The 55,427-nt window shown below is 70.8% G+C and carries 50 protein-coding genes and 1 pseudogene; 29 read left to right on the top strand and 22 right to left on the bottom strand.

Going from position 1 to position 55,427, the window contains the following annotated elements; translation table 11 throughout:
- Positions 1-229: 229 nt before the first annotated feature.
- Positions 230-2,551 carry a DUF2723 domain-containing protein gene (locus tag VLK66_RS18325; RefSeq protein WP_325310911.1) on the bottom strand — a complete coding sequence of 774 codons (2,322 nt, stop codon included), beginning with the start codon at positions 2,549-2,551 and terminating at the stop codon, positions 230-232.
- Positions 2,552-2,811: 260 nt separating this feature from the next.
- Here VLK66_RS18325 and VLK66_RS18320 point away from each other — a divergent pair, with 260 nt between their 5' ends.
- On the top strand, positions 2,812-3,861 hold the full coding sequence (locus tag VLK66_RS18320) for a nucleotidyltransferase domain-containing protein (RefSeq protein ID WP_325310910.1): 1,050 nt from the start codon (positions 2,812-2,814) through the stop codon (positions 3,859-3,861).
- A 1-nt stretch (position 3,862) separates the two neighbouring features.
- A complete protein-coding gene (locus tag VLK66_RS18315) occupies positions 3,863-4,579 on the top strand; it encodes a hypothetical protein (RefSeq protein WP_325310909.1) in 717 nt (238 codons plus the stop codon).
- Between the two features lie 113 nt (positions 4,580-4,692).
- Here the strand turns inward: VLK66_RS18315 and VLK66_RS18310 are convergent, their stop codons facing one another.
- Both VLK66_RS18310 and VLK66_RS18305 read right to left on the bottom strand, forming a co-directional pair.
- Positions 4,693-7,365, bottom strand: coding sequence for a WD40/YVTN/BNR-like repeat-containing protein (locus VLK66_RS18310; protein WP_325310908.1), 2,673 nt, complete (start codon positions 7,363-7,365; stop codon positions 4,693-4,695).
- Positions 7,366-7,579: 214 nt separating this feature from the next.
- Positions 7,580-7,837: a hypothetical protein gene (locus tag VLK66_RS18305; RefSeq protein ID WP_325310907.1), complete on the bottom strand. Its 258-nt coding sequence runs from the start codon at positions 7,835-7,837 to the stop codon at positions 7,580-7,582.
- Positions 7,838-8,049: 212 nt separating this feature from the next.
- Between VLK66_RS18305 and VLK66_RS18300 the strand changes: the two genes are divergently transcribed.
- The 7 genes from VLK66_RS18300 to VLK66_RS18270 all read left to right on the top strand — a co-directional run bounded on the left by VLK66_RS18300 (position 8,050) and on the right by VLK66_RS18270 (position 15,197).
- The gene (locus VLK66_RS18300) at positions 8,050-8,424 is read left to right on the top strand and encodes a hypothetical protein (RefSeq protein WP_325310906.1); all 375 of its coding nucleotides are present in this window, start codon (positions 8,050-8,052) and stop codon (positions 8,422-8,424) included.
- A gap of 226 nt (positions 8,425-8,650) precedes the next feature.
- Complete coding sequence (locus VLK66_RS18295; protein WP_325310905.1) at positions 8,651-11,212, top strand: PIG-L family deacetylase; 2,562 nt, start codon at positions 8,651-8,653, stop codon at positions 11,210-11,212.
- Positions 11,213-11,312: 100 nt separating this feature from the next.
- On the top strand, positions 11,313-11,711 hold the full coding sequence (locus VLK66_RS18290; RefSeq protein WP_325310904.1) for a hypothetical protein: 399 nt from the start codon (positions 11,313-11,315) through the stop codon (positions 11,709-11,711).
- A 26-nt stretch (positions 11,712-11,737) separates the two neighbouring features.
- The gene (gene map, locus VLK66_RS18285) at positions 11,738-12,481 is read left to right on the top strand and encodes a type I methionyl aminopeptidase (RefSeq protein ID WP_325310903.1); all 744 of its coding nucleotides are present in this window, start codon (positions 11,738-11,740) and stop codon (positions 12,479-12,481) included.
- 8 nt (positions 12,482-12,489) lie between these two features.
- A complete protein-coding gene (locus VLK66_RS18280) occupies positions 12,490-12,834 on the top strand; it encodes a hypothetical protein (protein ID WP_325310902.1) in 345 nt (114 codons plus the stop codon).
- Between the two features lie 31 nt (positions 12,835-12,865).
- Positions 12,866-13,906: an extracellular solute-binding protein gene (locus VLK66_RS18275; RefSeq protein WP_325310901.1), complete on the top strand. Its 1,041-nt coding sequence runs from the start codon at positions 12,866-12,868 to the stop codon at positions 13,904-13,906.
- Between the two features lie 223 nt (positions 13,907-14,129).
- A complete protein-coding gene (locus VLK66_RS18270; RefSeq protein WP_325310900.1) occupies positions 14,130-15,197 on the top strand; it encodes an ABC transporter ATP-binding protein in 1,068 nt (355 codons plus the stop codon).
- A 247-nt stretch (positions 15,198-15,444) separates the two neighbouring features.
- On the opposite strand, the gene VLK66_RS18265 is transcribed toward VLK66_RS18270, so the two are convergent.
- The 3 genes from VLK66_RS18265 to VLK66_RS18255 form a co-directional block, all read right to left on the bottom strand.
- Positions 15,445-15,642 carry a hypothetical protein gene (locus VLK66_RS18265; protein ID WP_325310899.1) on the bottom strand — a complete coding sequence of 66 codons (198 nt, stop codon included), beginning with the start codon at positions 15,640-15,642 and terminating at the stop codon, positions 15,445-15,447.
- A 101-nt stretch (positions 15,643-15,743) separates the two neighbouring features.
- Positions 15,744-16,025, bottom strand: a complete 282-nt coding sequence (locus VLK66_RS18260; RefSeq protein WP_325310898.1) for a hypothetical protein — start codon at positions 16,023-16,025, stop codon at positions 15,744-15,746.
- A 120-nt stretch (positions 16,026-16,145) separates the two neighbouring features.
- Positions 16,146-16,964: an alpha/beta fold hydrolase gene (locus VLK66_RS18255; RefSeq protein WP_325310897.1), complete on the bottom strand. Its 819-nt coding sequence runs from the start codon at positions 16,962-16,964 to the stop codon at positions 16,146-16,148.
- 273 nt (positions 16,965-17,237) lie between these two features.
- On the opposite strand from VLK66_RS18255, the gene queD reads away from it, so the two are divergent.
- Positions 17,238-17,600, top strand: coding sequence for a 6-carboxytetrahydropterin synthase QueD (queD, locus tag VLK66_RS18250; RefSeq protein WP_325310896.1), 363 nt, complete (start codon positions 17,238-17,240; stop codon positions 17,598-17,600).
- 402 nt (positions 17,601-18,002) lie between these two features.
- On the opposite strand, the gene VLK66_RS18245 is transcribed toward queD, so the two are convergent.
- The 3 genes from VLK66_RS18245 to VLK66_RS18235 all read right to left on the bottom strand — a co-directional run bounded on the left by VLK66_RS18245 (position 18,003) and on the right by VLK66_RS18235 (position 22,172).
- Positions 18,003-19,553 carry a PAS domain S-box protein gene (locus VLK66_RS18245; protein WP_325310895.1) on the bottom strand — a complete coding sequence of 517 codons (1,551 nt, stop codon included), beginning with the start codon at positions 19,551-19,553 and terminating at the stop codon, positions 18,003-18,005.
- 610 nt (positions 19,554-20,163) lie between these two features.
- Positions 20,164-21,564: an NAD-dependent succinate-semialdehyde dehydrogenase gene (locus VLK66_RS18240; protein ID WP_325310894.1), complete on the bottom strand. Its 1,401-nt coding sequence runs from the start codon at positions 21,562-21,564 to the stop codon at positions 20,164-20,166.
- A gap of 134 nt (positions 21,565-21,698) precedes the next feature.
- A complete protein-coding gene (locus tag VLK66_RS18235) occupies positions 21,699-22,172 on the bottom strand; it encodes a hotdog fold domain-containing protein (RefSeq protein ID WP_325310893.1) in 474 nt (157 codons plus the stop codon).
- Between the two features lie 332 nt (positions 22,173-22,504).
- Here VLK66_RS18235 and VLK66_RS18230 point away from each other — a divergent pair, with 332 nt between their 5' ends.
- Positions 22,505-23,179 carry a M23 family metallopeptidase gene (locus VLK66_RS18230; RefSeq protein ID WP_325310892.1) on the top strand — a complete coding sequence of 225 codons (675 nt, stop codon included), beginning with the start codon at positions 22,505-22,507 and terminating at the stop codon, positions 23,177-23,179.
- A 454-nt stretch (positions 23,180-23,633) separates the two neighbouring features.
- Positions 23,634-23,813 carry a hypothetical protein gene (locus VLK66_RS18225; RefSeq protein ID WP_325310891.1) on the top strand — a complete coding sequence of 60 codons (180 nt, stop codon included), beginning with the start codon at positions 23,634-23,636 and terminating at the stop codon, positions 23,811-23,813.
- On the opposite strand, the gene VLK66_RS18220 is transcribed toward VLK66_RS18225, so the two are convergent.
- Positions 23,810-24,259 carry a GNAT family N-acetyltransferase gene (locus VLK66_RS18220; protein WP_325310890.1) on the bottom strand — a complete coding sequence of 150 codons (450 nt, stop codon included), beginning with the start codon at positions 24,257-24,259 and terminating at the stop codon, positions 23,810-23,812. The two genes, VLK66_RS18225 and VLK66_RS18220, sit on opposite strands and share 4 nt — an antisense overlap.
- A gap of 129 nt (positions 24,260-24,388) precedes the next feature.
- Between VLK66_RS18220 and VLK66_RS18215 the strand changes: the two genes are divergently transcribed.
- Positions 24,389-24,652, top strand: a complete 264-nt coding sequence (locus VLK66_RS18215; RefSeq protein WP_325310889.1) for a hypothetical protein — start codon at positions 24,389-24,391, stop codon at positions 24,650-24,652.
- A gap of 422 nt (positions 24,653-25,074) precedes the next feature.
- On the opposite strand, the gene VLK66_RS18210 is transcribed toward VLK66_RS18215, so the two are convergent.
- Genes VLK66_RS18210 through VLK66_RS18200 form a run of 3 tightly spaced genes read right to left on the bottom strand, consistent with a single transcriptional unit; the run spans position 25,075 to position 28,571 of the window.
- Positions 25,075-27,237, bottom strand: a complete 2,163-nt coding sequence (locus tag VLK66_RS18210) for a TonB-dependent receptor (RefSeq protein ID WP_325310888.1) — start codon at positions 27,235-27,237, stop codon at positions 25,075-25,077.
- A gap of 55 nt (positions 27,238-27,292) precedes the next feature.
- Entirely contained in the window at positions 27,293-28,072 is a 780-nt protein-coding gene (locus tag VLK66_RS18205) for an anti-sigma factor family protein (RefSeq protein ID WP_325310887.1), read from the bottom strand.
- Complete coding sequence (locus VLK66_RS18200; RefSeq protein ID WP_325310886.1) at positions 28,053-28,571, bottom strand: RNA polymerase sigma factor; 519 nt, start codon at positions 28,569-28,571, stop codon at positions 28,053-28,055. The genes VLK66_RS18205 and VLK66_RS18200 overlap by 20 nt, the downstream gene beginning before the upstream one ends.
- A 496-nt stretch (positions 28,572-29,067) precedes the next feature.
- Here VLK66_RS18200 and VLK66_RS18195 point away from each other — a divergent pair, with 496 nt between their 5' ends.
- The 6 genes from VLK66_RS18195 to VLK66_RS18170 all read left to right on the top strand — a co-directional run bounded on the left by VLK66_RS18195 (position 29,068) and on the right by VLK66_RS18170 (position 36,865).
- On the top strand, positions 29,068-31,119 hold the full coding sequence (locus tag VLK66_RS18195) for a M3 family metallopeptidase (RefSeq protein ID WP_325310885.1): 2,052 nt from the start codon (positions 29,068-29,070) through the stop codon (positions 31,117-31,119).
- A gap of 235 nt (positions 31,120-31,354) precedes the next feature.
- A complete protein-coding gene (locus tag VLK66_RS18190) occupies positions 31,355-32,581 on the top strand; it encodes a sensor histidine kinase (RefSeq protein ID WP_325310884.1) in 1,227 nt (408 codons plus the stop codon).
- Between the two features lie 240 nt (positions 32,582-32,821).
- On the top strand, positions 32,822-33,586 hold the full coding sequence (locus tag VLK66_RS18185) for a LytTR family DNA-binding domain-containing protein (protein ID WP_325310883.1): 765 nt from the start codon (positions 32,822-32,824) through the stop codon (positions 33,584-33,586).
- Positions 33,587-34,193: 607 nt separating this feature from the next.
- Positions 34,194-35,480 (top strand): serine hydrolase domain-containing protein, encoded by a 1,287-nt coding sequence (locus tag VLK66_RS18180; RefSeq protein ID WP_325310882.1) that lies wholly within the window; start codon positions 34,194-34,196, stop codon positions 35,478-35,480.
- Between the two features lie 149 nt (positions 35,481-35,629).
- A complete protein-coding gene (locus VLK66_RS18175; protein WP_325310881.1) occupies positions 35,630-35,818 on the top strand; it encodes a hypothetical protein in 189 nt (62 codons plus the stop codon).
- A gap of 324 nt (positions 35,819-36,142) precedes the next feature.
- Positions 36,143-36,865, top strand: coding sequence for an AcvB/VirJ family lysyl-phosphatidylglycerol hydrolase (locus VLK66_RS18170; RefSeq protein ID WP_325310880.1), 723 nt, complete (start codon positions 36,143-36,145; stop codon positions 36,863-36,865).
- Positions 36,866-36,974: 109 nt separating this feature from the next.
- Here VLK66_RS18170 and VLK66_RS28820 read toward each other — a convergent pair whose 3' ends face one another.
- The 5 genes and pseudogenes from VLK66_RS28820 to VLK66_RS18150 all read right to left on the bottom strand — a co-directional run bounded on the left by VLK66_RS28820 (position 36,975) and on the right by VLK66_RS18150 (position 42,952).
- Positions 36,975-38,849 carry a DUF7309 domain-containing protein gene (locus tag VLK66_RS28820; RefSeq protein ID WP_422655643.1) on the bottom strand — a complete coding sequence of 625 codons (1,875 nt, stop codon included), beginning with the start codon at positions 38,847-38,849 and terminating at the stop codon, positions 36,975-36,977.
- Positions 38,841-38,930, bottom strand: a pseudogene (locus VLK66_RS28770) (SEC-C metal-binding domain-containing protein); the annotation flags it as partial. The gene VLK66_RS28820 and the pseudogene VLK66_RS28770, both read right to left, overlap by 9 nt.
- A gap of 116 nt (positions 38,931-39,046) precedes the next feature.
- Positions 39,047-40,156, bottom strand: coding sequence for a DNA polymerase III subunit beta (gene dnaN, locus VLK66_RS18160; RefSeq protein ID WP_325310878.1), 1,110 nt, complete (start codon positions 40,154-40,156; stop codon positions 39,047-39,049).
- A 393-nt stretch (positions 40,157-40,549) separates the two neighbouring features.
- Positions 40,550-41,959 carry a chromosomal replication initiator protein DnaA gene (gene dnaA / locus VLK66_RS18155; protein WP_325310877.1) on the bottom strand — a complete coding sequence of 470 codons (1,410 nt, stop codon included), beginning with the start codon at positions 41,957-41,959 and terminating at the stop codon, positions 40,550-40,552.
- Positions 41,960-42,361: 402 nt separating this feature from the next.
- Positions 42,362-42,952, bottom strand: coding sequence for a PadR family transcriptional regulator (locus VLK66_RS18150; RefSeq protein WP_325310876.1), 591 nt, complete (start codon positions 42,950-42,952; stop codon positions 42,362-42,364).
- A gap of 196 nt (positions 42,953-43,148) precedes the next feature.
- Here VLK66_RS18150 and VLK66_RS18145 point away from each other — a divergent pair, with 196 nt between their 5' ends.
- The 6 genes from VLK66_RS18145 to mnmE all read left to right on the top strand — a co-directional run bounded on the left by VLK66_RS18145 (position 43,149) and on the right by mnmE (position 48,063).
- Positions 43,149-43,526 carry a VOC family protein gene (locus VLK66_RS18145; RefSeq protein WP_325310875.1) on the top strand — a complete coding sequence of 126 codons (378 nt, stop codon included), beginning with the start codon at positions 43,149-43,151 and terminating at the stop codon, positions 43,524-43,526.
- A gap of 117 nt (positions 43,527-43,643) precedes the next feature.
- Positions 43,644-43,793 carry a 50S ribosomal protein L34 gene (gene rpmH / locus VLK66_RS18140; RefSeq protein WP_325310874.1) on the top strand — a complete coding sequence of 50 codons (150 nt, stop codon included), beginning with the start codon at positions 43,644-43,646 and terminating at the stop codon, positions 43,791-43,793.
- Positions 43,794-43,813: 20 nt separating this feature from the next.
- Positions 43,814-44,200, top strand: a complete 387-nt coding sequence (gene rnpA / locus VLK66_RS18135; RefSeq protein WP_325310873.1) for a ribonuclease P protein component — start codon at positions 43,814-43,816, stop codon at positions 44,198-44,200.
- Positions 44,182-44,394, top strand: a complete 213-nt coding sequence (gene yidD, locus VLK66_RS18130) for a membrane protein insertion efficiency factor YidD (RefSeq protein ID WP_325310872.1) — start codon at positions 44,182-44,184, stop codon at positions 44,392-44,394. The genes rnpA and yidD overlap by 19 nt, the downstream gene beginning before the upstream one ends.
- Positions 44,395-44,447: 53 nt before the next feature.
- On the top strand, positions 44,448-46,205 hold the full coding sequence (gene yidC / locus VLK66_RS18125; protein WP_325310871.1) for a membrane protein insertase YidC: 1,758 nt from the start codon (positions 44,448-44,450) through the stop codon (positions 46,203-46,205).
- Between the two features lie 481 nt (positions 46,206-46,686).
- A complete protein-coding gene (gene mnmE, locus VLK66_RS18120; RefSeq protein ID WP_325310870.1) occupies positions 46,687-48,063 on the top strand; it encodes a tRNA uridine-5-carboxymethylaminomethyl(34) synthesis GTPase MnmE in 1,377 nt (458 codons plus the stop codon).
- Positions 48,064-48,236: 173 nt separating this feature from the next.
- On the opposite strand, the gene VLK66_RS18115 is transcribed toward mnmE, so the two are convergent.
- From VLK66_RS18115 to VLK66_RS18100, 4 genes are read right to left on the bottom strand one after another with little or no spacing between them, the layout of a single operon-like run.
- On the bottom strand, positions 48,237-48,509 hold the full coding sequence (locus VLK66_RS18115) for an acylphosphatase (RefSeq protein ID WP_325310869.1): 273 nt from the start codon (positions 48,507-48,509) through the stop codon (positions 48,237-48,239).
- Positions 48,510-48,513: 4 nt separating this feature from the next.
- Entirely contained in the window at positions 48,514-49,356 is an 843-nt protein-coding gene (locus VLK66_RS18110; RefSeq protein WP_325310868.1) for a hypothetical protein, read from the bottom strand.
- Complete coding sequence (locus VLK66_RS18105; protein WP_325310867.1) at positions 49,311-49,775, bottom strand: phage holin family protein; 465 nt, start codon at positions 49,773-49,775, stop codon at positions 49,311-49,313. Before VLK66_RS18105 ends, VLK66_RS18110 begins: the two co-directional genes overlap by 46 nt.
- Positions 49,776-49,788: 13 nt before the next feature.
- Entirely contained in the window at positions 49,789-50,544 is a 756-nt protein-coding gene (locus tag VLK66_RS18100; protein WP_325310866.1) for a hypothetical protein, read from the bottom strand.
- A 282-nt stretch (positions 50,545-50,826) separates the two neighbouring features.
- On the opposite strand from VLK66_RS18100, the gene mnmG reads away from it, so the two are divergent.
- The 4 genes from mnmG to VLK66_RS18080 all read left to right on the top strand — a co-directional run bounded on the left by mnmG (position 50,827) and on the right by VLK66_RS18080 (position 55,273).
- A complete protein-coding gene (mnmG, locus tag VLK66_RS18095) occupies positions 50,827-52,749 on the top strand; it encodes a tRNA uridine-5-carboxymethylaminomethyl(34) synthesis enzyme MnmG (RefSeq protein WP_325310865.1) in 1,923 nt (640 codons plus the stop codon).
- Between the two features lie 196 nt (positions 52,750-52,945).
- Positions 52,946-53,764: an AAA family ATPase gene (locus VLK66_RS18090; protein ID WP_325310864.1), complete on the top strand. Its 819-nt coding sequence runs from the start codon at positions 52,946-52,948 to the stop codon at positions 53,762-53,764.
- A 3-nt stretch (positions 53,765-53,767) separates the two neighbouring features.
- A complete protein-coding gene (locus VLK66_RS18085) occupies positions 53,768-54,697 on the top strand; it encodes a ParB/RepB/Spo0J family partition protein (protein ID WP_325310863.1) in 930 nt (309 codons plus the stop codon).
- Positions 54,698-54,820: 123 nt separating this feature from the next.
- Positions 54,821-55,273 carry a hypothetical protein gene (locus tag VLK66_RS18080; protein WP_325310862.1) on the top strand — a complete coding sequence of 151 codons (453 nt, stop codon included), beginning with the start codon at positions 54,821-54,823 and terminating at the stop codon, positions 55,271-55,273.
- Positions 55,274-55,427: the final 154 nt, after the last annotated feature.

Genomic DNA, 55,427 nt, shown 5'->3' with positions numbered 1-55,427 from the left:
ATCTCCGCGTCTCCCCAACGGTGATTTCTCACGCGGAGATGCGGAGACGCGGAGAACTCCGTGCCGTGACGAATCCTCCGCGTCTCCGCGTGAGATCAACGATGTAGCGGTCGAGCGACGATGAAAGTCGACAAGACCGGTTGCGTACCGACTCAGCATCCCAAGATGAGCGAAGGCCTCCCCCGGCGAACCGGAGGAGGCCCTTCGTCATCCCGATCGATCGAATCCGTCAGCGGCGGGCGAGCGCCTCGAACTTGCGGCCTTCGGTGTCGTACTTCTGCGCCGCGGCGCGGTTGCCGCTCAGGTCCTGCGCGCTGGCCAGCGCCTCGTACGCGTAGAAGTAGTGCGTGGGGATGTTGCGCGTGGCGTCGTCGGCCCAGTGCGGCTTGTCGGCCAGGCCGTGGAACTGGAAGACGTTGTCCAGCAGCTGCTGCCCCTGCCGGATGTCGTAGTACGCGCCCAGCACCGGGTTGAAGTCGCGCCCCGTGGGCATGGGCTGCAGCGCGCGCGACTCCTCGGGCGTCACCAGCTTGAACGCCAGCCCCTGCCGCGCCACGTACGGCGCCAGCCCCAGGTCGTACTGCTCGTTGGTGGTGCTGGCGAAGAAGATCGGCCGGTCGCCCCAGGCGTTGCGGATGATCTCCAGGACGAAGCGCTCCTTGGGCTCCACGTACGCGCCCTGCGGCAGCTTCACCTCGATGTTGCGCGCGCGGAAGTAGGTGCTGGTGTCGGCCACCTGGATGGCCGGCGTCTGCGCCGTTCCCAGGATCTGCGCGTCGCTGAGCGCCAGGATGGGGCGCGTGGGCGCCCGCGTTCCGTTGTAGAAGCGCGGCGAGGTGGCCGGGTCGTACGCGCGCTGGCAGATGATGCGCGTGGGGTCGCTGGCCGGGTTCCGCCCGTTGCACGGGCTGGTCAGGTCGCGCAGCTGCTTGGGGTACCAGTCGGTGTTCAGGTAGCTCAGCACGATCACCGTCACGTCGCGGCGCACCCCCTCCACCTCCTGCGCGTACCAGAGCGGAAAGGTGTCGTTGTCGCCGTTGGTGAACAGCACCCCGTACGGCTCCACCGACTGCAGCAGGTTGTACGCAAGGTCGCGCGCCGCGTAGTCGCCGCGGCGGCTGGCGTAGCTCCAGTTCAGCGCCATGGGCACGAAGGCCAGCGCGAAGATGGCCGCCGCGGGAACCAGCTTGCGGTTGCCGCCGCCCATCGCCTCGGCCAGCTCCAGCCACAGCTGCGTCAGCCCGATCCCCACCCACAGCCCCCACAGGGAGAACGAGACCAGGAAGAAGTAGTCGCGCTCGCGCACCTCCGACAGCTCGGCGCTGAGCCCCAGGTGCTGCACCTGCGCGAAGCCGTACTTGAAGTTCATGTAGATGGTCAGCCCCACCGACAGCGTGAAGAAGAGCAGCCCCATGTACAGGAAGCTCTTCCGGTCGCGCTTGAAGTGGTGGAACGCGCCGTACCCGCCCAGCGCCGTGAACAGCAGGGTGATGGAGATGCGGCCGCCGCCCAGGTACCCATTGGTTCCCGACAGCGAGCGCGCCCACTGCCAGTCGAAGTACTGGAAGTAGTTGGCCATCTGCGCCCAGAACGGCGCCTGGCGGAAGACGATGCTGGGCTTGGCGTACTGCTCGCGCGCCAGCGCCGCGTACAGGTTCTCGCAGGCGCCGGGGAACTTGATGTTGCCGAAGCCCAGGATGGCCAGGAAGGCCGAGCCCATCGACGGGCAGCTGGGGTTGGCCTCGTTGATGATGGGGTGCAGCCCCGCCCGGATGGACAGGAAGAAGTGCACCGACAGCCCCAGGAAGCCGAACACCGCCGCGAAGGCGTACAGGCGCCAGTTGGCCAGCGCCCGCGGGCGGATGACGAAGATGAACAGCACCAGCGCCGGAGCGGCCAGGAACGCCATCAGATGGTTGCCGACGGAGAGCGCCAGCATGAACACCAGCAGCACCAGCACGTTATCGTCGTGGAAGCGGCTGGGGCCGCGCACGCCGCGGTGCTCCTCCACGTGGTCGCGCCAGAGGAACGCCAGCCAGCTCATGGCGGCGATGGTGAACATGCTGACGGTGTAGACCTTCTCGTTCACGTTGCTCTGGTTCCACACCGTGTACGCCGTGGCCGCCACCAGCACCGACACCGCCGCGCCCACCCGGCGCACCGTCTCGCGGCTGTCGAAGAAGCCCAGGATGCGGTGCACCAGCAGGTACCAGAAGAACGTGGTCCCCGCGCTCATCAGCGCGCTGAACAGGTTGATCCGCACAGCCGTGGGCAGCCCCGTGGGCGTGAGCAGGATGTCCCAGGCGCGCGAGAGCAGGACGAACAGCGGGTTCCCGGGCGGGTGCGGAATGCCCAGGATGTGGCTGGTCGCGATGTACTCGCTGGTGTCCCAGAAGGCGGTGGTGGGCGCCAGCGTGAACGCGTACAGCGCGAACACGGCGAGCGCCGCCACCAGCGCCAGCAGGTACGGCGGGCGCTGCGGCCCCGCCTCTACGGCGGGGGTCTCGGGCGCGGCGGTACGCACGCGCTCGGTCTTCGTGGCCTGGGTCATGAAGCGGCCCTGCGGGGGATAGGTCGTTGTGGGAAAAACGGATGGAAGCTAGCGAACCGGCGCCCGCTTGTCGACAGGCGCCGGCCGCGCTCCAACCGTGAGCCGTGATGGACCCCGCACACCGCGCGAGGTTCCGGCGAAAGGGTAGCAGACGCGCGGCAATCGTGCCGGGCGCTCTTTGGAGATGCGCCAGGACGATGATAGATTCTCACGATTCGATCCGCGATACGACCGTGAGCACCTGCTGAAAGGATGACCGGGTGAGCGAACTCCAGCGGCTCGGCGAAGAGCTGGGAGTCCGGTGGCCTGCGATCGAGGCCGCCCGATCGGCGTCGCGCCAGAAGCTGCAGGAGCTTCAGGAAGGTCTTTCCGATTTTACCAGCGACGATGCCAGCGTGGTCGTATTCGGCTCGCTCGCTCGTGGCGAATATACCTCCCGCAGTGATCTGGACTGGACGCTGCTCATCGACGGACAGACCTATCCCGAGCAGACCACTGCGGCCGAGGACATCGCAGCGTGGGTCGGGGAGCGGTTCCGCGGCCCGGGGCGCGAGGCGACGTTCGGCGGCATGGCCTTCAGCCACGAGCTCGTGAACCTGATCGGCGGGGGCGAAGACTCCAACCGCAATCTCACCCAGCGAATCCTGCTCCTGCTGGAATCCGTTCCCATCGGCCGAAGCGAGGCGTATACCCGGGTCATCCGCGCGCTGCTGGAGCGGTACATCGCGGAGGACCTGGGGTGGCGCCACTCCGGGGAGCAGCTGTACGTACCCCGCTTTCTCCAGAACGACATCGCGCGGTACTGGCGCACCGTGGCGGTCGATTTCGCGTACAAGCGCCGGCAACGCCAGGGTGAAGAGTGGGCGCTGAAGACGGTCAAGCTTCGCCTGTCGCGCAAGCTCACCTATGCTGCCGGGCTGGTGGCCTGCTTCCGCTGTTCCTTTCTGCGCGAGATGTACCCCGGCTTCGACGATCTGCCGCTCGATGAGCGGGCGCGGATCGCCGTGGACGAGATGCAATCATTCCTCGTGCAGTCGCCGCTCGACATCCTCGCCTGGGCGATGAACCGGTTCGGCCTCCACGAGCCGGCGAGGCGGCTTTTCGGCAGCTATGACCGGTTCCTGGCGATTCTCGATTCCGACGCTCGCGGCAGCCTTGCTGCAATGGATTTGGCCGACGCGCCCGGCAACGGCCTCTTCGAGGAGGCGAGGCGGCTGGGGCACGACTTCCAGGACGCGCTGAACGATCTCTTTCTCCCGGATGACCAGGGAGCGTTCCACAAGCTCACGCGCACCTACGGAGTGTTCTAGCATGGACGCTCCTGTCGGCTTTTCGACCGGCGCGCTGGCGCTCAGCGACTTTGCATCCGCTCTACGCTGGATGGAGGAGTATCCGCTTACAGCAGTGGAGCTGTCCGCATTGCGAATGGAAGAGCTGCCCGTGCTGGTGCGTGCGGTTCCGTCGCTCGGCCTGGGCCGGTATCGCTACGTCTCGGTGCATGCGCCGTCCCGTTTCTCGGCCACCGAGGAGCCTGCCGTCATTGCGCAGCTGCGCACGCTCACCGCTCGGGGTTGGCCTGTCGTGCTGCATCCCGATACCGCCCACGATCTGCATGCCTGGCGTGAGTTCGGCCCGCTCCTGCTGATCGAGAACATGGACAAGCGGAAGCCGGTCGGCCGCACCGCGGCCGAGCTGGATGTCATTTTCGAGAGCGTTCCGGACGCCCGGCTCTGCTTCGACATCGCGCATGCGCGCCAGGTCGACGGCACCATGGTGGAGGCATACCGCATTCTCACGCGCTTCGGGAACCGCATCGCCCAGATCCACATCAGCGAGGTGTCGTCGCGCAGCACGCACGAGCGGATCTCGCGGTATGCGGCTACGGCCTTCCGGTACGTTGCGCGGCTCGTCCCCGCGTCGGTTCCCGTCATCATCGAGTCGCGGGTCCCACCGGCAGCGATCGGGGCGGAGATCGAAGCCGCCAGGCGGGCACTGGAGCCGATTTCGGAGTTGCGGCGAAGCGCCTGACAGGAGTGCCTTCCGGCCGCAGGCGCCGCAGTTAAAAGAGGACGCGCAGGACGCGTGATCAATGCGTCCTGCGCGATTTTTTCAGCGATCACCGGCGATGCACCGCGACCTTCCTACCGCGTCTCGATCCCCGGCAGCACGTCGACGTGCACCTTCTGCGTTTCCCTGGCGCTGCCGTAGGTGAGGGTGACGGTGTAGTCGCCGGCGCGGACGAACTTCTGGCCCTCGCCGCCATATTCGTTCAGCAGGTCCTTGCTCATCTTCAGGTCCCAGCTGATGCGGTTGAGGCCGGGGACGCCCGGCGCGGTGATGTTGGCCACCGTGGCCCCCGCCGCGTCGGTGATCGCGATCTTCACCTCGTCGCCAGTCAGGCGGCGAATGTAGTAGGTGATGAGCGCGCCGGCGGGCGGGTTGGCGCCGCGGAACACGCCGTTGCCGCCGCTGTCCGCCCACCCCGGGAACTCCTCGAACGCACGCGCCGGGCGGATGGGAAAGAGCACCGCATCGCGCCCGCGCAGGGTGTCGCCCAGCATCTCCAGCCCACGGATGTCGTCGATGATGTACAGCGAGCGGCCGTGCGTGGCGGCGATCAGGTCCAGGTCGCGCGGGTGGATGAGGATGTCGTCTACCGCCACGGTCGGCAGGTCGCCGATCTTCCGCCACGTCCGCCCCCGGTCCAGCGAGCTCCAGAGCCCGAACTCCGTCCCCGCGAAAAGGAGGTTGGGGTTGTTCACGTCCTCGCGGATCACCTTCACCGGCCCGTCCGCAGGCAGGTTCCCGGCGATGCTCTCCCAGGTGCGCCCGCCGTCCGTGGTGCGGTAGGCGAACGGCGCGAACTTGCCGCTGCGGTGCGCGTCGACGGCGAGATAGGCCACTCGCGCGTCGAAGTGCCCCGCCTCCACGCGGCTGATCCACTCCCCGCGCACGGCCGCTGGAAGATTGCGGGTGAGGTCGGTCCAGTGGCCGCCCTCGTCCTCCGTCATCCACAGCTTCCCGTCGTCCGTCCCCGCCCACAGCACGCCGCGGCGCAGCGGGCTCTCGGCCAGGGTGTAGACCACGCCGTAGCTCTCGGCGCCGCTCCCGGTGGTCTGGATGCGGTCGAGGATCTGCGCGGAAAGGTCGGGCGAGATGGCGCGCCAGCTCTCGCCCTGGTCGGTCAGGCGGAAGACGCGGTTGCCGGCGAGGTAGGCCACGCCGGGCGTGTGGCGGCTCTGGATGAGCGGCGAGTCCCAGTGGAAGCGGAAGCCCATCTGCCCCTCGGCCGGCTCGGGGCGCAGGTCCTTCAGCGCGCCGCTGCGCAGGTCGAAGCGGTGGACGTACCCCTGCTGGCTCTCGGCGAACACGATCTGCGGGTTCTGCGCGTCGAAGAAGCAGTAGAAGCCGTCGCCGCCCTGCACGTTGGTCCAGTCGCTGTTGGCGATCCCCTCCTTGCTCAGGGTGGCGCTGGGGCCCACCCAGTTCAGGTTGTCCTGCAGCCCGCCGCAGATGCGGTACGGCCGGCCGCTGTCCACCTGGATGCGGTAGAACTCGCCCGCGGCGAAGCGGTTCATGAAGTCCCACCCCTCGCCCGCGTTGTAGCTCTGGTAGATGCCGCCGTCGGTGCCCAGCAGCAGCCGCTTCGTGTTGCGGGGGTCGATGGCCAGCGCGTGGTTGTCGCTGTGCACGTTCTTGAACCGGTCCTCGCGCCACGTCCGCCCGCCGTCCTCGGAGACGTGCAGCATGAAGCCGAGCACGTAGACCTTCCTGTCGTTCTCCGGGTCGACGCGAATCTGGGAGAAGTAGAAGGGACGGGGGTTCAGGTTGCTCATCCGCGTCCAGTGCTCGCCCGCGTCGTCGGAGCGGAAGACGCCCCCAGCCTTGCTGTGCACGTCGTCGATGTTGCTGGTCCCGCCCGCGTCGCTCTGCACGACGGCGTAGACGATGCGCGGGTCCTTCGCGTAGACGGAGAGCCCGATCCGCCCCGTTCCCGTGGGGAGCCCCGCGCTCAGCTTGCGCCAGGTGACGCCGCCGTCGGTGGACTTGAAGATGCCGCCCAAGTCGCGCCCGTCGGTGGCGTCCGGCCCCGCGGCGAACGACCACGGCGTGCGCCGCCGCGCGTACAGCGCCGCGTAGAGCACGTTGGGGTTCTTGGGGTCGATGGCGATGTCGCCGCAGCCGACGCGCGTGTCGTACGGCGCGGGGGCGGAGAGCGTCTTCCGCCACGTCGCGCCCGCGTCCGTCGTCCGGTAGCACCCGCGGTCGCTGGCGCTCCACACGTCGCCGGTGGCGGCCACCCACGCGGTGCGCGGATCGGTGGGGTGGACCACGACGCGGGCGATCATCCGCGTTCCCGCCAGGCCGGCCGGCTGCCACTTCTCCCCGCCGTCCGTCGAGCGGTAGACGCCGGCGCCCCAGCTCACGCTGTTGCGGTCGTTCGCCTCGCCGGTGCCGACCCACACCACCTTGGGATCGGAGGGGGAGACGGCGATGTCGCCGATGGACGCCACCTTCTCGTGCTCGAAGATGCCGGACCAGGTGGCGCCGTTGTCGGTGGTCTTCATCACCCCGCCGGTCCCCAGCCCCACGTAGAAGGTGAAGGGATCGCGGGGGTCGTACTCCACGTCCGACACGCGGCCGCCCATGATGGCGGGGCCGATGCTGCGCGCGCGGAGCGCCGGGGTCAGCAGCGTGGAGTCGAACGGCGCGCGGAAGGGCGGCAGCCCGCGGGGCTCGCCCTGGCGCTGCGCGTGCACGGGCGCCGCCAGCGCCGCTACGGCCGCAAGGGAAACGACGGTCCTCCGGATCATGGGGATTTCGGGAGTGGAGGTGGATTTTCGGCCCGGCGTGGTGGGCAGCCGCCGCGCGGGGATCACACGATAGTCTTGGCAAGGGATGGAATCAAATGGAAGTGCGTGAGTGCGTGAGTGCGTTGGTCCGGCTCGCAGGATCTGTTACCGGGCAGGAGACAAGCGCACTCCCGCACTTCCGCACTTCCGCACTTCCGCACTTCCGCACTTCGGTTCAATCGGTTCTTCCTTTGGCGATCTCCCGGAGCAGCTCCTCGTCCGAGAGCGAGTCCTCCCACCCGCCGGGGAGGTGCAGCTCGACGGATTTCGACGCGCCGCTGGGGGTGCACACCACGCGATAGCGCTCGCCCTCCACCTTCGCGGCGTCGCCCGCGTCGCCGGAAAGGCCGGCATACGCCTCTACGCAGGTCCATCGGATTCCCTCGTGATCGGTCACTTCGCGCGGCACGTGCATCTCCGTGTAAGGGTTCATTGGCCGCGCCGCTTCTCGCGAAATGCGGACCGCCGGGTAGATGGCGCCACCTCCGGCCCGCGGGCCGCGGACGTTCATCCGCATCACCTTCGCGCAAAATCAACAAGTAGACACTTGCTGGCGCGTGTTCGGGCCCATAAGCTACCCAGTGTGCTAAACTTGCAGGTTCACATGGTAAACGCCACGGGGCGTTTACGGACGGGCGGGCCTGAATGGCTTCGTCCGGCCGCAATCCGTCCATCGACGTGCTGCGCGACGCCGTCCGGCGCGCGCAGCAGGACGGCGTGTCGCTGGCGGCGCTGGGCGCCGCGATCGGGCTTTCGGCCGCCGGGGTGCTGAAGTTCCTCCGCGGCTCGGACCCGCGGCCCAGCACGGTCAAGAAGCTCCACACCTGGTACAGCTCGCGCCCGCCGCTGGAAGACGGGCCGCAGCTGGCCACGGTGCAGCCCACGTTCGACGGCTTCCTCCCCGGCCTTCCCGACGACGACCGCGCGGAGCTCCTGCGCGTCTTCCGCGACCACGCCGCCACCCTGTACCAGAAGCGCGGCACCGCGCCCGCCCGCTGGATCACCCAGCTCGCCGAGTAGCATCTTCATCCACCGATCTCCCCCGCCTCGCAGCCATCGGCCGCGGGGCGGTTCTGCATCCCCCCACACGATCTTCCGCGCGTCACCCCTCTTCGCGCGGGCTCCCGTCCCGCTGCTCGCCGTCCCTGTCCCCTGTAACCTGTCCCCTGTTCTCCAGAATTCGTTCACCCATGAAGCAACCCCCTTGTGCGGCGCCGGGGCAGCGCTCAAGCTTAGCCGCATGTTCATGAAACGAGTCGCAATCACGGGGATGCTGGCGCTGGCGCTGGTCCCCGCCGCGCCGCCCGCCCGGGCCCGCGCGCAGGACGGGATCGGCGAGTACCGCGGCGCGGCCGCGCTGGGGCTGGCGCTGCGGCGTCTGGGCACCACCAAGCGCGTGCTGATGATCGGCGCGCACCCCGACGACGAGGACACGCAGCTGCTGGCCGGCCTCGCGCTGGAGCAGGGCGCCGACGTGGCCTACCTCTCCCTCACCCGCGGCGAGGGCGGGCAGAACGGCATCGGGCCGGAGCTGCACGAGGCGCTGGGGCTGCTGCGCACCGAGGAGCTGCTGGCCGCGCGCCGCGTGGACGGCGCCACGCAGTTCTTCACCCGCGCGTACGACTTCGGGTTCAGCAAGAACGCCGACGAGGCCTTCCGCCACTGGCCGCGCGAGGAGGTGCTGCGCGACGTGGTGGGCGTCATCCGCCTCTGGCGCCCCGACGTGGTGATCGCCGTGTTCACCGGCACCCCGCGCGACGGCCACGGCCAGCACCAGGTCTCCGCCATCATCGCCCGGGAGGCGTTCGAGGTGGCGGGGGATTCGGCGCGCTTTCCCGAGCAGATCCGCGCCGGGCTCAGGCCCTTCCGCGCGGCGAAGTACTACCAGTCGCAGCGGGGAGACAGCACCGGCGCGACGGCCGCGATCGCGCTGGGGGGAATGGACCCGCTGATCGGCCGGTCGCCCTTCCAGCTGGCGATGGCCAGCCGCTCGCGCCACCGCTCGCAGGACATGGGGCGCCCGGAGCTGGCGGGGCCGCGCTTCGGCTACCTGCGCCGCATCGTTCCCGCCGGGCCGGCCGGGCGCGAGCGCTCGATCTGGGAGGGGATCGACACCACGCTGGCCGAGCGCGACGCGTCGCTGGCGCGCTACGACCGCGCGGTGGCCGAGGCGCGCACCGCCGCGAACGTGCTGCGGCCCGACGCGCTGGTGGAGCCGCTGGCCGCCGCGGTACGCGCGCTGGAGCCGCGGCAGGGCGGCGCGTCCGGGCTTCCCTTCACCGCCGACAACGAAGGGCGGCAGGCCGAGCAGGCGCTGGCGATGGCCGCGGGGCTGGAGCTGGACGCCGTGGCGGACGACGAGCGGATCGTTCCCGGGCAGGACTTCGCGCTGGAGGTGACGCTCTGGAACGGCGGCGCCCGCGCGGTCACCGTCTCCGCGCTGGAGCCGCGCCTCCCCGCGGGGTGGACGGCCACGGCGCAGGACCCGCTTCCCGGCGGCGAGGTGGCGCCGGGTGCGCTGGTCCGCCGCCGCTTCCGCGTGCGCGTGCCGACGGACGCATCGCCCACCATCCCCTACTTCCTGCGCCAGCCGCGCGACGGCGACTTCTACCGCTGGCCCGCGGACTGGTCGGTGGACGGCCGCCCGTTCGAGCCGGCACCGGTCCGCGCGTCCGCGATGGTGACGGTCGCCGGCGCGGGGGTGCCGCTGGAGCGCGAGGCCACCTTTCGCGCCGTGGACCTGCGCCAGGGCGAGCTCCGGCGCCCGGTCCTGGTCGTCCCCGCCGTCTCCGTGGCGCTGGAGCCGCAGACCAGCATCCTGCCGACGGGCGGCGCCGCGCGGCCCCTGCGCTACCGCGTGCGGCTGATGGGCGAGGCGCCACGGCCGGTGAGCGGCACGCTGCGCATCACCGTCCCCGCCGGGTGGCGCGCGGACGCGGACGGCACGCGCCTGACCCTCGCCGCGGGCGAGCCGCACGACGTGGAGGTGCGGGTGACGCCGCCGGCGGGGGTGCGGGCATCGTCCATCCCCGTCTCCGCCGCGTTCGTGGTGGACGGGGGCGAGCGCTACACGCGCGGGCTGCAGGTGGTGGACTATCCCCACATCCGCGCGCGGCCGCTGTACCACGACGCGGCGTCGACGGTGCGCGCGTTCGACGTGCGGGTGCCGGCGGGGCTGAAGGTGGCGTACGTGGAGGGCGCGGGCGAGGAGGGGCCGGGGATCCTGGGCCAGCTCGGCATCACCCCCAGCGTGCTGACGGCGGACTCGCTCGCGGGGGCGGACCTGTCGAAGTACGACGTGATCGTCACCGGCATCCGCGCGTACGAGGTGCGGGCAGATCTGGCGGCCAACAACGCGCGGCTGCTGGAGTACGTGCGCCGCGGCGGCACGCTGATCGTGCAGTACAACAAGTACGAGCTGGTGCAGGGGCACTTCACCCCCTTTCCCATCACCCTGGCCAACCCGCACGACCGCGTGACCGACGAGGCCGCGCCGGTGCGGGTGCTGCAGCCGGCGAGCCCCGTCTTCACCACGCCCAACCGCATCGGCGCGGCGGACTGGGAGGGATGGGTACAGGAGCGCGGCCTCTACTTCGCGCACACCTGGGACCCCGCGTACACGCCGCTGCTGGAGATGAACGACCCGGGCGAGGCGCCCATGCGCGGCTCGCTGCTGATCGCGAAGTACGGGCAGGGGACGTACGTCTACACCGGCCTCGCCTTCTTCCGCCAGCTTCCCGAGGGCGTTCCCGGCGCGTGGCGGCTGTTCGCGAACTTGCTGGCGCTGGGGGCGAAGCCGGGACGGTAGAAGTGCGTGAGTGCGTGAGTGCGTGAGTACGGAAGTACGGAACTGCAGGGGGGGATGAAGGCATCTTCGTACCCGTGAACCCGGGGGAACGATGCGGCGGATGGCGATGGTGATCGGGGCGATGCTGCTCGCCGCGGCGTGCGGTGGCGGCGGCGGAGCGGCGGACGAGGGGGCGGCGGGCGCGGAGGATACGACGCGAGCGGCGGCCGGATCGGCCGCGGCGCGGACGGAGGGTGGGGCGGCGGCGCAGCCGGAGGGCACGCGGACCAGCTGCGGAGGCGGCGGGGACAGCACGCGCGCCGCCTGCCTGGCGTTCGATACGCTGATGAAGCTTGGCCATCCGCCGCGCACGCTGCACCTGGTGCAGCGCGGCGGCACGTTCTGCGTGCACACCATGCCCGGCCGCCGCCCCACCGCGCGCGGCGAGTCCGTCGTGGAGGTCGCCGCCGGCCGCGTCACCCGCGTCTCGCTCGCCGACACCGCCGGGTGTGGGCAGTAGATAGCGAGCCGCCGAGGAGAACCGACATGTCGATCGAGAACGCGAAGGACCTGGAGGGGATGCGGCGCGCGGGGCGGATCGTGCGCATCTGCATCGAGCGGATGAAGCGCGCGGTGCGGCCGGGGGTGACCACCGCGGAGCTGGACCGCATCGGCGGCGAGGCGCTGCGCGAGTACGGCGCGCGCTCGGCACCCAAGCTGGTGTACGGCTTCCCGGCGGACATGCTCATCAGCGTGAACGACCAGGCGGTGCACGGCATTCCCGGCGCGCGCCGGCTGGTGGAGGGCGATCTGGTAAAGCTGGACGTGACGGTGGAGAAGGACGGCTACATGGCCGACGCCGCCATCACCGTTCCCGTCGGCCGCGTGCCGGAGCGCCGCCGCGCGCTGGTGGCCGCGGCGAAGGGCGCCTTCGAGAAAGCGATGGAAGTCGCCACCGTGGGCAACCGCGTCTGCGACATCGGCCGCGCGGTGGAGACCGAGGTGCGGCGCCGCGGCTTCAACGTGGTGCGCGAGCTGGCCGGCCACGGCATCGGGCGCACCATCCACGAGCCGCCCAGCGTGCCCAACCACTACGACGGCCGCATGCGCCAGCCGCTCACCGAGGGGCTGGTGATCGCCGTGGAGCCCATCGTCACCGAGCGCTCGGGGCGCACCGTGGAGGACGCCGACGGGTGGACCGTGCGCACGGAGGACGGCGGGTTCGCCGCGCACTACGAGCACACCATCGTCATCACCCGCGGCAAGCCGATCCTGCTCACGGCGGCCTGACGGTAGCGATGCCGCCGCGGACGCTGTTCGTCATCCTGGTCGCTCTCGCCGCCGCGATCGCCCTCGCGCGGTGGCTGGCGGCGCGGCGCGGCCGGCCGAAGCGCGTGCACCACGACGACCCGCTGCAGCAGATCGACGCGGACTTTCCGCCCGAGCACCGCGCGGAGGCGAAGGCGCTGATCGAGTCGATCGCCGCGCATGCGAAGCCGGACGACCGGGCGATCATCTGGCGGCGCACGGTGGACGCGGCGCGCGGCGACATCGGCAAGCTGCGGCGGAGCACCCCCAGGGCCATCGCCGCGCTGGACCGAATCTACCGTCTCCTGGGCGACGGCCACTCCACCGAGACGTGAGTCTTTGGCTACACCAATCATCTACGGACGAATGCGGACCATCTCCCGACCCTCGGCGCCGCTCGCTCTCATCGCCCTGCTCGCCTCGTGCGGGGGCGGCGACCAGCGCGAGGTGCTGACCATCTACTCGACCCACGGGCGGGAGATGCAGCAGGCGTTCGAGAAGCGCTACGAGGGGCTGCACCCCGGCGTGGACGTGCAGGTGCTGGACATGGGCTCGCAGGAGGTGCTGGACCGCCTGCGCAGCGAGCGCGCGAACCCGCAGGCCGACGTCTGGTGGGGCGCCCCGGCGCAGACCTTCGAGGACGCCGTGCGCGACTCGCTGCTGGAGCGCTCGGCGCCGACGTGGGCCGGCGCGGTCGGCGCGGACGCCAAGTCGAGGGACGGCTTCTGGTACGGCACGTATCTCACCCCCGAGGTCATCGCCTGGAACAGCGCCGCCGTCCCGGCCGCGGATGCGCCGAAGGACTGGGACCAGGTGCTGGACCCGCGGTGGAAGGGGAAGGTGCTGATCCGTGACCCCATGGCCAGCGGGACGATGCGCGCCATCTTCGGGATGGTGATCCAGCGCGGGATCCGCGCGGGGCGCGACACGGCGGCGGGGTTCGACTGGCTGCGCCGGCTGGACGCGCAGACCAAGGAGTACACGCTGAACCCCACGCTGCTGTACCAGAAGCTGGCACGGCAGGAGGGGCTGATCACGCTGTGGGACCAGCCGGACATCGACGCGCTGAAGGCCAAGGGCAACGCTTTCCCGATCGACTACGTGCTCCCCGCGAGCGGCACGCCGGTGCTGGTGGACGGCGTCGCGGTAGTGCGCGGGACGAAGCACCAGCAGGCGGCGCGCGATTTCGTGGAGTGGATCGGCGGCGCGGGCGTGGTCCCCGCCGCGCGCGAGTTCTTCCGCCTCCCCGCCCGCACCGACGTCCCCGACGACTCGCTGCCACCCAGCCTGCGCACGGTGAAGGCGAACCTCCACCCCGAGCCGATGGACTGGGCCCAGTTCCAGGCCAAGTCGCCCGAGTGGATGCGCTGGTGGGACGAGCACGTGCGCGGAAAGGGCGGGCGGTGAGGAGAATGGCGCCGCAAGAAACGGTGGCTGAAGCCCCGGCTACAACCAGAGGAAGCCTGCAGCGCGGGCTGGTATCCATGCGGCACGGGATTGGGCGCGCACTCGCGGTTCCGCAGTTGAAGCCTCGCGCAGTTTGCGAGGCTTTCCGTAGTTGTTGCTGCGGCTTCAGCCGCCGGTGGGGTGGTGAGGGATCGCTCTCCGGATCTTCCGTGGCGGGGGGCCGATGCTGACGCTCGAATCCCTCACCCGGCGCTTCGGAGAGACGGTGGCGGTCGACGACGTCTCGCTCGAGGTGGAGCAGGGCGAGTTCCTTACGCTGCTGGGACCCAGCGGGTGCGGGAAGACGACCACGCTGCGGATGATCGCCGGGTTCGAGATCCCGACCAGCGGGCGTGTGGTGATCGCCGGGCGCGAGGTGACGGGGCTGAAGCCGCAGAAGCGCGACGTGGGAATGGTCTTCCAGAACTACGCGCTGTTCCCGCACATGAACGTGTGGGACAACGTGGAGTTCGGCCTCCGCTCGCGCGGCGTGTCGCGCGCCGACGCCAGGCCCAGGGTGGAGCGCGCGCTGGCGCTGGTGGAGATGGAGGGATACGGGAAGCGGAAGGTGCAGGCGCTCTCCGGCGGCCAGCAGCAGCGGGTCGCGCTGGCCCGCGCGCTGGCGCCCGAGCCGCCGCTGCTGCTGCTGGACGAGCCGCTCTCCAACCTCGACGCCGCGCTGCGCGAGCGCACCCGCGACGAGCTGCGCGCGCTGCTGAAGCGCCTGGGGATGACCGCCGTCTTCGTCACGCACGACCAGGAAGAGGCGTTCGCGCTCTCCGACCGCATCGCGGTGATGAGCCGCGGCGTGCTGCAGCAGCTCGGCACCCCGGAGGCGCTCTACGCATCCCCCGCGAACGCGTTCGTCGCCGCATTCCTTGGCCGGGCCAACTTCCTCCCCGCCACGGTCGAAGGCGCGGAGGGCGGAGTCCTCGCCTGCCGCCTGGCCGCGGGCCCGGTGTGGCGCGCGCGCGCGGCGGACGGGTTCGAGGCACGGCCGGGCGCGGAGGTGCGGGTGATGGTTCGCCCGGAAGCGCTCCGCATCACCCGTGGCGCATCGGACGATGGACTGCGCGGGCGCGTGCTCGATCGACGGTTCGCGGGCGCGCTCTCCTTCTACCGCATCGCCGTGGACGGCGGCCCCGAGCTGCTGGCGCCGGGCGCGGGCGAAGCGGCCGCCGCGGGTGACGAAGTCAGCATCGCCCCCGCGCCCGGCGCCGCGATCCTCGCGTTCGCGCCCGAAGGCGGCTGAGACCGAGTTCGGGGATCGATCGTGCGATCCGTCAGCGCACGTGCGACCTCGCCTGTAGATCCTTCGGCCTGCAACCGTTCGTGCGGAGGCAGCGACGGTGTGACCCGCCTCAGGAGGACGTCATCTCTGTGCGTTTGCAATCATAGGTGATTGTCAGATCCGGTATTTCCCGAGGGAGAGATGAATCGGCCGCGCGGGGATGCTGTCCCGGCGCGGCCGATCTTCATCTACCGGCAACCCGATTCCGCTACTGGCAGGGGCCGAAGCAGCTGGGGTCCTGCTGGGTCAGGCAGAGGCACGCCGGGGAGCCGCTGCAGCTGGTGCCGTATCCCGTGCAATCGAACGTCCCTTCCCGCGCAGCCACCGTCCCGCGCTGCCGCTCCTCGTTCGCGATGGCGAACGACTCCACGCGCAGGCCGCCCACGTCGAGTTGGATCTTCCGCATTCTTCAACTCCCGTCCTGATTGTGAACCGGCAGTGCATCACCCGTGACCAGCCACGGATGACGAGAGAATAGAAGGCAGAGGCAGCCTTCCTCCGGGCGGATCAGCCGCACCAGCCCGGGCTGGGGCAGGTATCGGAGAGCTGCGGGCACGTGACGGTGCAGCCGCCGGTTCCCGGGCACGCCGCGCCCGATCCGCAGTTGTAGCACGTCCGGTCGTTGCAGGTGGGCTCGCAGGTGCACGACAGCTGCCAGGTGTCGCCCTCGTGGCAGAGCTCGTAGTAGGCGCTCAGGTACCCGCGGACCGTTCCGGCATCTCCCGGCGCCTTCGACGGCTCGAACGACTCGACCGTGAGCGCTTCGATCTCCAGCTTCAGCTTCCGCATCTTCATCTCCCGTAAAGTGGATGAGTGGGGTGGGTCCGGAATGGCGCGCGGAGGTGGTCAGCCGGGCCGCGCGGCCGGCGAGCGGAGGCGCCGCGGCCCCCGCGGGAGTTCAGACGTGCGTCACGGCAGCGTGTCCACCAGCAGCCGCAGCACGCCGTCGGGGTTGTCGGTGTTGATCCAGTGTCCGCCGGGGAGGAGATGCAGGAACACACGGCCGGTCGCCTGCGCCGCCGCCTCCACCCGCGCGGCGGATTCGGCGTCCAGCGTGTCGGAGCGGCTGGCCTTCACCACGTGGATCTCCACGCCGGCGGGCGGGTTCTCGATCGCCCCCCACAGGTCGGTGCGGAAGAAGTCGCGCAGCATCTCCTCCATCGCGTCCAGGTCGATGCGCCAGACGTAGCGGCCGTCGCGCGGCTCCAGGTTGATGGCCATCCACTGCGCCACCCCCTCGTTGTAGTCGCACGCCACCAGCCGCTCCACCAGCTCGGATCGCGAGTCGAAGTCGCGCGGGAGCGAGCGCACCGACTCCAGCATCTCCCACGCGGTCCCCTCTGGCGCGCGGACGGCGGGGGTGCTGTCCATCACCCACACCTGGCGCAGCTCGGAGCCGTGGTGGAGCGCGTAGGTGAGCGCCACTTTGCCGCCGAACGAGTGCCCCAGCACCGCGGCCGCGTGGAGATCCAGGTGCTCCACCAGCCGGTCCACGTCCGCGGCGCTGGCGGCGATGGTGTGCGGCCCGGCGAAGCCGCGCGACTGTCCGTGGTTGCGCAGGTCGACCAGCACCGCGCCCCACTCCGGCCGCGCGTCCGCCAGCCGCCGCGCGATGGAGCCCCAGTTCCGCCCCGCGCCGTAGATGCCGTGCAGCACCAGCAGCCACCGCTCCGGCTCGCGCCCCGCCGCCACCACGCGCGTGTGCGCGAGAATCGGGTTCTCCGCCATTTTGCTCTACCGCCGCCCTGACCGTGAGATGAGTTGAGGAACGAACGTAGCGCGAAGGAGGCGCAGAGGGCTAGGGAGGTGGGCGATCGATCCTGTTTACCTTCGACAGGCCTTGGAGCGCGTGGGTGATGCAGTTGAAGCCTCGCGCTGTTTGCGAGGCGCCGCGCCTCCAGCCGCCTTCGGGTGCCATAGCGGGCGATTGTTGGCTTTCCGCCGGGGGGATATCTTCTCCGCTCGTTCCTTTTCGATGCGGACAGCGGTGGAAGGCGGGGGATGGAGATCTTCAAGGAGTTCGGGTTCGAGGCGGCGCACCGGCTGCCGAACGTGCCGGAGGGGCACAAGTGCGCGCGGCTGCACGGCCACTCGTTCCGCGTGGAGGTGCACGTGCGCGGCGACCTCGACCCGCGGCTGGGTTGGGTGATGGACTTCGCCGACGTGAAGGCCGCGGTGAAGCCCATCATCCATCAGCTGGACCACTACTACCTGAACGAGATCGAGGGGCTGGAGAACCCGACCAGCGAGGTGCTGGCGCGCTGGCTATGGACGCGGATCCGCCCCGCGCTCCCCGGCCTCGTCCGCATCGTAGTCCGCGAAACCTGCACCTCCGGCTGCACCTACCAGGGCGAAGACGAATAAGCGCGCGAGCCATCGGCCGCGCGCTACGCTTCATGTGCCTCTGCTCTACGGTTTCCGGAGAAAGATCGGCGCATCGGACCCACTCACGTGCTGCCGCGCCCACAGATCCTTCGGCCTGCAAAGTGTTGTGCGGGTGAGAGTTGCGGTGCGGACGGCCTCAGGATGACGTCGGGGTGCGGTGCAGATTCAGAAGCTGATCTACAGAATGGTGTAATCCCCCCACGGCTGTACCGCCGCGATCGCAGTGCATCACCCCGATACCCGACCGGCAGTCCCGAAGGGACTTTGTGCAGTTGTAGCCGGTGAATTCATTCACCGTCCGCGTAGCCAGCGCACTCCCGCACTCACGCACTGCCGCACTTCAGTTCCATACTCCCGTACTTTCGTACTCCCCGTACTTCCCTACCCCGGCAGCCGCACCGTGAACGTGCTCCCCTCGCCGGGGGCGGAGCGCGCCTCGATGTCGCCGCCCAGCAGCTGTGCCAGCCGCCGCGCGATGGCGAGCCCCAGGCCGGTGCCCCCCGCGCGGCGGACCAGCGGGTGCTCCGCCTGCCAGAACGGCTCCCAGATGCGCTCCAGATGGTCGGCGTGGATGCCGATTCCCGTGTCGGCGATGGTGACGGCCACGCTGCCGGAGTCGCGGTGCGCCTTCGCGGTCACCGCGCCCGCCTCGGTGAACTTCACCGCGTTGCAGAGAAGGTGGCCCACGATCTGGCGCAGCCGCGCGGCGTCGGTGTCGGCCATGCAGTCGCCGTTCATCTCCACCGCCACCTCGATACCCCGCGCCGCGGCGTCGTGGCGCACCTCGCGCGCGGCCTCGCCCAGCAGCGCCTGCACGTCCACCGGCGCCAGGCGCACCGCCTCGCCGGAATCCATCCGCGCGTAGGAAAGCACGTCCTCGATCATCCCCAGCAGCTGTCGGGCGCCGGCGCGGATGCGGTCCAGGTGGCGCGCCTGCATCTCCGTCAGCGGCCCCGCCTCGCCATCGCGCAGCAGGTCGGCGAAGCCGGTGATCACGTTCAGCGGCGTCTTCAGCTCGTGCGTGACCACGGCCAGGAAGCTGCCCTTGGCCGCCGCCGCCGCCTCGGCCTCGGCGCGGGCGATGCGCTCGCGCAGGAGCAGCGTCTCGCGCTCGGCCTCGGCGCGCTTGCGCTGGGTGATGTCCTCGGCGATGCAGTACACGCCGATGATCTGCCCGTCCACCACGATGGGCAGCAGGCGCACGCTGACCTCCACCCGCGTGCCGCTGCAGTGCGTGAACACCGTTTCGGTGAACTGCGGCTCGCCGCGCGCCGCGGCGGCGAAGAACTCGCGCGCCGAGGCGCGGGCGCCGGGGTTCACCAGCGTCCAGAACGGCTCGCCCACCAGGTCGTCGGCCGCGTAGCCGGTGAGCGCCTCGGCCGCGGGGTTGGCGGTGCGTAGCCGCCCGTCCAGGTCGAACGAGCAGACGGCGTCGGGGTTGTTCTCGAAAAGCGAGCGGTAGCGCTGGCGGCTTTCCTCGTATCTCCGCGCCACTTCCCGCCGTTCGGTCAGGTCGCGCATCACCACGCCGTAGCCCACCATCCGCCCCTCGGCGTCGTGCACCGCGGTGAGGACCACGCTGGCCCACACGCGCGAGCCGTCGCGGCGGACGCGCCACGCCACCGCCTCGCACCGCCCCTGCGCCCCGGCGATGCGCAGGTCGCGCTCGGGCGCGCCGTCGCCCGCGTCTTCCGGCGGGTAGAGCACGGAGACGGGCTGGCCCACGATCTGGTCCTCGGCCCACAGCGTCATCCGCTCGGCGCCCTCGGTCCACGTGGCCACGCGGCCGTCGGGGCTCAGCATGAGAATGGCGTAGTCGGTGACGTTCTCCACCAGCAGCCGGTACAGCTCGTCGCGCGAGTGCAGGGGCGGAGGTGGGGTGGGATCGGGAAGGGAGGCGCGGCGGCGTTCGGGCATGATCGGGCGGGGCATTCACGGGGTCCGAACCGGGGGCGGGAGACAGAGTTACCGAAAACGGCCGCTCCGCGCCAGAGGGGGATGCGGGGATCGTGGCGCACGCCACCTGACGCACGCACCGCCGCCCAGACGGGGTGTCCCTTCGTCTGGCACTTATCCCAAATACGGGCATTCAGTTCGTGCATCCTCGCCGCATCAACCCGACGTCATCCTGAGGCCGGCCACACCGTAACCAGTGTCTACACGACAGGTTGCAGGCCGAAGGATCTATCGCCGCCGCAGCACGTGATTCGGCGAGGTGCACTGATTCTTCCGCCGGATCTGGTATGATATGATACCGAATTCGGCGATCGATCGTGCAATCCGGAAGCTCACGTGTGACCTCGCCTATAGATCCTTCGGCCTTCAACCGCTTGTGCGGAGGGCAACGACGGCGTGGCCGGCCTCAGGATGACGTCTCTCCGTGGCGTTTGTAATGCACAGATGATTGCCAGATCCGGTATGAATCCCGCTAAAAGACGGCTTCACGCAGGCGCAGAGAAGCGGAGAAACAGCGAATCCTCGTCCGCTCCTCCACTTCTCTGCGGATCCAATCTTTTCGGTGTTCAATCCACGATGCTGACCTCTACTCCGCCGCCGGGTGCTCGTCCGGGCCCTCGTCCTCCATCCACACGCTCTTGATGTTCATGAACTCGCGCATCCCGATGCTGCCCAGCTCGCGCCCGTAGCCGCTCTCCTTCACGCCGCCGAAGGGGAGGCGCGGGTCGGAGGCGACCATCGCGTTCACGAACGTCATCCCCGCCTCCAGCTCGTCCACGAAGCGCCGCGCCTCGGCCTCGTCGCGCGTCCACACGCTGCTGCCCAGGCCGAAGTCGCTGTCGTTGGCCAGGGAGATGGCCTCGTCGGCGTCCTTCGCGCGGAAGAGGAGGGCGACGGGGCCGAACACCTCCTCGCGGTACGCCGGCGCGTCCTCGGGGATCTCGGCCAGGATGGTGGGGGGATAGAACCATCCCGGCCCCTCGATCCGCTCGCCGCCGGTGAGCACCTTCGCGCCCCTGGCGGCCGACTCGCGCACCTGCCGCTCCACGTCGTCGCGCGTGCTCTCCATCGCCAGCGGCCCGACGTCGGTATCGTCCGCCATGGGATCGCCCACCTTCTGCGCCCGCATCGCGCGGACGAAGCGCTCGGTGAACGCGTCGTAGACGTCGGCGTGCACGATGAAGCGCTTGGCGGCGATGCAGCTCTGGCCGTTGTTGATGCACCGCGCCTTCGCCGCCGTCTCCGCCGCCAAGTCCAGGTCGGCGCTGGGAAGGACGATGAAGGGATCGCTCCCGCCCAGCTCCAGCACCGTCTTCTTGAGATTCTTCCCGGCGCGCTCGGCCACGCTGCTCCCCGCGGGCGTGCTCCCGGTGAGCGTGGCCGCCCTCACGCGCGGGTCGTCGAGCACGCCCGCGACCGCGTCCGAGCCGATCAGCAGCGTCTGGAACACGCCCTCGGGAAAGCCCGCGCGACGGAAGATGTCCTCGATGGCCAGCGCGCAGCGGGGGACGTTGGAGGCGTGCTTCAGCAGCCCCACGTTCCCCGCCACCAGCGCGGGCGCGGCGAAGCGGAAGACCTGCCAGAACGGGAAGTTCCACGGCATCACCGCCAGCACCGGACCGATGGGGAGATGGCGGACGTAGCTGCGCTTCGCCTTCGTCTCCACCTCCTCGTCGGCCAGAAAGCGCGCGCCGTTCTCGGCATAGTAGCGGCACGCCCACGCGCACTTCTCCGCCTCGGCGATCGCCGACTTCAGCGTCTTCCCCATCTCCATCGTCATGATGCGGGCGAACTTCTCCTTCTCGCCCGCCAGGATCTCGCCGGCCGCGGCCATCTTCGCGGTACGATCGGCGATGGAGGTGCGGCGGTGCGCGCGGAACGCCTCGCCGGCCAGCGCCAGCTTCCGCTCGACCTGCTCCGGCGTGAGCTTCTCCAGCTTCGTCGGCTGTTCCTCGCCCGTGGCGGGGTTGATGGTGGTGATCGGCATCGTCTGCAGGGTGCGAGAGTGCGAAGGTGCGAGAGTGCGGGTCCGGGATGACGCAATCGCCGGGGGCGCGCATCCGCACCCGGCGATCCGGTGTCGACTCTGATGAGGTTCAGGCGTCGTGCGCGCCTGCGGCGCTACTTCCGCGGCCCCACCTTCCAGTGCGCGGTCGCCGTCGCTACCACGTCGCCGGCCTCGTCCTTGATGTCGGTGCGCACCTGCAGGTCGCGCTCCTCGTTGCTCTGCAGCACGGGCGCGGTGGCCTCGGCGGTGAGCGTGCCGCGCGCCTTCTTGTGGTACTCGATCGAGAGCCCCACCAGGATCGACCGCGCGTCCGCCGGCATGGCGAAGTTCAGCGACAGCCCGGTCGCCAGCTCGGCCAGGTTCATCAGCGCGATCGCGTGCACCGAGCGCAGGTGGTTGCGCACGCGGCGGCGGTCGCGGAGCGTGGCGCGCGCGTACCCGGGGCGCAGCTCCTCCACCGTGGCGCCGATGCTGCCGGTGTACGGCACCACGCGCCCCAGCAGCAGGCTGAAGATCTTCTTCCCGCCCGGCCGCCCGCTCCAGGTTTCCCACTGCTTGCGGATGATGCTCTCGGGGCTCGCTGCCATCGGTCTTCGCCGGCCGTCAGGGGGATGGGAATCAGGGAGATGCGGACGCGCCGGAGCATAGACGGCCGCGGGGCCATACGCCAGTCTCCCGCGCGCGCAATCCTGTTATCGATGCGGATCCGATGCGGTTCCCCGGGCGATGCGAACCATCATCCCGTCTCTGATGAACACCCGCCGAACCGCATCGCGGCGCCCTGACATTGCGCCCGTGCAATAACACCCTTGCGCGTCTCGCATCCGCAATCGCATGTTGTGCGCACGGATGCCCCCTCCGTTGCCGTTCCACCTTTCGGAAACACTGCACTTCCGTTCACCGCGGATGAGGAGGTCTTATGACTCCCCACCCCGGAAACGCGCGCGTTCGTGCGTCCACGAACGCCCTGATCGCGCGCGCTCCGAAGGCAGGCACGGCACTCCTTCCCCTGCTGCTGGCCGCATGCTTCGGCCACGGCTCTCCCGCCGAGCCCGCAGCGGCGCCGGCACCCACGCGCGAGGTGCGCTACGAGCGTCCGCCCGGGCGGCGGCCCGATGCATACGTGGCGCCGGGTGCATCGCTCGTCATCCCCGTGCAGGGCGTCCGCGCCGAGCAGCTGCGCGACAGCTATGAATCGGCGCGCACCGGGCACGTGCACCACGCCATCGACATCATGGCACCGGGCGGCACCCCCGTCATCGCGGCGGCGGACGGCACCATCCTGAAGCTGCGCACGGGCGGCAATGGCGGCATCACCATTTACCAGGTGGGGCCGGACGGGCGCACGCTGTACTACTACGCCCATCTCCAGCGCTATGCCGCCGGCCTCTGCGAGGGGATGTCCATCTGGCGCGGCCAGGTGATCGCCTACGTGGGCGACACGGGGAACGCCGGCGCGGGCAACTACCACCTGCACTTCTCCGTGGGCCACCTCACCGACCCGCGGCGCTGGTGGGAGAGCGAGAACACCAACCCGTTCCCGCTCCTGGCCGGCGACGCCGCGCGCCGCACCGCCGCCAGCGGGGGACGGTAGAGGAGTACGAAAGTACGAAAAGTACGGGAGTACGATACGGCCACGGCTCGCACCAAAGTTGACCGAGCGCCCTTCCACATCCTCGGAGGGGCGCTCGATCGTGTGAAATGGATCGGGGGTGACGAGCAGATTGGCCCGGTGCCCGCCTCCGCGCGCGAATGCCTCCCCGCGAGTCCGCGAAGGCGGACTTTGTGCAGTTGTTGCCGCGAATTCATTCGCCCGGCCAGCCCCCGCACGAGAACAGCCGTCGCCGCCGAGTGCACGCAAGCTGTTTCGTACTCTCGTACTTCCGTACTTTCGCACTCCCCGCAACGGAACCCTTGCCGCCGCGCCTCTGCGACGTGATCTTGCAGCAGCCGGCCGGGCGCGGAGTGGACGCGCCGCTCGGCCCGCAGGCGATAATCGCAGTCGCAGCTCACCCCCGAAGGCCCCCGTGGCACCCGGAGTTCCCCCCATGCTTCTCCTCCTCCCCGCCCTCCTCGCCATCAGCACCGGCATGGTGCTGGTGCTGGCCGACGACCGCGTCGGCAAGCGCGCCGCCCGCGGCCCCGAAGCCGGCGCCGCCATGGCCCGCATGCTGGGGATGATCCTGCTGGTCGGCGGCGGGCTGGCCTTCCTGGCCTGGACGCGCTAGCCCAGCTTCTTCACGTAGCGGAACCCCGTCCGCGCGTACCCCAGCCGCTCGTAGAACCGGTGCGCGCCCTCGCGCCGCACCGCCGTGGTGAGCCGCAGCGTCGCCGCGCTGCCATCGCGCGCCCATGCCTCGGCGGCGGCCATCAGCGCGGCGCCCGTCCCCCTCCCCCGCTCCTCCGGCGCCACCGACAATGCGACGACGCGCGGCTGCGGATCGTCGTCCACGATCGTCCAGCCCCACGCCAGCGCCGCCATCCCCACCACGCGCCCCTCCCGCTCGGCCACCAGCGTGCGGTACTCGTCGCGCCCGGCCAGGAGCGCCATCCGCCGCCGCATCGCCGCCTCGTCGCTCGGGTGGTCCATCGCCGTGGCGAGCATCGCCAGCGCGGGCGCGTCGTCCTCGCGAGCATCGCGGATCACCACGCGTCCATCGTCCTCCATCTCCATGGCAGTTGCCGTAAAGTGAATGGGGATCGGGAGATGGATCGCCCTCCATCTCCCTCCGCTGCCGGTGCGCGGGAACGATGTTTGCCGCCCCCCGACCATCCTTTCGAACCCGCAACCGGGAGGATGGAGATGGGCGGCAGGAAGATGGAGGGAGACGAGCAGCAGAAACAGGCCGACGCGCGCGAGGCCCGCGCGCACGGCAAGCTGCCGAGCGAGGTGGGCGCCACCACCGGCGCCAGCAAGCAGCACACCGATGCCGGGCCCGGCGCCACGCACCAGCAGCGGCTGGACCTGAAGCGCGAGGGGAAGGAGGACCAGAGCGACGCCCCCGAGGCCCGCCCCGGCAGCCGCGATCCCGACACCCTCGACCACGAGCGCCACCCGCGCATGTAACGCGGGTCTCACGGAAAGAAGCAGAGCAGCGGAGGCGTTCCCTCTGCTGCCCTGCTTCTTTGTTTCCGTCGATGAAAGATGTAAAGCGCTGGCGTCGTCCTGAGTCGTCCCCGCGCTGCGCACGTCCGGGGGAGGATGAAAAGGAGATCGGCCGTCTAGCGCCGATGCCGCGGAGTGAGCGGATCAGCCTCGCGCAGTTTGCGAGGCTTCCCGTAGTTGTTGCTGCGACTTCAGTCGCCGGTGAGGGGAGCCAGCCCGCGCACTTTTCGCGAAGCCAGATCCTTCGCCGGATCCCCTGCTGACGTGCTGGATGGCGATCGATCCTTCGGCCTGCAAGTGGCAGTGTAGAAACCGGTTGCGGTGAGGCCGGCCTCAGGATGACGTCTTCTTGAGGCTCAGTGCAAGCAGCAGATCTCGCTCGATCAGAACTTCCACTCGATGCCGAAGACGGGGAGGAGGGGGAGGGTGGCCACGGGGCGCGCCTCCTCGTCGCCCGGGTGGTAGCGGTAGAAAAGGGCGTCGCGGCGGTCCAGCGCGTTGATCACGCGCACGTAAGGCGTCAGCTGCGTCTCGCGGCTGGCGATGCGCGGGGTGAAGGTGCGCGACACCTGCCCGTCGATGCGCAGGAAGTCCTGCGGCGCGGTGCCGGGGATGGCGGAGCCCTCCTGCAATTCCACCGACGCGGGCGCCGTGATCGCCCCGTCCAGCCCGCCGGGGCTGGCGCCCACCGCGCTGTACGGCAGCCCCGAGCCGTAGGCCACCCGCACCTCCACCCGCCCGGGGCGCCCCTTCGCCGTCACCCCCGCGCTCAGCGTCTGCCGCCCGCTGAAGCGCGACGACACGCCGGCCGAATCGGGGCCGGACCAGTACCACGCCAGCGCGTACCCCATCCACCCGCTCACCGCCCCCTCGCCGCGGCGCACCCACACGTCCACCCCCGAGGCGTAGTTCCCCACCAGGTCGGGATCGGGAAGGTCCTGGAAGTGCTTCCAGTACCCCTCCAGCCCCAGCCGCAGCCCCGGCACCAGCTCCTGGTCCAGCGAGAGCGCCAGGTGGTTCGACGCGGCCACCACCGGCACGGTGGGAATCCCCAGCGAGTCGGCGACGTCGGTGGCGCCGTAGTCGAACGGCGGCCGGGTGCGCGCCAGCACCAGCTGGTGGTAGCGCCCGCCGGCCAGCGTGAGCGTGGCATGGCTCCCCATCAGCCAGGTGGCCGACATGCGGGGAGAGAAGGAGATGAACGGCCCCCCGGCGTACGTGTCGCCGCGCAGGCCGCCGCGCAGCACCCACTGGCGCCCGGCGCGCCACAGCCCGTCCACGTACCACCCGCCCACGGTGGCGAAGGTGTCGCGCTGGAACCAGAGGCGCTCTCCGTCGCGGCGGTCCAGCACGCGGTGGTGCGCCCACATGCGGTCGTAGGCGTAGCCGTACCCCAGGCGCACGCCGCCCGGGAGCTCGCGGTTGAAGTCCAGCGCCAGCCGGGCGCGCGACAGGTGCGACTTCAGCACCCAGCGGTCGGCCGCGTTGGGCAGCCACGCGTCGAAGTCCGACATGGCCACCGTCAGCTCGCCGTCGGCGCCGGTGATGGGGCCGCGCAGCCGCAGCGAGCCCGCGTCGTTGCTCCAGCGCAGGAAGTTGTCGCGCCAGGGGGTGGTGTCGATGCGCACCCCCTCGGCGTTGGCGAACCCCATCACCGAGAGCGAGGCGCCGCGCCCCAGCCCCACGTCCAGCCGCGCCAAGCCGTCGTTGTAGGCGTAGGGGAAAGGCTGCCCCTCGAGCCGTGCCAGCGTGGCGCCGTGCACGCCGCGGGCGGCCAGCAGCAGCGCGGCGCCCTTCCACAGCGGCCCCTCGGCCTGGCCGCGCACGGCGACGAGGTCCGCCGCGGCGCCGCCGGACCAGCGGTCGCGCGCGGGGGCGCGGGTGGCCAGGTCCAGCACGTAGCTCACCCCGCCGTCGTAGCGCGCCGGGGCACCGCCCAGGTACAGCCGCGCGGAGGAAAGGAGGCCGGGCTCGAACGACTCGATCAGCCCGCCCATGTGGAAGGGCGCGTACACCGGCGCGCCGTCCAGCAGCACCAGCTTCAGGTTGGCCGCCGAGCCGCGCACCAGCAGCACGTCGCCCCCGGTCCCCCCGCCGCCCGACGAGCCGTGCGGCGGGTCCATCCCCGTTCCCGGCCCCTCCAGCGCGGGAAAGTCGGTGAGGGCGGCCTCGCCGCGCGGAGCGGGGTCGGTCTCCGCCCCGCTCTGGCCCGCGCCCACCGCCGAGACGGCGTCCAGCATCAGCGGTCGGTGGCGGAGCGACACGTCCACCACCACCTCGCCGCGCGCGGGAATGACCACGCGCACCTCGAAGGGCTCGTGGTCCAGCGAGTGCACGCGCACGGTCTGCGGCCCGGCGGCCACGTGGGCCAGCCGGTAGGTGCCGGAGCTGTCGGTAAGGGTGTGGCCGCCGGCCGAGACTTCCACCACGGCCGAGGGGAGGGGGGCCCCGCTGGGGTCGCTTTCCACCGTACCGCGAATGCCGCCCCAGGACGTATCCGGGGCGGCGGCGGTCAGGATGAGGAAAGCGGCGAGCGGAGCCAGCATGATGAGCGTCGTCCTGCGTGGACGGGGGAAGAGGGAGCGGGCGCGGGGCCCGCGCTCACCCACCCACGCGGAAGACCGGACCCTCGCCCGCCGCGGGCGCCAGCACCCGCAGCGCGTCGCCGTCCTTGGCCACGTACACGCGGCCGTTCACTTCCACGCTGGCGGCGCGGGCCGAGCGGGGAAGCTGCACCTCCAGGATGCCCGCGCCCGCGCCGACCACCTCGATCCTACCCGGCGCGGTGCGGAAACGTGCCGCCGTGGCGGCGGGCCCGCGCGCCAGCACCCCGGCCAGGTCTCCATCCACCAGCCGGGCGCGCACTTCCACCTTGCTGGAAACGTTGCTCAGCACCACGCGCACCGCCCCGCCGTCCGCGCGGATCGACACCCCCGAGGGCGACGCCTCGGGCGGGATGGCGGGCCTCGGCGCGGGGGCCGGGGGGGCCGCGTGCACCGTCGGCGCCACCGTGGCCTTCTCGCCGGGGACGACCGTGCTCACCACCCACTCGTGCACGCCGGTGCCGGGCACGGCCGCGGCCACCCCGGCCAGCGCCAGCACCAGCACCGCCGCGCGGGCCAGCGTGCGGCGCGCCTCGGCGTAGCGGCCGGCGCGCAGCCGGCGCGCGCGCAGCGCCATGGTGGCCTGCGCCACCGGCGCCGGCACGTCGGCCAGCGCCAGCAGCCCGCCCGCGCGCTCGTGCACCGAGCGCAGCGCGCGCAGCTCCGCCGCGCAGGGGGCGCACCCCGCCAGGTGTGCCTCGGCGGCCGCGCGCTCGGGCGGCGGAAGCTCGCCGTCCATCAGCGCCTGCAGCGCGCCTTCACCCAAGTGCCTGTTCACCGTCGGTCTCCTCAGGGTCCCAGGCCGCCACGAACCGCCGTGCGGCCCGTGCCAGGAGCGTGCCCACCGAACCGGGGGCCACGCCCGCGACCTTCGCGATCTCGTCGTAACGGAAGCCTTCCTCGCGCATCAGCAGCATCTGCCGGTCGCGCGGGGCCAGGCGTGTGAGCGCCTCCCGCACCGCCTCTACGGTGGCCGCCTTCTCGGCGGCCTCGTCGGGGCGGGGGAGCGGCGTGGGGGCCCAGGGGCGCACCGCCAGCAGCCGCTCGCGCCGCTTGTGGGTGCGGGCGCCGTCGCGGAACAGGTTCGTGGCCACGGTAAAGAGCCAGAGCCGCGCCTCGTCCTCGGGCATGTCGCGCCCCAGCAGGCGCACGAAGCTCTCCTGCGCGATGTCGTCGGCCGCGTCGGTGTCGCCCGTCATCCGGTGCAGGTACCGGAAGAGCGACGGGTACAGCCGCCGGAACAGGCCGTCGTAGTCCACGGGCTGGCCGCGGCTCACGCGTGGTCCGGCTCCGGGGCGGAGCTGGAGTGTGGGGATGGGTGCCACGGGCGTGGTGCCATGGGTGCTGGTTCCGCTGGGCGGGCCGGCGGGCGCGCGCGTCGCCCATCCTTCCCCGTCATCCAATGTGGAGAACGCGCCGCCGCAACGCATTGTGACACGCTCCGGCATCGCCCCGCGGTGGTGAATCGTCGATCCGAAAGCTACGCGAGATCGGCCCCGCTGTGTATCCCCATCTCCTTCCCTCCCCCAACTTCCGTCGATCTCACGCGGAGACGCGGAGACGCAGAGAACTCACCTCGCGTTCAGTTCCTCTGCGTCTCCGCGTCTCCGCGTGAGATCCAGCGATGCTCGAGGAACGGGAAGATGGCGATCGGGCGGCGAGGCGATGGATCGTGGCACGGGGTTTCCGGGAACGGACCCCATCCGGCCCGCCGGGTTACAAATCCGTTCGCGGTCCCACACAGGTTCAGACACGATTCGAAAGAGCCGAAAGGTGACGGTTACCGAAGACCTCGTCGACACCAACCCGCTTCTCTCGCGGGAGCTGCCCATCGCCTTCGGCCGCATTACGCCGGAGCACGTGGTGCCGGCGATCCGCCACGCCCTGGCCGAGGCCGAGCGCGAGCTGGAGGAGCTGGTCGCCCATCCGGGCGAGCGGACGTACGAGAACACGCTGGCGCGCCTCGACGAGGTGGGCGAGCGGCTGGGCCGGGTGATCCGGCCGGTGTCGCACCTGGTGCACGTGCTCAGCTCGCCCGAGCTGCGCGGCGCGTACGAGGAGGTGCTCCCCGAGTTCAGCGCCTTCTACGCCCGCCTCCCGCTGGACCCGCGCCTCTGGCAGGTGATCCGCGACTTCGCGGAGACCGGCGAGGCGAAGGCGCTCTCCGGCGTGCGCGCGCGGCACCTGGAGAAGACGGTGCTGGCCTTCCGCCGCGCCGGCGCCGACCTGCCCCCCGACCGCAAGGCGCGGGTGGAGGAATTGAAGATCGAGCAGTCGCGCATCCTGGCCGACTTCTCGAACCACGTGCTGGACTCGACCAACGCGTGGGAGCTGGTGCTGACCGACGAAGCCGACCTGGCGGGGCTCCCCGAGAGCGCCCGCACGCAGGCGCGCGCCGCCGCCCAGGCCAAGGGCGTCGACGGGTGGCGCTTCACCCTGCACCAGCCCTCGTGGCAGCCTTTCATGCAGTACGCCGAGCGCCGCGACCTGCGCCAGCGGATCCACCAGGCGTACATGAGCCGCGCGTCGGAGGGGCCGCACGACAACCGCCCCATCATCCGCCGCGTGCTGGAGATCCGGCGCGAGCTGGCGGGGCTCCTCGGCTACCGCGACTGGGCCGACTACGTGCTGGAAGACAGCATGGCCCGCAGCGGCGGCCGCGCCGTGCGCTTCGAGGAGGACCTGACCGAGCGCACCCGCCCGTTCTGGGAGCGCGAGAAGGCCGAGCTGGAGGCGTTCGCGCGCGAGGAGCTGGGGCTGGAGCGGCTGGAGCCGTGGGACACGGCCTTCGCGGTGGAGCGCATGCGGCTGGCGCGCTACGACCTGGATGCCGAGGCGCTGCGCCCGTACTTCCCGCTGGACCGCGTGCTCGAGGGGATGTTCGAGATCACCCGCCGCCTCTTCGGCGTCTCCGTGCGCCCGGTGGACGCGCCCGCCGACGAGCTCTGGCACCCGCAGGTGCGGGCGTGGGAGATGGAGGACGAGTCCGGCACCGTCCTGGGCCGCTTCTACACCGACTGGTACCCGCGCGAGAGCAAGCGCGCCGGGGCGTGGATGAACGGCCTCATCGTCGGCGGGCCGCGCCCGGAGGGGTGGGAGCCGCACCTGGCGCTCATCGCCGCCAACGTCTCGCCGCCCGAGGGCGCGCGCCCGGCGCTGCTCACCCACCGCGAGGTGGAAACGGTGTTCCACGAGTTCGGCCACATGCTGCACCACATGCTCTCTCGTGTAGAGGTCGCCGAGCTGGGGGGGACGCACGTGCCGGCCGACTGGGTGGAGCTTCCCAGCCAGATCATGGAGAACTGGACCTGGGAGCGCCCCGCGCTGGACCTGTTCGCTCGCCACTGGCAGACGGGCGAGCCCATCCCGGACGAGCTGTACGCCAAGATGCAGGCGGCGCGCACCTTCATGGCCGCGCACTTCCAGATGCGCCAGCTCGCCTTCGGCACGGTGGATCTGGACCTGCACGTGGCCTACGATCCCGCGTCGGGGCAGGACGTGGTGGAGCGCGCGCAGGAGGTGATGGGGCGCTTCACCCACCGCCCCGAGTTCGCGCGCGACCACTTCATCACCAGCTTCTCGCACATCTTCTCGGGCGGGTACGCGGCCGGGTACTACAGCTACCTGTGGAGCGAGGTGCTGGACGCCGACGCCTTCAGCCGCTTCGAGCGCGAGGGACTGTTCAACCGCGAGACCGGCCGCGCCTTCGTGGACTGCGTGCTGTCGCGCGGCGACGACACCGACCCCGACCAGCTCTTCCGCGAGTTCATGGGGCGCGACCCCGACCCCGAGGCGCTGCTGCGCCGCAACCTGGGCGCGGAGTAGCAGGGCGGACCCCGCGCGGCACCGTGCGGGGTCCGGTCGTTTCGGCCGATCGTGGGAGACGGGCGGTTCGGGAGGATTGGACAAATCGCGTCCATACCGCTTCCGTGCACGCTCACTCCCCGGCCTCCGGGCTTCGTTCCCCGGCGCGTGACGGCGGGGGCGGGAGGAGTAGATTTGCTTCCTTCCCGCTCACGTCCGCGCGCCGGGTTCACTTCATACGCATCGCCGTCGCCCTATGCAGCCCGCTCCCACGCCCTCCAGACGGCCGCCGCGCCCCGGCGGCGACATCCACGCCGGCGACGTCACGCGGTGGCCGCTCTCCGGCTACCTGGCCGCGGTCGCGGCGGCGGTCGTGGTCTCCGCGCTCATCGCCACCGAGAACTACTGGGTGCTCATCCGGATGAAGCAGCCGGAGCCCTGGATCACCCTCTTCGCCTTCGAGCTTCCCAACTGGTTCATCTGGCTGCTGGCCACGCCCTCCATCTTCTGGCTGGCGCGCCGCCTTCCCGTGCACGGGCCGCACCGCTGGCGCAACGTGGCGCTGCACCTGCCGCTCAGCGCGGCGGCGGTGTTCCTGACGCTGATCCTGATCGCCGCGGTGAAGGCGCCGTTCCGCGAGGTGCCGATCCCCGGGATGGCGGCCTTCGCCGAGAGCGTGCTGGTGGAGTTCCAGCGCATCTTCGCCACGATCATGCCCTTCTACTTCATCATCCTGGGGGCGGGCACGGCGGTGCAGCTGGCGCGCGAGAGCCGCATCCGCGCCGTGCGAGGGGCGCGGCTGCAGACGCAGCTGGAGCGCGCGCGGGGCGACCTGCTGCGCATGCAGCTGCAGCCGCACTTCCTGTTCAACACCCTGCACGCCGTTTCCGCGCTGATGGAGCGCGACGTGCCCGCGGCGCGGCGGATGATCACGCGGCTTTCCGACCTGCTGCGCCTGTCGCTGGACAACGACTCGCGCTACGAGGTGTCGCTCGAGGAAGAGGTGGAGTTCCTGGACCGCTACGTGGAGATCCAGCGCATCCGCTTCGGGGCGCGGCTGCGGGTGTTCTACGATCTGGCGCCCGGGACGCGCCGCCTGATGGTCCCCCGCCTCCTCCTGCAGCCGCTGGTGGAGAACGCCATCACCCACGGCCTTTCGCGGCTGGAGCGGCCGGGCACCGTGCGCGTGGAGAGCGCCGTGGCCGACGGCCGGCTGGCGATCCGCGTGCTGGACGACGGGGCGGGGCTGGCGGGCGGCGCCGTGGCCCGCGAGGGCGTGGGGCTGGGGAACACCCGGCTGCGGCTTCAGCAGCTGTACGGCGACTCGCACCGCTTCTCCATCTCCGACCGGCCGGAGGGGGGATGCGAGGTGCGCATCGAGCTTCCCGCCGGCACGCTGGAGCGCGCGCCCTCCGCCGATGCCTGGTGGGACCGGGACGAGTGGGTGGAGGGTGCCGGCGCCCCGTATTCCACCGCGGCATAGGCATAGCGCTTCTCCATCCATCGCTGGATCTCACGCGGAGACGCGGAGTCGCGGAGGTCCGGTGTTCACCACCCCCGCGTCTCCGCGGCGCCCCGCCTCGCGTGGAGAGTCGCGGAGTAGAGAAGAAGCGGGAGATGGAGATGAGTTCTCCGCGACTCCGCGTCTCCGCGTGAGATCCAACGGAATCCGCAGGACGAACGAGTCCGGATCTACCCCGATCGATCGAGATCTTCCATCCCCATGCCCCTTCGTTCCCTGATCGTCGACGACGAGCCGCTGGCCCGCGAGCTCCTGCGCCGCATGCTGGACGCCCACGACGACGTGGAGGTGATCGGCGAGTGCGGCAGCGGCACGCAGGCGGTGGACGCCGTGCGCGAGCAGCGCCCCGACCTGATCTTCCTGGACATCCAGATGCCGGGGCTGGACGGCTTCGCGGTGCTCTCGCAGCTCGCCCCCGACATCCCCGAGGTGGTGTTCGTGACCGCGTACGACCAGTACGCGCTGCGGGCGTTCGACGTGCACGCGCTGGACTACCTGCTGAAGCCGTTCGACGAGGAGCGGCTGGCCCGCGCGGTCGACCGGGCGCGCGCCCATCTGCGCCGCCCCGACGCCGGCGGCGACCGGCGGCAGATCCTGGCGCTGCTCGACGAGCTGCGCGGCACGCGCAGCTGGCGCGAGCGGCTGGTGATCCGCGTGGGCGAGCGCGCCTTCCTGCAGCGCGTGGCCGACATCGACTGGCTGGAGGCCGATGGGAAGTACGTGAAGGTGCACGCCGGCCCCGCCGTGCACACCATCCGCGAGACCATGACGCAGCTCTCCGAGGTGCTGGACCCGCGCCGCTTCCTGCGCATCTCCCGCTCGGCCATCGTGAACATCGACCGCATCCGCGAGATCCAGCCGTGGTTCCGCGGCGACTACGTGGTCATCATGCAGAACGGCGCCGAGGTCACCTCCACCCGCGGCTACCGCGACACCCTCAAGTCCCTCCTCAGCGGCGAGACCTGACCTTCCGATTGCTCTCTCGAGACGTCATCCTGAGGCCGGCCTCGAGGAAACCTGTTCCCGCGCAAGCATTTGCAGGCCGAAGGATCCATAGCCGGTCCAAGCACGTCAGCAGAGTCCAGGCACTCATGCCGAATCCGGGAATTCAGTTCGTGCATCCTCGCCGCATCAACCCGACGTCATCCTGAGGCCGACCACACCGCAACCAGTGTCTACACAAGAGGTTGCAGGCCGAAGGATCTAACATTTCCGCAGCACGTGATTCGGCGAGGTGCGCTGATTCTTCCGCCGGATTCGGTATCAGCTCCTTCCGCACTGCCTGAATCCAGAAGGCTCTCGCAGAAGACGGGATGGCCACGGAGAACTGATTCGCTTCTCCCGTGTCCTCCGCGCCTCCGTGAGAGCTTTCCTCCGTTCTGAATCGGCGTCCGACCAAGATTAGCGCCGGGTGAAGATCCCCGACGCAGGGTACAGCGCGAGGGGACCTTCTGCTACATTTCGTGTACTCAGATTGTAAGCTGTGCAACCACAACACGTTACAGATGGAATTGCTCCCGGATCGGCGCGCCCGCTCCGGGAGATGGAAACGAGCGCAGGAGGAGGAAGGGCGATGAACGGACACCGTCGTCAGGCAGACGCGAAGTCACTGCTGATCGCCACCACCGTGGCTACGCTGGTGTACGGCGCCGCCATCGCGGGAAGCACCCGCGCGGCCGCTTCCGTGGACGCGGCCGCCGTCACGCGCAGCCTGGCCGCAACCGCCACGGCGCCGCGCTCCGACGTCGCGGCTGCGCACCAGGCGAAGAAGACGCGCAAGCTGGAGCTGGCCCCGCTGAGCCAGGCCGAGGCCGCCGTGCTGGCGCAGGTGAACGCCGGTGCCTTTCCCGGCGCCGCGCTGGCCGTGGGGCGCGAGGACCAGCCGGTGCTGGAGCGCGGAATCGGCCGCATCGGCTGGAGCTCGTCGGCTGCGCGGGTGGACCCGGACCGCACCGTGTACGACCTGGCCTCGCTCACCAAGGTCGTTGCCACCACGCCGGCGGTGATGCTGCTGGTGGAGGACGGGAAGATGGACCTCGACGCGCCCGTCATCCGCTATCTCCCCGAGTTCGGCGGCGGCGCCCGGGACCGCGTCACCATCCGCCAGCTGCTCACGCACTCGTCCGGGCTCCCGGCGGGCGTGGAGCTGGACGCGGGCACGCCGGAGGGCAACTGGAAGCAGCTCCTGCGCACGCCGCTGGTGCACGCGCCCGGCGAGGCGGTGGTGTACAGCGACGTGGGGATGAACGTGCTCTTCGCCGCCGCCCAGCGCGCCGCGGGCGAGCCGCTGTACGGGCTGCTGGACCGGCGCGTGTACGGCCCGCTGAAGATGCGCAGGACCACGTACCTTCCCGGCGAGGGGTGCCAGACCTGCGCCCCCACGCTGCGCGACGAGAACGACGCGCCGGTGCAGGGGCTGGTGCACGACCCCATCGCCCGGCGCCTGGGCGGCGTGGCGGGAAACGCGGGGCTCTTCTCCACCGCGCACGACCTGGGTCGCTTCGCCGCGATGATGGCCAACGGCGGCGAGCTGGACGGCGTCCGCATCTTCCGCGAGGAGACGGTGCGGATGTTCGCCGGGCGCCAGGTGGAGACGCGCGCGCTGGGATGGGACACGCCGGGCCCCAACGGCAGCGGCGGGTTCGGGGCCAGGGCGTCGAAGGACTCGTTCGGCCACACCGGCTTCACGGGCACCTCCATCTGGATCGACCCCGAGCGCCACACGTGGACGGTGCTTCTCTCGAACCGCGTCTATCAGCCGCGCGCGCCCAACACCATCATGGCGTTGCGCCGCAAGGTGAACGACCGCGTAGCCATCGCCGCCGACGACTTCGACATCCACGTCCCCGCGGCGGACTGAGCGGCTGCGGACAGCATCAAGAACAGGCCACTTGCCGGACTCGTGTCCGGCCGGTGGCCTGTTTGCTGCGCTCAACTCGCAATCACTTGACGGCCCGATCCGCCTGCGCGAAGCTTCTCTCCGTGACGGAAAAACACGGACTCGGGGGGATGATGATGCCGGAGACGATGATGCCTCAGGTGACGCTTCCACTGGATGACCAGACCCTTTCGGCGCGCGACCGCTGTCTCGCCGAGGCCGGCGTCCGCATCCCAGGCCGCGGGCCGGTGCGTCCGCTGCGGTTCGCGGGCCGGCGGCGGCCGCGATGGATGGCGGCGCTGATCCGGCTGTTCTCCTGAGGCGAACACCGCGCTTCGCGCGACCACGATGGATGAAAGGAGGCGTCCTCCGGAGTCGGAACCGGTTGCCGAGCCGAACAGCCTCGCGCGGTTTGCGAGGCTTCCCGTAGTTGTTGCTGCGGCTTCAGCCACCGGTGAGGGGCCAGCCGGCGCACTTCCATTCAGCTCAACGGAAATGCCGGGCTCCGGGTGAGTTCTCCGTTAACTCCGTTCCCTCCGTGTGACACTTCTCTGTTGAAGTCCCTTGGAAGAGCGGACATGCAGAGGATGGTACGCCGCCTGCTCTTCGCCCTCGCGCTCGGTCACCATGAATCCGGAGCGCGAGTGCGCCTCACCAGGCTGCTGAACGCCACACGGAAGCTGCTCCGCCGCGCGAGCGACGAGCGGCCGCGCGCGCTGCGCCATCTGCCGCTGGTGGAGGAGCGCGCACCGGAGCCGGGGCGCACCATCGCCTTCGTCTTCACGGGAGATGGGAACTGGGCGATGCTCATCCGCGGCCTCGCACGCGAGCTGGCGAAGCACGGGATCAGCAGCGTGGGGCTGAAGGCGCGCACGTATCTCCTGCTGCGCAAGCGTCCCGACCGCGTGGCGCGGGATGTCGAAGCGGTGCTGCGGCACTACCTGCGGGCGTGGAATGCGGATTCGGTCGTTCTCGTCGGCCTTTCGCGCGGCGCGGACCTGCTGCCGTTCGTCGCGCGGCGGATCCCGCCCGAGCTGCGCGATCGGGTGCGGCTGATGGCGCTCTTCTCCCCCGCGCGGATGGCCAGCTTCCGCTTCCACTGGGGCGACCTGGCCGGCTACCACGAGCGCCAGACCGACGTTCCCGTCATCCCCGAGCTGCAGGCGCTGCGCGGCATCCCCGTCCTGGTGGTGAACGGCACGGAAGACCCCGCCGCGCTGGCTCCCGATCTTCCCCCCGGCCTCGCCGAGATCGTGTTGCTCGACGCCGGCCACAACCTCGCCCGCGACCACCTCACCGCCGCCGAGCTCATCCTCGAGCGGCTGAGGGACGGTGAAGAAGGGTTCGCCCAGGCCGCAGGCGCGTAGCACAGACACGGAAAAGCCGCGGGGAGATCCGGATCTCCCGCGCCTTTTCCGTGTCGCGTGGGCATCAGCCGACAGGGCAGCGCCGGCCAGCGCGCGAGCCCATCGTATCTCACCGCTCCTTGCCGAACAGATCCGCGAACCCGGGTTCCACGGGCTGCCGCTCGTACTCGGTGACGACCTGGCGCGGCGTGTGTCCGCCCAGTTGCGGGTGCGGCGTGTTCTCCCACCCGCGCTGCCGCAGGGCGAGGGTGTCGCGCAGCTCTTCCGGCTCCGTCACGCCGCCGCGCACCGCCTCGTCGTACCAGACCAGCCACCGCCGCTGCACTTCGTTGCGGAGCCTCGCGACCTCGTTGTTCATCAGCGTGGGCCAGCCGTCCCGCGTTCCCGGCAACTCGGAGTCGTGCAGGAACGCCCGCCGGTCGAAGTCGGCCCACAGCATCCCCCGCCAGTCCATCACCTCGTCGTCCCAGAACCCGCCCTCCGGCGCCGCGCCGCGCTCGAGCGCCACGTCGGCGCGCTCCGCCAGCACCCCGGCCGCCCACGGGTAGCCGATCCCCTCCTCCGCCTCCAGCCAGCCGAAGAACGTGCGCAGCGAATCGTCCAGCGCGCGCTCCACGTCCTTCGGCAGCGTCTCCTTCCGCGGGAACCAGTCGTAGAGGTACGTGCGCAGGTCGAACTCGGTGGCGGCCCCGGCGGACACCTCCATCCCGGCCAGGTACTCGCTCCAGACCCGCGCGTTGCGCAGGTGCCGCCGCTGCGCGGCCTTCGAAAGCCCGCGCGCGGCCAGCCACGCCTCGAAACGCCCCACCCGCGCCAGCTCGTGCGCGCGCAGCTCCTCGTACGCGTCCAGCCCGCTCGCCCAGATGTTCCGCAGCGCGGCCCCGGGATCGGCGTTCGGCCCCACCGGCCCGATCGGGTGCGCCACCTCCAGCGCCGGCCAGGGGAGCCCGGGATCGTCGTCGTCCAGCTCGTCGACCGTCGCGATGCTCACGTCCGCCATCTCCAGGATCTCCCGGATCCCCTCGACGGCCGCATCGCCGCACACCTCGCGCGTCACCGCCGCCAGCGCGCCCGTCATCATGCGGACGTGCCCGGCCGTCACGCGAAAGCCCGGCAGGCGCATCCCGTAGATCTCGGGATACCCGCCGGGACCGTCGATCTCCCACCCGGCCCGGGCCACCTCGCGCTGCATGGCGCGCGACAGGTGCGAGCGGCGGTCGAAGCTCACGGTGACGGTGAACCCGCGCATCCGGCGCACCGTCTCCATCGGGTCTTCCCCGTCGAAGCTCTCGTACAGGTCCTCGATGTCGGCGGGATCCGAGTAGAGCGACAGCCCGAAGTCGATCCCCGCGCCCCCCATCACCGCGGCAATGAACGTCTGCCCGTCGTCGAAGGTCAGCTCCAGCGCGACGGTGTCGTCCACGTGCAGCCAGGGCGCGGCGCGGTGGAACGCGGCGGCCGCGGCGTGGAAGGCCGCGATCTCCTCTGGCGTGGCCTCGGTCTCGCGCCAGGTGTCGGGGCGCGACATGTACGCCGCGGGGCCGTCTTCCTCGATGTGCCGCAGCGCCTTGAAAATCGCCTCGTCCAGCTCCGGCATGGGCGCCGCCGCCACCGCGATGCCGCGCGGCTCCAGCCCCGGTGCCAGCGCTTCGACCAGGGCCTCGTCGCGCACGTGCAGCGCCGGCGGCAGCACGCCCACCGTGCGCCCCGCGGTCAGCACGGCCTCGGACACGGCCCGTGCGCGCCCGGCCACGTCCACGGGCCGCTGGGCCAGCACGTCGGCGGCCAGGACGAACCCCGCCGCGCCAACGAGGAGGATCGCGGGAGCGGCGTCCGGGTCCTCGCGGAAGGTGCCCTGGAGCGGAACCACGTCCGCATCCCACGCCTCCGCGGCGCGGGCGGCCAGGTTCCACCGCTCCTCGCCGGGCACGCGCCCGCCGCCCACCAGGCGCAGCGTCCGGCCGGCGGCCCGGTCGCGCTCCATGCAGCACGCCTTGTACTTCCTGCCGCTCCCGCAGGGGCAGGGATCGTTGCGCCGCGGCCCGTCCATTCCCCCCTCTCTCCTGTCTAAATCGTCCACGAACCCGCCCGGAAACAGCTAGCGGGGAGAAGCCCCGGCCCCTCCCCGCGATCCGTCCTTCCCGTCCAGCTCTTCCCCGTCGAGTCCGTCCGGACCGCCGCTCAGCTCAGCAGCCGGAGCGGCATCACCAGGCACAGGTAGTCGGGCGTGTCCTCGTTCCCCAGCGGCTGCATGGTGGCGGCGCGCTCGGGGGCCTTGAAGCTCATCTTCACCTCGTCGGTCGGCATGTAGCGCAGCAGCTCCAGCAGGTACTGCGCGTTGAAGCCGATCTCCAGCGGGTCGCCGTCGTACTCCACCTCCAGCTCCTCGTTCGCGGCGCCCAGGTCCGGGCTCTCCACGCTGAACTTCAGCGACGGCCCGCCCAGCGACATGCGGATCCGGTGCGTCTGGTCGCTGGCCACGATGGCCATGCGGCGGATGGCGCTGTTCAGCGCGCCCTTGTCCGCCACCATGAACTTGTCGTTGTCCTTGGGGATGACCTGCTCGTAGTTGGGGTACGGCCCCTCGATGAGCCGCGTGTACACCTGCACCGTCTCCGAGCGGAAGCCGATGTGGTTCTCCGAGCGCGCCACCTCCACCTGCGCGTCGCCGGCGAACAGGCGCTGCACCTGCTGCAGCGCCCGGGGGTGCACGATCAGGTCGGCCGCCGGCGCCTCGGCCCCCGCCTCCACCGGCAGCGTCATCTTGGCCAGCCGGTGCCCGTTGGTGGCCACCATCCGCATCTCGCCGTCCTGCAGCTGCCAGAGCACGCCGTTCAGGATCGGCCGCGTCTCCTCGGTGCTCGCGGCGAACGAGACGTGGGTGATCAGGCGCTGCAGCTCGGCCCCGGTCACCCGCCAGCTCCCCCCGAAGTCGACCTTCGGGAAAGCCGGGAACTCGTCGCGCGGCAGCCCGTTCAGCTTGAAGCGGGTGCGGCCGCTGGAGATCAGGATCGAGTCGCCCTGCGTGGAGAGCTCGGTGGCCCCGGGCAGCTCGCGCGCGATCTCCTGGAGCTTCTTGGCCGGCGCGGTGATGGCGCCCGGCTCGGCCACCTCGGCCGGCACCCGCACGCTCACCGCGGTGTCCAGGTCGGTGCCGCTCATCCGCACCGCCCCGTCCTCGGCCTCGATCAGGATGTTCGAGAGCACGGGAAGGGTGGTGCGCGTCGGGATGCTCCCCGCGACCGCGCCCAGCCCCTGTTGCAGGTTCTCACGCGTGATGGTGAATCGCATACGCTGTCCGCGGCCCAGGCTGGAGTGACCGGCGCTTTTCCACCGGAAGTCTTACTAGTGCCTTTAGAGTTTCAAAACTCAGTAGTAGTAGTAGAGGGTGTGGATCTGTGGACAGCTCCGCTTCCCTCCCCCTATCTCCATCTCCCGCACCGTCTTCCGGGCTTTCCACGGCTGTGGGGCGGGGTGTGGGGAACTCGCCGGTTCTCCACGCGCTCCACATCCCCACAGCTTCCCCGCGTTTCCCACACCTTTTCCACCGTCTATCCCCAGTCTGTTTCCACAGCCTCGTGACGCTCTTGCGACGGTCCGGCGACAGGCGTGGGGAACGGAGTGCGGAGACGCGCGCAAATACGCGCCGCTCCGGGCGCCTGTCAAGGAGCCGTGCGGAAGGCGTCAGCGCAGGGACGCCCGGACCTTGTCCACGCGCTGCCGGAATCCGGGGTCCGCGGCCATGTCCTCCTCGACCTTGCTGATCGAGTGGATGACCGTGGAGTGGTCGCGCCCGCCGAACAGCTTCCCGATCTCCACCAGCGGCAGGTCGAAGAGCTCGCGGGTCAGGAACATGGCCACCTGGCGCGGCACCGTCAGGTCCTTGGTGCGCTTCTTGGACTGCAGCGCCTCGGGGGTGGTGCCGAACGCCTGCGCCACCGTCTCGCGCACCCGCTCGGGGCTCAGCTCGGGGGCGCCGTTCATCCCTCCGCCGCCGGGGCGCAGCGCGCCGCCCAGCGCCTCCTGCGCCAGCGAGATGTCGATCGGCCGCCCGGTGAGCGACGAGTACGCCAGCAGCTTGATCACCGCGCCCTCGATCTCGCGGACCGACGAGGTGCGGTTGCGGGCGATGAAGGTCAGCACGTCTTCCGAGTCGCGGATCACCAGCCCGTCTTCCTCCACCTTGCGGCGCAGGATGGCCATCCGCGTCTCGAAGTCGGGCGCCTTGATGTCGGCCACCAGCCCCCACTCGAAGCGCGAGACCAGGCGGTCCTCCAGCCCGATCTCCTTCGGCGGGCGGTCGGAGGTCAGCACGATCTGGCGCTGGGCGTCGTGGAGCGCGTTGAAGGTGTGGAAGAACTCCTCCTGCGTGCGCTCCTTCCCCTCCAGGAACTGGATGTCGTCCACCAGCAGCAGGTCGATCTGCCGGTACTGGCGGCGGAACTCGGCCATCGAGCCCTCCTGGATGGCACTCACCAGCTCGTTGGTGAAGCGCTCCGACGACAGGTACATCACCCGCTTCCCCGGGTCGCGGTCGAGCATGGCGTGCCCGATGGCGTGCATCAGGTGCGTCTTTCCCAGCCCCACCCCGCCGTAGATGAACAGCGGGTTGTAGTGCTTGGCCGGCGCCTCGGCCACGGCGTGCGCGGCCGCGGCGGCAAGCTGGTTGTTGTTGCCGACCACGAAGCGGGGAAAGATGTAGCGCGGGTTCAGCGGCACCGTCCGCAGCGACCCGTTGGGGTGCGTGGCGGCTGCGGGTGCGGCGGGGGCCTGCGGCGCGGCGGCGGGCACGGGCGGCGGCGCGATCTCGAGGGGCGGAGGAGGGACGGCGGCGGGCTTGCCGTTCGCCTGGAACTGCACGGACAGGGTAAAGCGCCGCCCGAAGAGCGACTCGCCGATTCCGGTGAGCATCTCGGCGTACTTGTCCTCCACCCAGTCCACCGCGAACGGGTTGGGGGTGGAGACCACCAGAAGCTCCTGAGAGATCGCCACCGCCTGCGTCGGGGCCAGCCAGGTCCGGTATGCCTGCTCGGGGAGCGCAGCCTTGGCGGCTTCCAGGATGCGCGACCAGACCTCCCCTGCGGTGTGCTCCATGACCTCTGTGGGTGGGACGCGAAGCCCTTGAAAACGGTAGGCTCGCAACCTATTCCGGGGCTGTGGATAAGTCAAGGAACCCCGCATCAATGCTGGATTTTCTTCGGTTTACAAGACTCTTGCGCGCGTGCACTTCACGATGTATAGCGGCTGTCCACACCGTGTGTAATCTCCGTCACCCGCCACCTGCCGCGGCTCGCGTAGCAGCAGGGGAAAGATACAGAAAGTGCAGCAGGGGAGATGGAGGGTCGACCATCCGGATCAAGCATCAGCGTGCGGCTTGTCTTCTGTCACGGGATGCAGTCGAGAGATGCCGATGGAATACAGACGGCGGCGGTCGCGGGGGATGCGCGGATCGCTCGGAACCGCGCAAGCGGGGGGGCGGATCACCGGCGCACTCCATCAACTGGACACCTGCCCGCCGCCTCCGGCGACCCCGAATGCCCGCTCCACCTCGTCCAGCCACGCCAGCTCGGTCTCGAACTGGCGGATGGTGAGCTCGATCATCAGCCGTCCCGCCACGTGGCCGGCGCCGCCCTCGCCCTGCATGGACGCCAGCGTTTCGCGCTCGCGGGCGGCCTCGCGCCCGAGGAACGCGCGCCGCCGCGCCACCTGCCTCGCGAGCGCGCCCTCGCGTGCGTGAGAGGCCAGCGCCATCCAGGTGAGAAACGGCGGCGGCGGGCGCTGCTCGGCCCAGTCCTCGCGCTCCAGCGCGTCCTGCAGCGCCTCGCGTCCCTTCGCCGTCGGCCGGTAGACGCGGCGCTCGGGGCCGCCGGCGCCGTCGTCTCCCGCGTCGTCCGCCGTCTCCGTGAACCCCTGCTCCGCCAGCTTCTTCAGCGAGTAGTAGACCTGCGGGCGCGAGATCCCCGCCCAGTCGCGCACCTCGCGATCCTCCAGCTCCGCCGTCACCGCGTAGCCGTGCATCGGGCGCTCGTGCAGCAGCGCCAGCACCACAAGGTCCGCCACCGTCAGCCGCGACGCGCGCTCCGCCATCCGCATCTCCCGTTGCGATGAAGCTCTTGACAGCGAGTAGTCTAAATAAGAATATTGGAATCGTGAATAGTCTTATTGAGACTACCTGCTGACCCGAGCGGCCCGCTGCGCACCAGCATCGCCACCGCCGCACTGCTGCCGGGGCTCGGCGCCGCGGCGGCCTTCCGTTCCGTCCCCCACACCCCGGAGGCAAAGGATGAACAAGCTGACGCCCGTCATCATCGTGGACCAGGTGGAGCCGTGCGCCGCGTTCTGGGAGCAGCGCCTCGGCTTCCGGCGCACCGCCGAGGTGCCGGGAGACGACGGCCTCGCCTTCGCGATCGTGGAGAAGGACGGCGTAGAGGTGATGTACCAGAGCCGCGCCGGGATGGGCGCCGACGCGCCGCCCGCCACGCGCGAGCCCAGCATCCAGCTCTTCATCGAGGTCGACGACCTGGACGCCGCCGAGCGGGCAATGCAGGGCATCATCGTCCTCCCCCGCCACACCACCTTCTACGGGATGACGGAGTTCACCGTCCGCGATCCCGCCGGCACGCTCGTCATCTTCGCGCACCCCACGGCGCAGCCGTCCTGAGCGGGGGACGGCGATCGGCGTGACCGCCGCCGGTTGACGGAACGGCTGAGAATGGCTATCTTGCTTGTCTTTGCCGCTCCTGAACACCGACTACGGGCAGCACCCGAAGGGGTACCAATGAAGCCTTCTTATCGTCCGCGCAACCGCAAGCGGATCAACAAGCACGGGTTCCGCGCCCGTATGGCCACCAAGGGCGGCCGCGAGGTCCTGAACGCCCGCCGGCGCAAGGGCCGCCACCGCCTGGTCGTCGAGATCGGCGGCAAGTAGAACGCGGCCGCCGCCGCAAGGTGGACGCCGAGGGGCCCGCCCCGCGGGGCTTTGCGCTTCCGCGCGCGGCACGGATCACGCACTCGGCCGAGATCCGGGCGCTGTTCAGACGGGGGAAGAGGAGCAAGACGCGTCATCTCGACGCGTTCGTCTCCCCTTCCCCCGTGGCGTTTGCCCGGCTGGGCGTGGTGGTGCCCAAGCACAAGCACGAGATCGTGGAGCGCAACCGCGTGAAGCGGCGCCTGCGCGAGCTGGGCCGCACCGTGGTCCTTCCCGCGCTCGGAAACTCGGGGCTGGCTCTGGACGTAATGATCCGGGCCCGCCCCGAGGCGTACGCGGCCGATTTCGCGGCGCTGCGCCAGGAGCTGCAGGAGCTCGTGGAGGAACTGTGCTCGCGCGCGCCCTGACCGCCGGCATCCGCTTCTACCGGCGCTCCCTCAGCCCGCTGAAGCCGCCGGTGTGCCGCTTCTATCCCACCTGCTCGGCGTACGGGCTGGAGGCGATCGAGAAGTACGGCGCCGGCCGGGGCACCTGGCTGCTGGTGAAGCGGCTGGCGCGCTGCCAGCCCTTTGCGCGCGGCGGCTACGACCCGGTCCCCTGACTCCGCGGGGCCGGTCCCTGGTACACCGAGATCTGAACGGATCTGGAAGATAGATGGAAAAGCGACTCGCGCTTGCCTTCGTGCTCACGGCGGTGCTGCTGATCGTCTGGCAGACCTTCTTCCCGCCCGTGCCCCCGCGGCCGGCCCGCACCGGCGCGGACAGCGCCGCGGCCGCCGCCCACGCCCCGGCGGCCACCACCGCGGGTGCGGCGACGGCTCCCGCCGCCGCGCCGGGAACGGTCGCGCCGGGGACGGCGGCGCCCGGGCGGACGGTCACCGTCCGCTCGCCGCTCTACGAGTACCGGTTCTCCACGCGCGGGGCGGCGCTCACCTGGGCGGAGCTGCTGAAGTACCCGTCGTACGTGCACCGCGGCGAGCGGGTGCAGCTGGTTCCCAGCGGCGCCACCGACGTGCTCTCGGGCACGGCCACCTCGGCCGCGCGCACGCTGGACCTGCGCACCGCCGAGTTCCAGCCGAGCGCCAACCGCATCGACCTCCGCGCCGGCGGGGCGCCGCAGTCGCTCACCTTCACGGCCACGCAGGGCGGCGTGCCCGTCGCCCGGATCACCTACACCTTCCGCGCGAACGACTACCTGGTCGACGTCAGCGGGCGGCTGCTGGGCCTGGGCGGCGCGGGCACGCTGAACACCAGCCTGGGCACCGGCCTGGCGCCGCACGACGCCAAGGAGCACAACACCTCGCGCGAGCTGTCGTTCGTGGCCTGGAACGGGCGCCGGGTGGAGCGCGAGTACCTGGCCAAGGTGAAGCCCGGCGTGCAGGACACCATCGCCGGGCCGCTGGCGTGGGCGGGGCTCCGCGACCGCTACTTCCTGATGGCGCTGGTGCCGAAGGGGCGCGAGTTCACGCGCCTGATCGGCACCGACCTGCCGGACGAGAACTACAAGGTGGGCGACGAGGCGCTGGTTTCGCCGCGCGCCGCGGGCACGGTGTCGCTCCCCATCGGCGCGGACGGCACCTTCGGGTACCAGGCCTACCTGGGCCCGCTGGAGCACGACCGCCTGGTGGCCGTGGGGCACCAGCTCGAGGAGGTGAACCCGTACGGCTACCGCTGGCTCCGTCCCATCGTTCGCCCCATCGCCGCGGTGGTGCTGTGGGCGCTGCGGGCCATGCACGAGAACATGGGGCTGGCGTACGGGTGGGTGCTGCTGATCTTCGGCATCGTGGTGCGCCTGGTCACCTGGCCGCTGAACGCGCGCGCCATGCGGTCGCAGATGAAGAACATGTCGGTGCAGCCGGTGATGCAGGCGCGGATGAAGGAGATCCAGGCCAGGTACGGCGAGGATCCGCGCCGGCAGCAGCAGGAGATGATGAAGATGTATTCGGAGCTGGGGGTGAGCCCCTTCTCCATGATGTCGGGGTGTCTCCCCATGCTCATCCCCATGCCGGTGCTCATCACCCTCTTCTTCGTCTTCCAGGGGGCCATCGAGTTCCGCGGCACCGGGTTCATGTGGCTTCCCGACCTCTCGCTGCGCGACCCCATCTACCTGCTCCCCATCCTGCTGGTGACGTCGATGTTCGCGCTGCAGTGGGTGAGCACGAAGATGAGCGGGATGGAGCAGAACGCGCAGGCCAAGACCATGATGTACACGATGCCCCTGATGATGGGCTTCTTCTTCTGGTTCATGCCGTCGGGGCTGAACCTGTACTACGTCAGTTCGAACCTGGCCTCGCTCCCGCAGCAGATCCTGATCGCCCGCGAGCGCCGCGCCGCTATGGACGCCCAGAAGGCCGCCGACGCCGCCAAGGCCCCGAAGCGCGCCACCCCGATCAAGGAAGTCCGCCGACGATAACGACGGCATCGGTAGATGAAAGACGCCCGCCTCTCCCACGAGTGGCGGGCGTTTCGCCGTTGGAATGAGAATGGAGGATTTGGATGAGAATGGGGAGAAAAGACGTCATCCTGAGGCCGGCCACGACCGAAGTGCCGTCGCACCGATGACGGCAGGCCGAAGGATCTATTGCCCGCTGAGCACGTGAGCGGCGGCACCGCGCCGATGGCTCCGTGCGTTCCCTCCGGCTGACGTGCGGCCGCGCTTATAGATCCTTCGGCCTGCAACGTTCTGTGTAGATCCGGTGGATGCGTGGCCGGCCTGAATAGAAAGTCAGTCCAGATTGTGTTATTCTGGGCGCCCGACTTTCATCCTCTGTGGTCGCGCGCAGCGCGGTGTCCGACTCAGGATGACGTCTACCCGGATTGACTAGCTTCACCGGCTGAATCGCCGAGCGAGTCGCCGCTTGTCGCCGCGCGCGCGCCGCCCCATTCTCCCGCGCATGCCCATCTCCCCCCTCGCGTCCGACACCATCGCCGCCATCGCCACGCCGCCGGGGCGCGGCGCCGTCGCCCTGCTGCGCGTCTCCGGTCCCGGCGCGTTCGGTGTGCTGCGCCGCATCGCGCCGGGATTGGACGGCATCCCGCCGCGCACGCAGCGCCTGGTCGCGCTCCGCCATCCGGAGACGGGCGAGGTGCTGGACCGTGGGCTCGTCACCCTCTTCCCCGCCCCGGGCAGCTACACCGGCGAGGACACCGCCGAGATCTCCACCCACGGCGGCGTGCTGACCCCGCAGCTGGTGCTGGACGCGCTCCTCGCCGCCGGCGCGCGCGCGGCCGAGCCGGGCGAGTTCACACGGCGCGCGTACCTGAACGGCAAGCTGGACCTGCTGCAGGCCGAGGCCGTCGCCGACCTCATCGACGGGCGCTCGCGGGCGCTGCACCGCGCGGCCGTGCACCAGATGGAGCGCGGCCTGTCGCGCCGCATCGAGGAGCTGCGCGGCGCCGTCATCTCCGCCGAGTCGCTGATCGCCTACTCGATCGACTTCCCCGAAGAGGACGAGCCACCCGTCCCTCCCGAGCGCGTCCGCGCCGCCGTCGCCGATGTGCTCCGCCGCATCGAGGCGCTGCTGGCCACCGCGCCCGAGGGCGAGCTCCTGCGCGAGGGCGCGCTCACCGTCCTGGCCGGACGGCCCAACTCCGGCAAGTCGTCGCTCTTCAACGCGCTGCTGGGAACCGAGCGCGCCATCGTCACCGAGATCCCCGGCACCACCCGCGACGCGCTCGAGGCCTCCGTCACCCTCGACGGCTATCCCTTCCGCCTGGTCGACACCGCCGGCCTGCGCGACACGGCGGACCGGGTGGAGGGGATGGGGATCGAGGTCGCGCGCCGCTACCTGGCCGCGGCCGACCTGGTGATCTTCTGCATCGAGTCCGGCCGCGAGCCGGGGGACGACGACCGCGCCTTCCTCGCCGGCCGCGATCCCGCCCGCACCGTTGTCGTCCGCACCAAGTCCGATCTCCATCCGGTGGAGGCGGCGGACGAGGCGGCGATCGCCATTCCCTCCGTATCCATCGCCGCGACGGAGGGCACCGGACTCCCCGCCCTCCGCGACCGGCTCCTGCAGCTCGCCTTTGGCCACATCCTGGGCGACCCGGGTGAGGCGCCGCTGGTCACGCGCGAGCGCCACGCGCGCGCGCTCCGCCACGCGCGCGACGAGATCGCCTCCTTCATCGCCGCGCTCGACGAGCAGGTGCCGATGGAGCTCGCCGCCACCCATCTCCGCGCCGCCGCCGGCGCAATGGAGGACCTCATCGGCGCCGTTACGGTCGACGACGTGCTCGACCGCGTGTTCGGAGATTTCTGCGTCGGAAAATAGACAGACACTGCAGAACGAAGAAAATCGGGGAGATCGGGGGATGAAAACCCCGGTCTCTTTTCGCTCAGAATCGATTTTGGGGTGGGGGGCGCACCGGATACCCTCGCCCGGTGGCGATCGTGAGCCCTGCGCGAAATGGTGAAGCCGTTTTTCTTCGGGTCAGCTTCGGAAAATCAGCGGACGATCTCGAAAGCGGCCGCCGTGGACGAAAGCGACGCGGGGATCCGGTCCACGCGCGCCACCGCGGCGTGGGGCGGCCCCTCGACCAGGAGCCGCTCCAGCTCGGCGAGCGCGTAGTCGGATCCCCGCGCCTGCACCTCCACCGATCCGTCCTCCGCGTTCCGCACCGTACCCACCAGACCCAGCCGGGCGGCCTGGGCGCGGGTCCACCAGCGGAAGCCCACGCCCTGCACCCGGCCCGTCACGCGGTATCCGGCCTCGGCCATCGCGTCAGAGGTTCTCCCGATGGCTCGGCCCGCGGTGCTGCGTCCCCGTGCCGCCCGACGCCGAGCCGCTCATGGGCGACCGGCCGGTGCGCGGCTGCGTTCCGCCGCCCATCGATCCGCCACCCATCGAACCACCGCCGTACTGCGACGAGCCGCGCCCGGTGCCGGCCGAGCCGCGCATCGACGCGCTGCGCCCGCCGGTGCCGCTGCCGTGCTGCCCGCCGAAGTCGCTCCCGCCCAGCCCGGGGATGTTCTGCATCACCGAGTTGATCACGCCGTCCTCGGCGCCGGCGTTGCGCAGGAACGCGCGCGCCCCCTGCGCCAGCCCGGCCGAGAGCCCGGCCGCCAGCGCGCTGCGCAGCTCGCCGCGCACCCGCGTGGCCTTGCCGCCGCCGCGGCTCCCGCCCGCGATCAGGAAGCCGACGCCGAACGCCACCCCGAGCACCGGGAGCGGGTTCTCGCGCAGGCGGTCCAGCCAGCCGCGCTCCTCGAGCGCCGACTGCGCCCGGTCGGCCACCGCGCCCATGCGGTCCTTCGCGCGCGACGCCACGTCACCCGCGCGGCCGGCCACGTCGCCCGCGAACGAGCGCGCCCGCTGCCCCAGGTCGCCGGCCGTGTCGGCCACCGTTCCCGCCGCGTCCTTCACCCGGTTCACCGTGCGGTCGCGGAGCCCCTCGTCCTGCTGGCTCTGCGGGTTGAACGCGATCCCCGCGTGCACGTCGGCGCTCCCCGGCGCGTCGCCCCACGCGCCCGAGCCGGTGGTGCCGGCCTCAAGGCCGGCGTTGTCGCGCCCGGTGCCGCTCAGGCCAGGTCCCGTCGGACCTGCTTCATCTCGCTCTGCAGCCATTGCTTGTCCTCCTTGAGGGTCTGGAGAGTCTGGTCCGGAGTAATGGTGTCGTGCTTCAGCCGCTTCATGGCGTTCATGGCCAGTAAGCCGCCGATGGCCACGAACAGCAGGCCCACGATCAGCGCGCCCAGCCAGTAGTGGTTCAGCGCCGATCCCAGCAGCAGCACCAGGAAGAGCACGAGCACGAGCGCTCCCACGGCCGCGAGAACGGCGCCCACGGCGATCTTGGCCGTGTCGCGCGCCACGCTCTTCACGTTCTCGCGCAGCTCCGCCTTTGCGAGCGCCATCTCCTGGCGGACGAGCGTGGCGCTGTCCTGCGCGAGCTGCCGGAACAGGTCGCCCAGCTGCGGCTCGGCCGCCGGAGCGCGGCCGTCCGCGGGTACCGCCGTTACCACCGGCGGCTGGACTCGGTCCGCCATTGTTCCGCCTCCCTTAGCGCAGGACCTTGCCGACCACGTAGCCGGCTCCCACCGCGGCCAGGATGGCCGGGATCGGGTGCTCGGTCACGATGTGGCCCAGCTCGCGCTGCAGCGTGTTCACGTCGTTGTCGCGCAGGAAGCGCGCGACGCTCTCCAGCGTGTCGGCCGCGCCCGAGGCCATTCCGCCGGCGCGAGCGCCCAGCCCCCTGTTCGGCACCTTCTCGGCCAGGTCGTCGATGCGCCCGGCCACTTCCTCCAGCTGGTCGGCCGCCTCGTCCATCAGCTGGTCGGCGCGCCCCTGCAGCTCCTGCAGCGTGTCGGCCAGCCCGCCGCCGCTCGTTCCGCCCAAGCGGCTCGCGGTGCCCGTGGCCGTGCCGGTCGACCCGCCGAACTCCGGCCGGTTGGCCGAGCCCGCGGTGCTCCCGCCCAGCCCGCCGGTGCTTCCGGTGGCGCCCAGCCCACCCGTGCTCCCCGTGGTGCCGCCGCCCAGCCCGGTGCCGCTGGTGCTGCCGAGGCCGCTCGTTCCGCCCAACCCGCTGCTGGACCCGCCCAGGCTGCCGCCGCTTCTGGTGGTCCCGCCCAGGCTGCTGCCGCCCGTGGAGCCGCTGGGGGAGCCGAGTCCGCCTGTGGAACCGGTAGATCCGCTCAGGCCGCCGGTGCTTCCGCCCGTGGCGCCCAGGCTGGGCGATCCGTCACCCAGGCCCGAGCCGCGGCCGCTCTCTCCAGTTCCGCCGCCGGTGCCCCCGGCGCCGAAATTACTGTCTTGCATGCGTTGCCTCCCTCGTCGTGAAGGGTGCCCGTCCGTATGGGATTGTCGCGGGGGTGCAATGGGTGTGCCATGTACGGAGTGCGGGAGTGCGGGAGTGCGGGAGTGCGGGAGTGCGGGAGTGCGGGAGTGCGGGAGTGCGGGAGTGCGGGAGTGCGGAGGTGGAGCGAAGAGCGGGAATGTTCCACGTGGAACATCGGACGGAGATGCCGGTACCGGGGGCCGGGCTGACATTGTTATATATAGGGAGATGAAAAACGGCTTCGCGGGATGATCAGGAGCGTGATGACGAGCGCGTACGAGGTGATCGTAGTTGGCGGCGGGCACGCCGGCGTGGAGGCGGCGGCCGCGGCGGCGCGGGCCGGCGCGCGCACGCTGCTGGTCACCGCCAACCTCGAGGCCATCGGCCAGATGAGCTGCAACCCCGCCATCGGGGGCGTGGCCAAGGGCACCGTCGTGCGCGAGGTGGATGCGCTGGGCGGCGTGATGGGGATGGCCACCGACCGCGCGCGCATCCAGTTCCGCATGCTGAACCGGTCCAAGGGCCCCGCCGTCTGGGCGCCGCGCGCGCAGTGCGATCGCGGCCTCTATCCACGCGCCGCGCGCGCGCTGCTGGAGCGGCACGAGGGGCTGGAGTTCTTCCAGGGGATGGTCGGCTCGCTGATCATCGAAGGCGCTCGCGTCGCGGGCGTGCGGACGGAGAGCGGGTTCGAGTTCCGCGCGCGTGCCGTCGTCGTCACCACCGGCACCTTCCTGCGCGGCCGCATCCACGTCGGCCACGCGCCCGCCGTCCCCGCCGGGCGCGCGGGCGATCCGCCGTCCGTCCGCCTCGCCGAGCAGCTGGAGGCGCTGGGGCTGGAGGTCGCGCGCTTCAAGACGGGAACGCCGCCGCGCATCGACGGGCGCTCGGTGGACTACGCGAAGACGGAGCTGCAGCCGGGGGAGATGGAGGAGTATCGCCTCTCGGTCTGGGAGCGCGCGCCGCTCCTCCCGCAGCGGCCGTGCTGGATCACCTGGACCGGCGAGCCGCTGCGCGACCTGGTCACCGGCCACCTGAACGAGTCCGCGCTCTACGGCGGCGAGATCTCCGGCCGGGGCCCGCGCTACTGCCCGTCCATCGAGGACAAGATCGTGAAGTTCCCCGACGCGCCGCGCCACCAGGTCTTCCTGGAGCCGGAAGGGCTGGAGACGACGGAGCTGTACGTGAACGGCCTCTCCACCTCCCTTCCCGCCGAGGTGCAGGTGCGGATGCTCCGGTCCATCCCCGGGCTGGAGAACGCGCGGATGACCAAGGTCGGGTATGCGATCGAGTACGACTACTACCCCCCGCACCAGCTCCGCCCGACGCTGGAGAGCAAGGCGCTGGACGGCCTCTTCTTCGCCGGCCAGGTGAACGGCACCACGGGGTACGAGGAGGCCGCGGGCCAGGGCGTCCTCGCCGGCGCGAACGCCGCGTTCCACGCGCTGGGCCGCGAGCCGCTGATCCTGGAGCGCGACCAGGCGTTCATCGGCGTGCTGGTGGACGACCTGGTGACGAAGGGGACCGACGAGCCGTATCGCCTCTTCACCTCGCGCGCGGAGTTCCGGCTGGTGCTGCGGCAGGACAATGCCCTGCACCGCCTCGCCCCCATCGCCGCCGAGCGTGGGCTGCTGACCGACGAACAGCGCGCCGTCCTGGATCGCCGCCTCGAGCTTGCCGCGCGGATGGATGCGTGGCTGCGCGGCACCAACGCTGCGCCCGGGCAGGTGGCCGATCTCCTCGCGTCCGCCAACTCGCAGCCTCTCCGCGAGCCGACGCGCCTCGCCGCGATCCTGAAGCGTCCGGGCATCACCGCCGCCGCGCTGGCCGAAGCGGTCGGCGGCGCGCCGGTGGAGGGGGAGGACGAGCTTGCGGCGGCCGAGGCGCTGGTGAGCGCGGAGATGGAGCTGAAGTACGAGGGCTACCTCTCGCGTGAGCGCGACCGTGCGGACACGCTCCGGCGGCAGGCCGACTTCGCGCTTCCCGGCGATCTCCCCTACCCCGACCTCGCGTCGCTCAGCTTCGAGGCGCGCCAGAAGCTGGACCGCGTCCGCCCCGCCACGCTCGCGCAGGCCGGCCGCATTCCCGGCGTGAGCCCCAGCGATCTGCAGAACCTGGTGATGGAGGTGCGGAAGCGAGGGAACAGAGGACAGGGAACAGGGGACAGGGAACTGCTCCCGGTGAGGTGACTCTCCGGCAGCCGCATTTCTCACGGGCCGCGTGGATTTCCTCCACCGGACGCCTTGCCGTACCTGTTCCCTGTCCCCTCTCCCCTGTCTCCTATGAATGTTCCACGTGGAACATTCCGCCCTGCGTTTCTGGACTAAGCGCACCCCGCCGTGTAGATTCCCCGCACCCATCCCCCCATCCAAGCGCAGAGGACGCGTGTCGCGCATCATCGCCATCGCGAACCAGAAGGGCGGCGTCGGCAAGACCACCACGGCCATCAACCTCGGCGCCTGCCTGGCGGTCGCCGAGAAGCGCACGCTGGTGATCGACACCGATCCGCAGGGGAACGCCACCAGCGGGCTCGGCATCGACAAGGACGAGGTCGAGAAGTCGATCTACGACGTTCTTCTCGAGGAGGTGCCGATCGAGGACGTGATCGTCCGGCAGGTGCACTTTCCCTACCTGGACGTGGTCCCCGCCACGCGCGACCTGGTGGGCGCCGAGGTGGAGCTGGTGAACCGCAAGGGGCGCGAGATCATCCTCCGCCGCGCGATCGAGGCCGTCCGCGACCGCTACGACTTCATCCTCATCGACTGCCCGCCGTCGCTCGGGCTGCTGACGCTGAACACGCTGGCCGCGTCCGACTCGGTCCTCATCCCCATCCAGTGCGAGTTCTACGCACTGGAAGGTTTGTCGCAGCTGCTGAACACGGTCACCATCGTGCAGAAGAACCTGAACCCCGCGCTGCAGATCGAGGGGGTGCTGCTCACGATGTACGACGGGCGCCTGAACCTGTCGCGGCAGGTGGCCGACGAGGCGAAGGAGTACTTCGGCCCCAAGGTGTACAAGACGACCATCCCCCGCAACGTGCGCATCGCCGAGGCGCCCAGCTTCGGGAAGCCGATCGTCCTCTACGACATCCTGTCCGTGGGCGCCAAGAGCTACCTCTCGCTGGCGAAGGAGGTCATCGCCAAGAAGGGGAAGGCGGGGCGGAGCGCCGAGCCGGAGCCGATGGCCGCGGCGGGGGGAGAGTAGCCCGTGGCCACCCGCAAGCCCCGGCTGGGGAAGGGCCTCAGCGCCCTGCTGGGCGACTTCTCGGCCGAGACGCAGCAGGCGATCGAGACCGGCGACGGGGTGCGCGAGGTTCCCACCAGCCGGATCGCGCCCAACCCGTTCCAGCCGCGCCGCGAGTTCAGCGCCGAGCAGTTGGCAGAGCTGGAGGAGTCGATCCGCAAGAACGGCCTGCTGCAGCCCTTGGTGGTGCGCCCGCGAACGGCGACCACGCCGGAGGGGGCGGAGTGGGAGCTGATTGCGGGAGAGCGGCGGTGGCGGGCGGTGCGGCGGCTGGGGTGGTCGCAGGTGCCGGTGGTGGTGCGCGACATCGACGACCGGGCGATGCTCGTCCTCGCGATCGTCGAGAACGTGCAGCGCGCCGGGCTCTCGGCGCTGGAAGAGGCGGCCGGGTACAAGCAGCTGATCGACGAGTTCGGCTACACCCAGGCCGAGGTGGCCGACAGCGTGGGCCGCGAGCGCTCGACCGTGGCCAACCTCCTCCGCCTCCTGGCGCTCCCCGCGTCGGTGCAGCGGATGGTGAACGAGGGCGACCTGTCGATGGGGCACGCCCGCGCGCTGCTGGGGCTGGAAGACGAGCGGGAGATGGCCGACCTGGCGCGCCAGGCGGTGGACGCCGGGATGAGCGTGCGCACCATCGAGGAGCGGGTGCGGCAGCTGCGCCCCGGCGGCTCGGGCGCCCCGTCGCCGCGCTCGACCATGGCCGGGCTGCGCGACGCGATGGACGACCCGCACGTCCGCCACCTGGAGGCGGAGCTGCAGCGCGCGCTGGGAACGGCGGCGCGGATCCGGGTGACCAGCGGAAAGGCCGGGCGGATCGAGATCCCGTTCTACAACGCCGACGACTTCGACCGGGTGGTGGAGCTGCTCCTGGGCAGCGAGGCCGAGCGGGCGTGATGGACGGACAGTGCGAAAGTGCGAGAGTGCGAAAGTGCGTGGGGGCGGCGCAGCCCCCACGACGGCACGCACCTCTACTCTCGCACTCTCACACCTTCGCACTCTCGCACCGCCGGTACGGCCATGGCGCGTGACGAGCGGCGGATGACGTTCGTGGTCGTCCCCCACGGCGGCTCGAAGAACCTGAGCACGCGCTCGTACGAGCTGTCGTACCGCACGCTGCGCCTGGCGGCGATCGCCGGGGGCGTGGTCGCGGTGCTGCTCTTCCTGATGGCGGCCAGCTACGTGTGGGTGGGGGCACAGGCCGCGCGGGTGCCGTTCCTGGAGCGGCAGGTGGTGGAGCTGCAGAAGGAGCGGCAGGAGCGCGAGCGGCTGGCGCGGCAGCTGGCCCGGATGCAGGCCACCTACGAGCAGATCCGGGTGATGCTGAAGGGCGAGCTTCCCCCGCTGGACAGCATCGAGGCGCGGGCGCGGGCCGCGGGCGGGCAGGTGGGCGGAGACAGCACCGCCCCGCCGGCGGACTCCACGGCCACCGACGAGGCCGCGGTGGATTCGGGGGACGCCAAGCAGCGCTAGCCCCCCGCACCGATGCGTGAGATTCCATGTGAGCGAGGCCGCCGTGGTGATAAGCTGAACCTGGAGGAAGTCACTCAACCAGGAGGAGCTTATGGGAACCACGACGGCCTCGGGAACCGCGGCGGGCGGGGACACGCTGGTGCTGGCGATCGGC

The organism is Longimicrobium sp. (assembly GCF_035474595.1).
Taxonomy (GTDB): domain Bacteria; phylum Gemmatimonadota; class Gemmatimonadetes; order Longimicrobiales; family Longimicrobiaceae; genus Longimicrobium.
The sequence above is the reverse complement of the archived record's forward strand: the minus strand, read 5'-3'. Positions and strand labels throughout refer to the sequence as shown.

Bases quoted from the DNA above. Each gene is read 5' to 3' on its own strand.
- VLK66_RS18325 (WP_325310911.1), bottom strand. From the start codon at position 2,551: ATGACCCAGGCCACGAAGACCGAGCGCGTGCGTACCGCCGCGCCCGAG.
- VLK66_RS18315 (WP_325310909.1), top strand. From the start codon at position 3,863: ATGGACGCTCCTGTCGGCTTTTCGACCGGCGCGCTGGCGCTCAGCGAC.
- VLK66_RS18310 (WP_325310908.1), bottom strand. From the start codon at position 7,365: ATGATCCGGAGGACCGTCGTTTCCCTTGCGGCCGTAGCGGCGCTGGCG.
- VLK66_RS18305 (WP_325310907.1), bottom strand. From the start codon at position 7,837: ATGAACCCTTACACGGAGATGCACGTGCCGCGCGAAGTGACCGATCAC.
- VLK66_RS18300 (WP_325310906.1), top strand. From the start codon at position 8,050: ATGGCTTCGTCCGGCCGCAATCCGTCCATCGACGTGCTGCGCGACGCC.
- VLK66_RS18295 (WP_325310905.1), top strand. From the start codon at position 8,651: ATGAAACGAGTCGCAATCACGGGGATGCTGGCGCTGGCGCTGGTCCCC.
- VLK66_RS18290 (WP_325310904.1), top strand. From the start codon at position 11,313: ATGGCGATGGTGATCGGGGCGATGCTGCTCGCCGCGGCGTGCGGTGGC.
- map (WP_325310903.1), top strand. From the start codon at position 11,738: ATGTCGATCGAGAACGCGAAGGACCTGGAGGGGATGCGGCGCGCGGGG.
- VLK66_RS18280 (WP_325310902.1), top strand. From the start codon at position 12,490: ATGCCGCCGCGGACGCTGTTCGTCATCCTGGTCGCTCTCGCCGCCGCG.
- VLK66_RS18275 (WP_325310901.1), top strand. From the start codon at position 12,866: ATGCGGACCATCTCCCGACCCTCGGCGCCGCTCGCTCTCATCGCCCTG.
- VLK66_RS18270 (WP_325310900.1), top strand. From the start codon at position 14,130: ATGCTGACGCTCGAATCCCTCACCCGGCGCTTCGGAGAGACGGTGGCG.
- VLK66_RS18265 (WP_325310899.1), bottom strand. From the start codon at position 15,642: ATGCGGAAGATCCAACTCGACGTGGGCGGCCTGCGCGTGGAGTCGTTC.
- VLK66_RS18260 (WP_325310898.1), bottom strand. From the start codon at position 16,025: ATGCGGAAGCTGAAGCTGGAGATCGAAGCGCTCACGGTCGAGTCGTTC.
- VLK66_RS18255 (WP_325310897.1), bottom strand. From the start codon at position 16,964: ATGGCGGAGAACCCGATTCTCGCGCACACGCGCGTGGTGGCGGCGGGG.
- queD (WP_325310896.1), top strand. From the start codon at position 17,238: ATGGAGATCTTCAAGGAGTTCGGGTTCGAGGCGGCGCACCGGCTGCCG.
- VLK66_RS18245 (WP_325310895.1), bottom strand. From the start codon at position 19,553: ATGCCCCGCCCGATCATGCCCGAACGCCGCCGCGCCTCCCTTCCCGAT.
- VLK66_RS18240 (WP_325310894.1), bottom strand. From the start codon at position 21,564: ATGCCGATCACCACCATCAACCCCGCCACGGGCGAGGAACAGCCGACG.
- VLK66_RS18235 (WP_325310893.1), bottom strand. From the start codon at position 22,172: ATGGCAGCGAGCCCCGAGAGCATCATCCGCAAGCAGTGGGAAACCTGG.
- VLK66_RS18230 (WP_325310892.1), top strand. From the start codon at position 22,505: ATGACTCCCCACCCCGGAAACGCGCGCGTTCGTGCGTCCACGAACGCC.
- VLK66_RS18225 (WP_325310891.1), top strand. From the start codon at position 23,634: ATGCTTCTCCTCCTCCCCGCCCTCCTCGCCATCAGCACCGGCATGGTG.
- VLK66_RS18220 (WP_325310890.1), bottom strand. From the start codon at position 24,259: ATGGAGATGGAGGACGATGGACGCGTGGTGATCCGCGATGCTCGCGAG.
- VLK66_RS18215 (WP_325310889.1), top strand. From the start codon at position 24,389: ATGGGCGGCAGGAAGATGGAGGGAGACGAGCAGCAGAAACAGGCCGAC.
- VLK66_RS18210 (WP_325310888.1), bottom strand. From the start codon at position 27,237: ATGCTGGCTCCGCTCGCCGCTTTCCTCATCCTGACCGCCGCCGCCCCG.
- VLK66_RS18190 (WP_325310884.1), top strand. From the start codon at position 31,355: ATGCAGCCCGCTCCCACGCCCTCCAGACGGCCGCCGCGCCCCGGCGGC.
- VLK66_RS18185 (WP_325310883.1), top strand. From the start codon at position 32,822: ATGCCCCTTCGTTCCCTGATCGTCGACGACGAGCCGCTGGCCCGCGAG.
- VLK66_RS18180 (WP_325310882.1), top strand. From the start codon at position 34,194: ATGAACGGACACCGTCGTCAGGCAGACGCGAAGTCACTGCTGATCGCC.
- VLK66_RS18175 (WP_325310881.1), top strand. From the start codon at position 35,630: ATGATGATGCCGGAGACGATGATGCCTCAGGTGACGCTTCCACTGGAT.
- VLK66_RS28820 (WP_422655643.1), bottom strand. From the start codon at position 38,849: ATGGAGCGCGACCGGGCCGCCGGCCGGACGCTGCGCCTGGTGGGCGGC.
- dnaN (WP_325310878.1), bottom strand. From the start codon at position 40,156: ATGCGATTCACCATCACGCGTGAGAACCTGCAACAGGGGCTGGGCGCG.
- dnaA (WP_325310877.1), bottom strand. From the start codon at position 41,959: ATGGAGCACACCGCAGGGGAGGTCTGGTCGCGCATCCTGGAAGCCGCC.
- VLK66_RS18150 (WP_325310876.1), bottom strand. From the start codon at position 42,952: ATGGCGGAGCGCGCGTCGCGGCTGACGGTGGCGGACCTTGTGGTGCTG.
- VLK66_RS18145 (WP_325310875.1), top strand. From the start codon at position 43,149: ATGAACAAGCTGACGCCCGTCATCATCGTGGACCAGGTGGAGCCGTGC.
- rpmH (WP_325310874.1), top strand. From the start codon at position 43,644: ATGAAGCCTTCTTATCGTCCGCGCAACCGCAAGCGGATCAACAAGCAC.
- yidC (WP_325310871.1), top strand. From the start codon at position 44,448: ATGGAAAAGCGACTCGCGCTTGCCTTCGTGCTCACGGCGGTGCTGCTG.
- mnmE (WP_325310870.1), top strand. From the start codon at position 46,687: ATGCCCATCTCCCCCCTCGCGTCCGACACCATCGCCGCCATCGCCACG.
- VLK66_RS18115 (WP_325310869.1), bottom strand. From the start codon at position 48,509: ATGGCCGAGGCCGGATACCGCGTGACGGGCCGGGTGCAGGGCGTGGGC.
- VLK66_RS18110 (WP_325310868.1), bottom strand. From the start codon at position 49,356: ATGGCTGCAGAGCGAGATGAAGCAGGTCCGACGGGACCTGGCCTGAGC.
- VLK66_RS18105 (WP_325310867.1), bottom strand. From the start codon at position 49,775: ATGGCGGACCGAGTCCAGCCGCCGGTGGTAACGGCGGTACCCGCGGAC.
- VLK66_RS18100 (WP_325310866.1), bottom strand. From the start codon at position 50,544: ATGCAAGACAGTAATTTCGGCGCCGGGGGCACCGGCGGCGGAACTGGA.
- mnmG (WP_325310865.1), top strand. From the start codon at position 50,827: ATGACGAGCGCGTACGAGGTGATCGTAGTTGGCGGCGGGCACGCCGGC.
- VLK66_RS18080 (WP_325310862.1), top strand. From the start codon at position 54,821: ATGGCGCGTGACGAGCGGCGGATGACGTTCGTGGTCGTCCCCCACGGC.